The 54,325-nt window shown below is 72.7% G+C and carries 58 protein-coding genes and 4 pseudogenes (1 of these 62 cut by a window edge); 27 read left to right on the forward strand and 35 right to left on the reverse strand.

The window, feature by feature from the left end; translation table 11 throughout:
- Nucleotides 1-131: 131 nt before the first annotated feature.
- The 3 genes from BJF86_RS03650 to BJF86_RS03660 form a co-directional block, all read right to left on the reverse strand.
- Complete coding sequence (locus BJF86_RS03650) at nucleotides 132-713, reverse strand: class F sortase (protein WP_075817019.1); 582 nt, start codon at nucleotides 711-713, stop codon at nucleotides 132-134.
- A gap of 17 nt (nucleotides 714-730) precedes the next feature.
- A complete protein-coding gene (locus BJF86_RS03655) occupies nucleotides 731-1,336 on the reverse strand; it encodes a hypothetical protein (protein WP_075817020.1) in 606 nt (201 codons plus the stop codon).
- A 163-nt stretch (nucleotides 1,337-1,499) separates the two neighbouring features.
- A complete protein-coding gene (locus tag BJF86_RS03660; RefSeq protein WP_075817021.1) occupies nucleotides 1,500-3,419 on the reverse strand; it encodes a cation:proton antiporter in 1,920 nt (639 codons plus the stop codon).
- 113 nt (nucleotides 3,420-3,532) lie between these two features.
- Between BJF86_RS03660 and BJF86_RS03665 the strand changes: the two genes are divergently transcribed.
- A complete protein-coding gene (locus BJF86_RS03665) occupies nucleotides 3,533-4,555 on the forward strand; it encodes a hypothetical protein (protein WP_075817022.1) in 1,023 nt (340 codons plus the stop codon).
- Nucleotides 4,556-4,610: 55 nt separating this feature from the next.
- On the opposite strand, the gene BJF86_RS03670 is transcribed toward BJF86_RS03665, so the two are convergent.
- Complete coding sequence (locus BJF86_RS03670; RefSeq protein ID WP_075813175.1) at nucleotides 4,611-5,222, reverse strand: biotin transporter BioY; 612 nt, start codon at nucleotides 5,220-5,222, stop codon at nucleotides 4,611-4,613.
- Between the two features lie 173 nt (nucleotides 5,223-5,395).
- Between BJF86_RS03670 and BJF86_RS03675 the strand changes: the two genes are divergently transcribed.
- The 7 genes from BJF86_RS03675 (at nucleotide 5,396) to BJF86_RS18655 (ending at nucleotide 11,324) form a co-directional block, all read left to right on the forward strand.
- Nucleotides 5,396-6,415 carry a 6-phosphofructokinase gene (locus BJF86_RS03675; RefSeq protein ID WP_075817056.1) on the forward strand — a complete coding sequence of 340 codons (1,020 nt, stop codon included), beginning with the start codon at nucleotides 5,396-5,398 and terminating at the stop codon, nucleotides 6,413-6,415.
- Between the two features lie 11 nt (nucleotides 6,416-6,426).
- Nucleotides 6,427-6,849 carry a hypothetical protein gene (locus BJF86_RS03680; RefSeq protein ID WP_075817023.1) on the forward strand — a complete coding sequence of 141 codons (423 nt, stop codon included), beginning with the start codon at nucleotides 6,427-6,429 and terminating at the stop codon, nucleotides 6,847-6,849.
- 41 nt (nucleotides 6,850-6,890) lie between these two features.
- On the forward strand, nucleotides 6,891-8,150 hold the full coding sequence (gene ilvA / locus BJF86_RS03685) for a threonine ammonia-lyase IlvA (RefSeq protein ID WP_075817024.1): 1,260 nt from the start codon (nucleotides 6,891-6,893) through the stop codon (nucleotides 8,148-8,150).
- Between the two features lie 180 nt (nucleotides 8,151-8,330).
- Nucleotides 8,331-9,605 (forward strand): extracellular solute-binding protein, encoded by a 1,275-nt coding sequence (locus BJF86_RS03690; protein WP_158068367.1) that lies wholly within the window; start codon nucleotides 8,331-8,333, stop codon nucleotides 9,603-9,605.
- Nucleotides 9,602-10,477, forward strand: coding sequence for a carbohydrate ABC transporter permease (locus tag BJF86_RS03695; protein WP_075813183.1), 876 nt, complete (start codon nucleotides 9,602-9,604; stop codon nucleotides 10,475-10,477). The genes BJF86_RS03690 and BJF86_RS03695 overlap by 4 nt, the downstream gene beginning before the upstream one ends.
- Nucleotides 10,474-11,100 carry a hypothetical protein gene (locus tag BJF86_RS18650; RefSeq protein WP_237768077.1) on the forward strand — a complete coding sequence of 209 codons (627 nt, stop codon included), beginning with the start codon at nucleotides 10,474-10,476 and terminating at the stop codon, nucleotides 11,098-11,100. The genes BJF86_RS03695 and BJF86_RS18650 overlap by 4 nt, the downstream gene beginning before the upstream one ends.
- Entirely contained in the window at nucleotides 10,998-11,324 is a 327-nt protein-coding gene (locus BJF86_RS18655; RefSeq protein WP_237767556.1) for a carbohydrate ABC transporter permease, read from the forward strand. The genes BJF86_RS18650 and BJF86_RS18655 overlap by 103 nt, the downstream gene beginning before the upstream one ends.
- A gap of 18 nt (nucleotides 11,325-11,342) precedes the next feature.
- Here the strand turns inward: BJF86_RS18655 and BJF86_RS03705 are convergent, their stop codons facing one another.
- On the reverse strand, nucleotides 11,343-12,035 hold the full coding sequence (locus BJF86_RS03705; protein ID WP_237768070.1) for a siderophore-interacting protein: 693 nt from the start codon (nucleotides 12,033-12,035) through the stop codon (nucleotides 11,343-11,345).
- Nucleotides 12,036-12,289: 254 nt separating this feature from the next.
- Here BJF86_RS03705 and BJF86_RS03710 point away from each other — a divergent pair, with 254 nt between their 5' ends.
- The 8 genes and pseudogenes from BJF86_RS03710 (at nucleotide 12,290) to BJF86_RS19275 (ending at nucleotide 18,921) form a co-directional block, all read left to right on the forward strand.
- On the forward strand, nucleotides 12,290-13,336 hold the full coding sequence (locus tag BJF86_RS03710; RefSeq protein WP_075817025.1) for an iron-siderophore ABC transporter substrate-binding protein: 1,047 nt from the start codon (nucleotides 12,290-12,292) through the stop codon (nucleotides 13,334-13,336).
- Nucleotides 13,333-14,389, forward strand: a pseudogene (locus BJF86_RS03715) (FecCD family ABC transporter permease). Before BJF86_RS03710 ends, BJF86_RS03715 begins: the two are co-directional and overlap by 4 nt.
- Nucleotides 14,386-15,447 (forward strand): iron chelate uptake ABC transporter family permease subunit, encoded by a 1,062-nt coding sequence (locus BJF86_RS03720; RefSeq protein ID WP_083652686.1) that lies wholly within the window; start codon nucleotides 14,386-14,388, stop codon nucleotides 15,445-15,447. Before BJF86_RS03715 ends, BJF86_RS03720 begins: the two are co-directional and overlap by 4 nt.
- Nucleotides 15,444-16,259 (forward strand): ABC transporter ATP-binding protein, encoded by an 816-nt coding sequence (locus BJF86_RS03725; RefSeq protein ID WP_083652687.1) that lies wholly within the window; start codon nucleotides 15,444-15,446, stop codon nucleotides 16,257-16,259. Before BJF86_RS03720 ends, BJF86_RS03725 begins: the two co-directional genes overlap by 4 nt.
- Nucleotides 16,260-16,311: 52 nt before the next feature.
- Complete coding sequence (locus BJF86_RS03730; protein WP_075817027.1) at nucleotides 16,312-16,776, forward strand: hypothetical protein; 465 nt, start codon at nucleotides 16,312-16,314, stop codon at nucleotides 16,774-16,776.
- Nucleotides 16,777-16,830: 54 nt separating this feature from the next.
- The gene (locus BJF86_RS03735; RefSeq protein ID WP_075817028.1) at nucleotides 16,831-17,295 is read left to right on the forward strand and encodes a hypothetical protein; all 465 of its coding nucleotides are present in this window, start codon (nucleotides 16,831-16,833) and stop codon (nucleotides 17,293-17,295) included.
- Nucleotides 17,296-17,470: 175 nt separating this feature from the next.
- The gene (locus BJF86_RS19270; RefSeq protein ID WP_083652688.1) at nucleotides 17,471-18,334 is read left to right on the forward strand and encodes a fused MFS/spermidine synthase; all 864 of its coding nucleotides are present in this window, start codon (nucleotides 17,471-17,473) and stop codon (nucleotides 18,332-18,334) included.
- Nucleotides 18,307-18,921, forward strand: coding sequence for a fused MFS/spermidine synthase (locus BJF86_RS19275; RefSeq protein ID WP_083652689.1), 615 nt, complete (start codon nucleotides 18,307-18,309; stop codon nucleotides 18,919-18,921). Before BJF86_RS19270 ends, BJF86_RS19275 begins: the two co-directional genes overlap by 28 nt.
- 10 nt (nucleotides 18,922-18,931) lie before the next feature.
- Here BJF86_RS19275 and BJF86_RS03745 read toward each other — a convergent pair whose 3' ends face one another.
- On the reverse strand, nucleotides 18,932-20,659 hold the full coding sequence (locus BJF86_RS03745) for an MMPL family transporter (protein WP_237768071.1): 1,728 nt from the start codon (nucleotides 20,657-20,659) through the stop codon (nucleotides 18,932-18,934).
- Nucleotides 20,566-21,132, reverse strand: coding sequence for a hypothetical protein (locus BJF86_RS18665; RefSeq protein ID WP_237768072.1), 567 nt, complete (start codon nucleotides 21,130-21,132; stop codon nucleotides 20,566-20,568). Before BJF86_RS18665 ends, BJF86_RS03745 begins: the two co-directional genes overlap by 94 nt.
- Nucleotides 21,133-21,227: 95 nt before the next feature.
- Between BJF86_RS18665 and BJF86_RS03750 the strand changes: the two genes are divergently transcribed.
- The 3 genes from BJF86_RS03750 (at nucleotide 21,228) to moaA (ending at nucleotide 23,407) form a co-directional block, all read left to right on the forward strand.
- A complete protein-coding gene (locus BJF86_RS03750) occupies nucleotides 21,228-21,695 on the forward strand; it encodes a MarR family winged helix-turn-helix transcriptional regulator (RefSeq protein WP_022925834.1) in 468 nt (155 codons plus the stop codon).
- Nucleotides 21,696-21,848: 153 nt separating this feature from the next.
- Nucleotides 21,849-22,382, forward strand: a complete 534-nt coding sequence (locus tag BJF86_RS03755) for a molybdenum cofactor biosynthesis protein B (protein ID WP_075817030.1) — start codon at nucleotides 21,849-21,851, stop codon at nucleotides 22,380-22,382.
- Complete coding sequence (gene moaA / locus BJF86_RS03760; RefSeq protein WP_083652690.1) at nucleotides 22,376-23,407, forward strand: GTP 3',8-cyclase MoaA; 1,032 nt, start codon at nucleotides 22,376-22,378, stop codon at nucleotides 23,405-23,407. The genes BJF86_RS03755 and moaA overlap by 7 nt, the downstream gene beginning before the upstream one ends.
- 51 nt (nucleotides 23,408-23,458) lie before the next feature.
- Here moaA and BJF86_RS03765 read toward each other — a convergent pair whose 3' ends face one another.
- The 7 genes from BJF86_RS03765 to BJF86_RS03795 all read right to left on the reverse strand — a co-directional run bounded on the left by BJF86_RS03765 (nucleotide 23,459) and on the right by BJF86_RS03795 (nucleotide 29,497).
- Nucleotides 23,459-24,331, reverse strand: a complete 873-nt coding sequence (locus BJF86_RS03765; protein WP_075817031.1) for a GNAT family N-acetyltransferase — start codon at nucleotides 24,329-24,331, stop codon at nucleotides 23,459-23,461.
- A gap of 90 nt (nucleotides 24,332-24,421) precedes the next feature.
- On the reverse strand, nucleotides 24,422-25,204 hold the full coding sequence (locus BJF86_RS18270) for a hypothetical protein (protein ID WP_202817312.1): 783 nt from the start codon (nucleotides 25,202-25,204) through the stop codon (nucleotides 24,422-24,424).
- Nucleotides 25,141-26,223 (reverse strand): hypothetical protein, encoded by a 1,083-nt coding sequence (locus BJF86_RS18275; RefSeq protein ID WP_075817033.1) that lies wholly within the window; start codon nucleotides 26,221-26,223, stop codon nucleotides 25,141-25,143. The genes BJF86_RS18270 and BJF86_RS18275 overlap by 64 nt, the downstream gene beginning before the upstream one ends.
- A gap of 11 nt (nucleotides 26,224-26,234) precedes the next feature.
- Entirely contained in the window at nucleotides 26,235-27,560 is a 1,326-nt protein-coding gene (locus BJF86_RS03780; RefSeq protein ID WP_202817313.1) for an ABC transporter substrate-binding protein, read from the reverse strand.
- A gap of 201 nt (nucleotides 27,561-27,761) precedes the next feature.
- Nucleotides 27,762-28,001: a MoaD/ThiS family protein gene (locus BJF86_RS03785; protein WP_075817035.1), complete on the reverse strand. Its 240-nt coding sequence runs from the start codon at nucleotides 27,999-28,001 to the stop codon at nucleotides 27,762-27,764.
- A gap of 43 nt (nucleotides 28,002-28,044) precedes the next feature.
- A complete protein-coding gene (locus tag BJF86_RS16850; RefSeq protein ID WP_083652691.1) occupies nucleotides 28,045-28,377 on the reverse strand; it encodes a GNAT family N-acetyltransferase in 333 nt (110 codons plus the stop codon).
- A 124-nt stretch (nucleotides 28,378-28,501) separates the two neighbouring features.
- Complete coding sequence (locus BJF86_RS03795) at nucleotides 28,502-29,497, reverse strand: ABC transporter permease (protein WP_143553679.1); 996 nt, start codon at nucleotides 29,495-29,497, stop codon at nucleotides 28,502-28,504.
- Between the two features lie 101 nt (nucleotides 29,498-29,598).
- Here BJF86_RS03795 and BJF86_RS03800 point away from each other — a divergent pair, with 101 nt between their 5' ends.
- Nucleotides 29,599-30,222 carry a TetR/AcrR family transcriptional regulator gene (locus BJF86_RS03800; protein ID WP_075817037.1) on the forward strand — a complete coding sequence of 208 codons (624 nt, stop codon included), beginning with the start codon at nucleotides 29,599-29,601 and terminating at the stop codon, nucleotides 30,220-30,222.
- On the opposite strand, the gene BJF86_RS03805 is transcribed toward BJF86_RS03800, so the two are convergent.
- From BJF86_RS03805 to BJF86_RS03815, 3 genes are read right to left on the reverse strand one after another with little or no spacing between them, the layout of a single operon-like run.
- Nucleotides 30,205-30,828, reverse strand: a complete 624-nt coding sequence (locus tag BJF86_RS03805; RefSeq protein ID WP_075817038.1) for a molybdenum cofactor guanylyltransferase — start codon at nucleotides 30,826-30,828, stop codon at nucleotides 30,205-30,207. The genes BJF86_RS03800 and BJF86_RS03805 overlap by 18 nt on opposite strands.
- A 5-nt stretch (nucleotides 30,829-30,833) precedes the next feature.
- Nucleotides 30,834-31,976: a ThiF family adenylyltransferase gene (locus tag BJF86_RS03810; protein ID WP_075817039.1), complete on the reverse strand. Its 1,143-nt coding sequence runs from the start codon at nucleotides 31,974-31,976 to the stop codon at nucleotides 30,834-30,836.
- Between the two features lie 46 nt (nucleotides 31,977-32,022).
- Nucleotides 32,023-32,889 carry a glycosyltransferase family 2 protein gene (locus tag BJF86_RS03815; RefSeq protein WP_143553680.1) on the reverse strand — a complete coding sequence of 289 codons (867 nt, stop codon included), beginning with the start codon at nucleotides 32,887-32,889 and terminating at the stop codon, nucleotides 32,023-32,025.
- A 142-nt stretch (nucleotides 32,890-33,031) separates the two neighbouring features.
- Here BJF86_RS03815 and BJF86_RS03820 point away from each other — a divergent pair, with 142 nt between their 5' ends.
- Nucleotides 33,032-33,703, forward strand: coding sequence for a response regulator transcription factor (locus BJF86_RS03820; RefSeq protein ID WP_075817041.1), 672 nt, complete (start codon nucleotides 33,032-33,034; stop codon nucleotides 33,701-33,703).
- Between the two features lie 7 nt (nucleotides 33,704-33,710).
- Here the strand turns inward: BJF86_RS03820 and BJF86_RS03825 are convergent, their stop codons facing one another.
- Complete coding sequence (locus BJF86_RS03825) at nucleotides 33,711-35,450, reverse strand: alpha-amylase family glycosyl hydrolase (RefSeq protein WP_237768073.1); 1,740 nt, start codon at nucleotides 35,448-35,450, stop codon at nucleotides 33,711-33,713.
- A 195-nt stretch (nucleotides 35,451-35,645) separates the two neighbouring features.
- On the opposite strand from BJF86_RS03825, the gene BJF86_RS03830 reads away from it, so the two are divergent.
- Nucleotides 35,646-36,887 carry a multidrug effflux MFS transporter gene (locus BJF86_RS03830; protein WP_075817042.1) on the forward strand — a complete coding sequence of 414 codons (1,242 nt, stop codon included), beginning with the start codon at nucleotides 35,646-35,648 and terminating at the stop codon, nucleotides 36,885-36,887.
- 99 nt (nucleotides 36,888-36,986) lie between these two features.
- Here the strand turns inward: BJF86_RS03830 and BJF86_RS03835 are convergent, their stop codons facing one another.
- From BJF86_RS03835 to BJF86_RS03855, 7 genes and pseudogenes are all read right to left on the reverse strand, one after another.
- Nucleotides 36,987-37,436 (reverse strand): hypothetical protein, encoded by a 450-nt coding sequence (locus BJF86_RS03835; protein WP_075817043.1) that lies wholly within the window; start codon nucleotides 37,434-37,436, stop codon nucleotides 36,987-36,989.
- Nucleotides 37,437-37,474: 38 nt separating this feature from the next.
- The gene (locus BJF86_RS18280; RefSeq protein WP_202817314.1) at nucleotides 37,475-37,822 is read right to left on the reverse strand and encodes a formate dehydrogenase subunit delta; all 348 of its coding nucleotides are present in this window, start codon (nucleotides 37,820-37,822) and stop codon (nucleotides 37,475-37,477) included.
- The gene (fdhF, locus tag BJF86_RS03845) at nucleotides 37,819-40,812 is read right to left on the reverse strand and encodes a formate dehydrogenase subunit alpha (RefSeq protein WP_083652692.1); all 2,994 of its coding nucleotides are present in this window, start codon (nucleotides 40,810-40,812) and stop codon (nucleotides 37,819-37,821) included. The genes BJF86_RS18280 and fdhF overlap by 4 nt, the downstream gene beginning before the upstream one ends.
- A complete protein-coding gene (locus BJF86_RS18670) occupies nucleotides 40,809-41,537 on the reverse strand; it encodes an NADH-ubiquinone oxidoreductase-F iron-sulfur binding region domain-containing protein (RefSeq protein WP_237768074.1) in 729 nt (242 codons plus the stop codon). Before BJF86_RS18670 ends, fdhF begins: the two co-directional genes overlap by 4 nt.
- A gap of 95 nt (nucleotides 41,538-41,632) precedes the next feature.
- Nucleotides 41,633-42,070 (reverse strand): annotated as a pseudogene (locus tag BJF86_RS18675) (hypothetical protein); the annotation flags it as partial.
- Entirely contained in the window at nucleotides 42,045-42,341 is a 297-nt protein-coding gene (locus tag BJF86_RS18680) for a hypothetical protein (protein ID WP_237768075.1), read from the reverse strand. The pseudogene BJF86_RS18675 and the gene BJF86_RS18680, both read right to left, overlap by 26 nt.
- Nucleotides 42,338-42,820, reverse strand: a complete 483-nt coding sequence (locus tag BJF86_RS03855; RefSeq protein WP_075817044.1) for an NAD(P)H-dependent oxidoreductase subunit E — start codon at nucleotides 42,818-42,820, stop codon at nucleotides 42,338-42,340. The genes BJF86_RS18680 and BJF86_RS03855 overlap by 4 nt, the downstream gene beginning before the upstream one ends.
- 249 nt (nucleotides 42,821-43,069) lie before the next feature.
- Between BJF86_RS03855 and BJF86_RS17845 the strand changes: the two genes are divergently transcribed.
- Nucleotides 43,070-43,231 (forward strand): hypothetical protein, encoded by a 162-nt coding sequence (locus BJF86_RS17845; RefSeq protein ID WP_158068368.1) that lies wholly within the window; start codon nucleotides 43,070-43,072, stop codon nucleotides 43,229-43,231.
- Between the two features lie 33 nt (nucleotides 43,232-43,264).
- Here BJF86_RS17845 and BJF86_RS03860 read toward each other — a convergent pair whose 3' ends face one another.
- The gene (locus tag BJF86_RS03860; protein WP_075817045.1) at nucleotides 43,265-44,077 is read right to left on the reverse strand and encodes an MOSC domain-containing protein; all 813 of its coding nucleotides are present in this window, start codon (nucleotides 44,075-44,077) and stop codon (nucleotides 43,265-43,267) included.
- Nucleotides 44,078-44,139: 62 nt separating this feature from the next.
- Here BJF86_RS03860 and BJF86_RS03865 point away from each other — a divergent pair, with 62 nt between their 5' ends.
- A complete protein-coding gene (locus BJF86_RS03865; RefSeq protein ID WP_075817046.1) occupies nucleotides 44,140-45,408 on the forward strand; it encodes an Nramp family divalent metal transporter in 1,269 nt (422 codons plus the stop codon).
- A gap of 92 nt (nucleotides 45,409-45,500) precedes the next feature.
- Nucleotides 45,501-45,932: a pyridoxamine 5'-phosphate oxidase family protein gene (locus BJF86_RS03870; RefSeq protein WP_083652698.1), complete on the forward strand. Its 432-nt coding sequence runs from the start codon at nucleotides 45,501-45,503 to the stop codon at nucleotides 45,930-45,932.
- Here the strand turns inward: BJF86_RS03870 and BJF86_RS03875 are convergent.
- Nucleotides 45,874-46,788, reverse strand: a complete 915-nt coding sequence (locus tag BJF86_RS03875) for a sulfite exporter TauE/SafE family protein (protein WP_075817048.1) — start codon at nucleotides 46,786-46,788, stop codon at nucleotides 45,874-45,876. The genes BJF86_RS03870 and BJF86_RS03875 overlap by 59 nt on opposite strands.
- A 138-nt stretch (nucleotides 46,789-46,926) precedes the next feature.
- Between BJF86_RS03875 and BJF86_RS03880 the strand changes: the two genes are divergently transcribed.
- Entirely contained in the window at nucleotides 46,927-47,403 is a 477-nt protein-coding gene (locus tag BJF86_RS03880) for an RrF2 family transcriptional regulator (protein WP_075817063.1), read from the forward strand.
- Nucleotides 47,404-47,494: 91 nt separating this feature from the next.
- On the opposite strand, the pseudogene acs reads toward BJF86_RS03880, so the two are convergent.
- Nucleotides 47,495-49,467 (reverse strand): annotated as a pseudogene (gene acs, locus BJF86_RS03885) (acetate--CoA ligase).
- Nucleotides 49,468-49,698: 231 nt separating this feature from the next.
- Between acs and BJF86_RS03890 the strand changes: the two are divergent.
- Nucleotides 49,699-50,520 (forward strand): SurA N-terminal domain-containing protein, encoded by an 822-nt coding sequence (locus tag BJF86_RS03890; RefSeq protein WP_075817049.1) that lies wholly within the window; start codon nucleotides 49,699-49,701, stop codon nucleotides 50,518-50,520.
- A 9-nt stretch (nucleotides 50,521-50,529) separates the two neighbouring features.
- On the opposite strand, the gene BJF86_RS03895 is transcribed toward BJF86_RS03890, so the two are convergent.
- The 7 genes and pseudogenes from BJF86_RS03895 to BJF86_RS03920 form a co-directional block, all read right to left on the reverse strand.
- Complete coding sequence (locus tag BJF86_RS03895) at nucleotides 50,530-52,041, reverse strand: cation acetate symporter (protein ID WP_075817050.1); 1,512 nt, start codon at nucleotides 52,039-52,041, stop codon at nucleotides 50,530-50,532.
- Between the two features lie 3 nt (nucleotides 52,042-52,044).
- Entirely contained in the window at nucleotides 52,045-52,419 is a 375-nt protein-coding gene (locus BJF86_RS03900) for a hypothetical protein (protein ID WP_075817051.1), read from the reverse strand.
- Complete coding sequence (locus tag BJF86_RS03905) at nucleotides 52,416-53,177, reverse strand: LytR/AlgR family response regulator transcription factor (protein WP_083652699.1); 762 nt, start codon at nucleotides 53,175-53,177, stop codon at nucleotides 52,416-52,418. Before BJF86_RS03905 ends, BJF86_RS03900 begins: the two co-directional genes overlap by 4 nt.
- A 40-nt stretch (nucleotides 53,178-53,217) precedes the next feature.
- Nucleotides 53,218-53,430, reverse strand: coding sequence for a type II toxin-antitoxin system VapC family toxin (locus BJF86_RS19725; protein ID WP_414819928.1), 213 nt, complete (start codon nucleotides 53,428-53,430; stop codon nucleotides 53,218-53,220).
- On the reverse strand, nucleotides 53,406-53,612 hold the full coding sequence (locus BJF86_RS18685; RefSeq protein WP_237768076.1) for a hypothetical protein: 207 nt from the start codon (nucleotides 53,610-53,612) through the stop codon (nucleotides 53,406-53,408). The genes BJF86_RS19725 and BJF86_RS18685 overlap by 25 nt, the downstream gene beginning before the upstream one ends.
- A gap of 109 nt (nucleotides 53,613-53,721) precedes the next feature.
- A pseudogene (locus BJF86_RS19730) lies at nucleotides 53,722-53,823 on the reverse strand (type II toxin-antitoxin system Phd/YefM family antitoxin); the annotation flags it as partial.
- A 39-nt stretch (nucleotides 53,824-53,862) separates the two neighbouring features.
- Nucleotides 53,863-54,325, reverse strand: the final stretch of a protein-coding gene (locus BJF86_RS03920; protein WP_083652694.1) for a histidine kinase. Its footprint extends 749 nt past the window's final position; the window shows 463 of its 1,212 coding nt (coding positions 750-1,212); the start codon falls outside the window, past its right edge; its stop codon occupies nucleotides 53,863-53,865.

The following is a 54,325-nucleotide window of genomic DNA, read 5'->3' on the forward strand; positions in this document are numbered from 1 at the left end:
GCACGGCTGCCTCAAACACCGCACCCCTTACGACGAACACACCGCCTGGGCCCACCGCCACCCCGCCGCAGCTTGACAAGCTAGACCCTGGGATATCTACGCCCGCCGCCGGGGGATCGTCGACGAGCAGGTCAGCCGTCGACCGCCTCGGCGATCGCGACGAAGTTGGCCTTCTGGCCGCCGTCGCTGCGCTGCCCGAGCGACGGGTCGCAGGTGATGAGGGCGATCCGGGCGACCTCCTCCTGGTCGCCCCACACCGCGTCGCTGCGCTGGAGGCCCTCCTTGGAGATCTGCTGGGTGGAGGTGACGACGAAGTCCCTCGTCCCCCCGTACCCGTAGCCGACGGTGACGATCTCGCCGTCCTCGACCTCGGCGAGGTCGTAGAAGACGTCCGGCTCGTCGTAGTAGCTGACGTGCGCCGCGATCACCGCCGTCCCCACCTGACCGGGCACCACCCGGTCGGACCCGGCATACCAGATCGCCTCGCCCTGGTCCGGGTTGATGGTGCCCTGCGGGGTGAGGCCCTCCGGGGCGATGGGTTCGTGCTCGAGGCCGGCGCCGGGGACGGTGACCCAGGTGGGTGCCCCCTCGCCCTCGGCGTGGACCGGGCGACCGTCGGTGCCCTGGATCGCCCCGACGGCCTGCACCGCGAGAGCGCTCACCCCGAGCGTCCCGACCAGCAGCCCGGTGGGCAGCAGCAGACGCGCGTTCACGGGCAGTCCTGCGCAGGTCAGCCCTGCTGGCTGCCCCGGCGACGCACGCCCACGGCGGCCGCCCCGGCGCCGACCAGCGCCAGCACCGCACCGCCGACGAGCAGCGGCGACATCCCGGTCTCTTGGAGCGGGCCTGCGGTCTCGACGGCCGGGCCGGCCGTCTCGTCGTCGGCCTCGTCCTCGCTGGTGGCGGAGTCGTCGTCGGAACCGTCGGCCGCGTCGGCGTCGTCACCGGCGTCGTCGCCGGCTTCGTCCTCCGCGGGGGCCTCCTCGGCGTCAGCGGCCTCGGCGGCCGTGCCCTGGCACAGGGTGATCTCGCGGATGATCGCGCCACCCTCGCTGCCGTAGGTCTCGCCGTACTCCGGGTCCTCGACCGCGACCTCGCCCTCGTCGGAGGTCAGGGTCAGGGCGACCCACTCGTTGTCGCCGTCGAGGTAGGGCCCGTGGACGGCCTCGTCGATGTAGGTGGCGGTCGCCGTCCCGGGCATCGCCATGACGTCACAGCTGACGTCGGCGTAGCCCTCCAGGTCGTCCTCGTCGACCGCCACGGCCGGGGTGGCGAGCGCGAGCGCGAGGCCCGCACCGGCGGCGATGGTCAGCGTCGGCAGGGTCGTGGTGCTCATCGTCGATCCTTTCCCGGGCGACCGGGCAGCGGTCGCGGTCCTCGTGCGCGCCGGTCTGTCAGACGTGATCACGTGAACCACATTCGTCACATCCAGCGCACGAGCACCATAGCGTCGGGCCGGTGTCGACCCCGTGGCGATCAGGCGGCGTGTCGCGGATGCCTCACCCGCCGCGCACCAGGGCGACCAGCGTCGCGCCCTCCTGCGGCAGGTGCGTCCGCGGTGTGACCACGGTGGCGACGCCGTCGACGACGAGGAACATCAGGACCGCGTCGGGCTCCCGGGCGCGGAAGTCGTCCAGGGTGTGCTGGTCGGTGAGCTTGGTGCGCCGCACCTGCATGCCCTCGCGGGTCGCGGCGTCCAGCTCCGGGGCGGACATCGGCGGGGAGAAGGCGACCCGGGCGGTGAGCTTGCTGGCGGTCTGCTGCTTGGCGCGGGACTCGGTCATCCGCTGCTCGTCCTGGTCGACCTCCCGCTCCTTGGGTTGCGACCTGCGCGGGAGCGGCTCCCCCTGCCGGCGCAGCTGGTAGGTGTTGGCCTGCCCCAGCGCGTGCCCGAACTCCCGCGCGGCGGTGGAGTTGGTGTCGTCGTCGTGGGTGGCCGCGACCAGCGAGCCGATGCCGGCGAGCTCCATGTCCTCGACGGCATACTCCGACAGGATGTGCGTGCGCTCGACCTTGAGCCCGGACATCCGCGCCTGCGCGACCTCGCTGGGGGCCAGCGAGACGAGCAACGTCGGCACCTTGAGCTCGCCGAGCACGCCGGCCGCCTGGCGGGCCCACACCGGAGCCCCGGCGAAGAGCACGCCGTGCGGCGAGGTGGTCGCCAGGCCGAGCCGTTCGGCGAGCCGCCCGACACCGAGGCCGTAGAGGGCCACGGTCACCACGATGGTCACGAAGACCAGCGGCACCAGCCCGGAGGACTCGAGCACCAGCTGCTCCAGGCGCTGCGCCGAGGCCTCCAGCGCCAGCGTCTCCTGCGGGGTGTCGCCGCCGAGCGCGGCGGCGTGCCTGGCCTCGTCGGCCGCGTGCTCGATCTCCAGCGCGAAGATGCTCGTCACCGCTGCGGCGACGATGCCGCGCGGCGCCATGAAGGCGAGCAGGGTCCGCTCCTCGCGGGTCGCCTCGGTGCCCAGCAGCCCGAGAGCCACCGACGCCGGGCGGACGACCAGCACGAGCAGCAGCACGAAGAGGGCCGCCGTGGGGGCGATGGCGACGACCTCGCCGGGGCTGACCCGCCCGGCGAGCAGGACGAAGAGGGCACCGACGATGAGCACCTGCAGGTGCTCCTTGAACTCCCGCACGTGCTCCAGCCGTAGCCCGGGCCGGTTCGCGAGGTAGATGCCGAGCATGGTCACGGTGAGCAGCCCGCTCTCGGCCTGCAGCTCGTTGGAGATGACCAGGGATCCCACGGCCACCGCGAGGAAGGCCACACCCTCGAGGAAGTCGGGGATGAGGTGGCGGCGCATCGCCACCTCCAGCAGGACGCCGAAGACGAGCGTGAGGATGGTGGAGATGAGCAGCGTGCGTCCCAGCGTCAGGGCGGCCGTCGTGAGCGCCCCGTCCGGACCGCCGACGATGAGCGCTTGGAAGACGAGGACGGCCAGGATCGCGCCGATCGGGTCGACGACGATGCCCTCCCACCGCAGCATCGAGGAGACCCGGCGGGTGGGGCGCAGCTGCCGGATGATCGGGGCGATGACGGTGGGGCCGGTGACCACGAGCACCGCACCGACGAGCAGCGAGAGCTGCCAGTCCACGCCGGCCACGACGCCGGCCGCGGCGGCGAGCCCCCAGGCGAGCAGGACGGTGACCGAGCAGAGCCGCAGGACCGCGCTGCTGAGGCCCCGCAGCTCACGGAAGCGCAGCGAGAGCGAGCCCTCGAAGAGGATGATGCCGACGGCCAGGTTGACGCCGGCGAAGAGCAGGTCGCGCCCGAGCACGCTCTCCGGCGAGACCCACTGACCCAGGCCGAAGCCGGCGATCAGGAGCAGCAGGATCGAGGGCACCCGCAGGCGGTAGGCCACGAGCTGGCAGAGGATGGCGACCCCGAGCACGAGGGCGAGGTAGGGAGCGGGCGTCACCCGCGCCAGTGTGCCAGCCGCACGACGGCAGTCCCGTCCGCGCGGCGCGTCGGACATACGCTGACCGCCAGGCCCTCTCGGCGCCGCGCGACATGCGGGCTAGCCTGCCGTGCATGGTGGAGGAGGCTGACGAGGAGGCGCTGCGCGCGGCGGTCTCCGCCGTGTATGCCGTCGCCCCCGCCGACTTCGTCGCCACCCGCAAGGAGTGGGTCGCGCGGCTGCGCTCCGAGGGCCGCAAGGACACGGCGAAGGAGGTCGCCGGGCTCCGCAAGCCGAGCGTCTCGGCCGCCGCCGTCAACGCGCTCGTGCGCGCCGAGGACCCGGTGGTCGAGGCGCTCCGGGACGTCGGCGCGCGGCTGCGGCACGCGCAGTCGGCCATGGACGCTGCCGGGCTCACGGGGCTGCGCGGTGAGCGGGACGAGCTCCTGCGGGCCTGGGTCACGGCCGCCCGCGAGCACGCTGCAGCACCCCTGACGGGAGCCGTCGAGAGCGAGGTGCGGGACACGGCCGTCGCGGCCCTGGCGGACGCAGAGGCGACCGAGCTCGTGCTCGGCGGCACGTTGACCCGTGCGCTGTCCTACAGCGGGTTCGGCGAGGTCGACGTGGCCGACGCCGTGGCGCGCACCAGCACCGGGGTGGTGCTCACCCGCATCGACGGTGGCGGGCAGACGGCTGAGGAGGACGCCCGCGAGAGTGTCGACACGGAGGTGGGGTCTGCGTCGGGCGGCGAGCGGTCGGCCCCGGGCGGCGACGGACCGGCTGCGGGCGGCGACGGGTCTGCTCCGGCCGGCGGGGGCTCGGCTCCGCAGGGCGAGGACTCGACCGCGGACGACGCGGACCTGGAGGCCTTGCGGTCGGCGTTGCAGACGGCGGAGAGCGAGGTGGAGGCGGCGCGTGAGCGGCGCAGGGCCGAGGCAGAGGCGGCGACCTCGGCGCGGGACAAGGTGCGGGCGGCCGAGGCCGGGGTGGACCAGGCCCGCCGCCTGCTGGCGCAGGCGGAGCAGCACGCCGCGAAGGCGCAGCAGTCGGTGGAGCGGGCGCGGGAGGCGCAGGAGCAGGCCGACGAGCAGCTCACCGAGGCGCGTGCCCGGCGGGACGCCGCCCGGACCGCCCTCGAGGAGGCCGAGGACCGCTGACCCCCGCGGTGAGGAGGAGCCGGACGCCTGGCCCGACAGACGCGCGGACCCGCGCTCAGCGGTCGGCGTCGAGGCGGCGCACGACCGCCCAGGCCGCCGGGAAGATCGCGGCGGCGACGCCGGCCTTGATGATCCCCGGCACGATGAACGGCGTCACGCCGATCGCGGCGATCGCGGCCGGGTCGCTCAGTTGCAGGAGCGCCGCCATGTAGGGCACACCGACGAGGAAGGGCGCGGCGGTCGCGAGCAGGAAGCCGACCATGGCCAGCCCGACGTGCCGGTCCCAGGCCCGTTCGGCGGCCCAGCCCGCGATGGCCGCAGCGGCGACGAAGCCGATGAGGTAGCCGAACGAGGGCGCGGTGACGTAGGCCGGCCCACCACCGCCGGCGAAGACCGGCGCTCCGGCGAGCCCGACCAGCAGGTAGGTCACCAGCGTGGCGGCGCCCCGGCGCATACCGAGTGCGGAGCCGACGAGCATCACACCCAGCGTCTGGCCGGTGATCGGCACCGGCCCGATGCGGAACTGCACCAGCGCGAGCAGCGAGACCACGACGACGCCGCCCGCGACCAGCGCGACGTCGGTGAGCACGCCACGACGCGGCACCAGCCGGTCGGCGAGGACGAGTGAGGAGGTGTGCGAGGAGGGCGCGGCGGCGGCGGTCGACATGGCGCACACGATGCCACAACGTCGGTGCCGCCGGTCGGCGGCCGGCGGCCGCTGGGCGGAAGTGGAACCGAGGTGACGTGACGTCATACCCTGGGAGCGCATCGGCGCCGGTCACCGTCCCTGGGGTGGCTGGCGCCCACGCGCATCACCCGCCCTGTCGTGAAGGACACATGATGAAGATCGGCCTGCTGACCTCAGGCGGAGACTGCCCCGGCCTCAACGCCGTCATCCGCGGCGTCGTGCTCAAGGGCGACCGGATCTACGAGCACGAGTTCGTCGGTATCAAGGACGGCTTCCGCGGCCTCGTCGAGGACGACATCATCCCGCTGCCCCGCAAGAAGGTCCGCGGGCTGTCCAAGGTCGGCGGCACCATCCTCGGCACCTCCCGGATCAGCCCGATCCGCACCGGCGGCACCGACCGGGTCAAGGAGGTGATGGACAAGCACGAGATCGATGCGCTCGTGGCGATCGGCGGCGAGGGGACGCTGACCGTCGCCCGGATGTTCCACGACGAGGGCATCAACATCGTCGGCGTGCCCAAGACCATCGACAACGACCTGTCGGCCACCGACCGCACCTTCGGCTTCGACACCGCCGTGTCGATCGCCACCGAGTCGATCGACCGGCTCCGGACCACCGGCGAGGCGCACTCCCGGTGCATGATCGTCGAGGTCATGGGGCGGCACGTCGGGTGGATCGCGCTGCACGCGGGCATCGCCAGCGGCGCCCACGCCATCCTCATCCCCGAGGTGCCGGTGGCGCCGGAGCAGCTGTGCGAGTGGGTGCAGAACGCCATGGACCGTGGCCGCGCGCCGACGATCGTCGTCGCCGAGGGCTTCACCTTCGCCGGGGCGGACCAGGTCGCCAGCGACCGGGTCGACGGCTTCGGGCGCCCGCTGCTCGGCGGGATCGGCGAGGCCGTCACCCGGCTCGTCGAGGAGCGCACCGGCATCGAGACGCGCAACACCACGCTGGGGCACCTGCAGCGCGGCGGAGTCCCGAGCTCCTATGACCGGGTGCTCGCCACCCGCTTCGGCACCGCCGCGATCGACGCCGTGAGCGCCAAGAAGTGGGGGACGATGGTGGCCCTGCAGGGGATCGACATCGTCGGTGTCAACCTCCGTGACGCCACGAGCGCGATCAAGACCGTCCCGCGCGACCAGTGGGACGAAGCCGCGATCATGTTCGGCTGACCGGGGACGTCGTGGAGGGTCCTCCGATCGCCGCGATCATCGGCATCGTCGGCGCCGTGGTCGGCATCTCGCTCATCCTCCTCGGCGGACGCAGCGTCGCCCGGCAGGCCTCCCGCGCCAGCCGGTGGCGACGGGAGCGGGCCACCGTCGTCGGCTACGAATGGCGCGGAGCTGCCGACCACGCGGTCCAGCACTGGCGGATCGAGCGCACCGACGCGCGTGGCACCGTGCACCGCACCACCTCGCAGCTCGGGATGTCGCACGGCACGATGCGGCGCTTCCCCTTCGACGTCGACGTGCTCGTCGACCCGCACGACGAGTCCTCCTTCGTGCTCGCCGGGGGGTGCCGGTCCGGCTGGGGCGGGCTGCTGGCGGTCTTCGCCGGGCTGTTCACGATGCTCATCGCCGGGTCGATCGTCGCACTCATCGCCTGAGCGGGCTCGGCCTGACCCGGCGTCACCCCTACGATCGGGGTATGCCGGTCCACTCCCCCTCGCTGCCCACCGCCGCCGACGTCGACGCCGCGGCGCAGCGGATCGCCGGCCGGGTGCACCGGACGCCGCTGGAGCGCAGCACCCGCCTCTCCGAAGAGACCGGTGCACAGGTCTGGGTGAAGCGGGAGGACCTGCAGCCGGTGCGGTCCTACAAGGGCCGTGGCGCGGCCAACCTCATCGCCCAGCTCGACAGCGAGCAGATCTGGGCCGGGGTGGTCTGCGCGAGCGCCGGCAACCACGCTCAGGGTGTCGCGTATGCGTGCGCGACCCTCGGCGTCAACGCGCGGATCTATCTGCCCGCCAACACCCCGCGACAGAAGCGCGACCGGGTCGCCACCATCGGCGGCGACTGGGTCGAGGTCGTCGTGGTGGGCCGGACCTACGACGAGGCGGCCGCCGCGGCGGTGGCCGACGCCGAGCGGACCGGGGCGACCCTGGTGCCGGCCTTCGACCACCCGCACACCATCGCCGGTCAGGGCACCATCGCCCGGGAGATCAGCGAGGACCTGCCCGGCCCGCCGGACGTCGTCGTCGTGCCCTGCGGGGGCGGGGGGCTGCTCGCCGGGTGCCTCACCTGGTTCGGCGAGCACGCGCCGCAGGTGCGGGTCGTGGCCGCCGAGCCCGCCGGCGCCGCCAGCATGATGGCCGCCACCCACGCCGGTGAGCCGGTGGCGCTGCCCGAGATCGACCGCTTCGTCGACGGGGCCGCGGTGCAGAAGGTCGGCGCGCACACCTTCGACGTGGTGCGACGGCACACCCCCGAGCTCGTCGCGGTTCCCGAGGGCCGCATCTGCACCGAGATGATCCGGCTCTACCAGAGCGACGGCATCATCGCCGAGCCCGCCGGGGCCCTGGCGGCGGCAGCGCTGGACGCGGTCGGCGACCTGACCGGGCTCGACGTCGTCGTGGTCGTCTCGGGCGGCAACAACGACCTGCTGCGCTACCCCGAGGTCATGGAGCGCTCGCTCATCCACGAGGGCCTCAAGCACTACTTCCTCGTCGACTTCCCGCAGGAGCCGGGCATGTTGCGCCAGTTCCTCGACGAGGTGCTCGGGCCGGACGACGACATCGCGCTGTTCGAGTACGTCAAGCGCAACAACCGCGAGACCGGCCCGGCCCTCGTCGGCATCGAGCTCGGCGCCCGCGAGGACCTGCATCCGCTGCTCCGGCGCATGGACGCCAGCTCGCTGCAGATCGAGCCGATCCAGCCGGACAGCCCGCTCTTCCGCTTCATCCTCTGAGAGGCCCGGCCACTCTCGACGCTTCGCGTTGCCGCGTCCGTGACCTGGGCATATCGTGACGCTGCCCCGCTCCTCACCGAAGGAGCAGCACATGACCACACACGAGACCGACGGTCACCTCGCGGCTCCCATCCGCGAATGACCGGGGTCACCACCGCACCGGGGGGACGAGACCTGCGAGTGACACGCAGGACCGCCCTGCTGGGTGCGGCCGCCGCATGCCTGTCGGGTTGCCAGGGCTTCACGCTGCAGGACACCGGCGCAAACCGGCCGACCGACGTCCTCCAGCTCACGCTCTGGGCCGGACCGGAGGAGGAGGCGGCCTTCCGCTCCCTCATCCAGGGCTTCCGCGACGACACCGGCGTCGACGTGCAGCTGCAGATCGTGCCCTTCTCGCAGGCGCTGACCACGGTCGACACCGCCCTGCGCACCGGCTCGCCGCCGGACCTGTTCCGCGTGACCTACAACGACATCGGCCTCTACCGCAGCCAGGGCGTCCTCGCGAGTGTCGACCCCGGAGTCGCGGCGGAGCTGGAGGCGGTGGTCGCCGAGCAGTTCTGGGCCGCCGTCACCGACGACGAGGGCACCTTCGGTATGCCGCACCACACCGACACCTCGATGGTCCTGGTCAACACGGCCGCGGCCGAGGCGGCCGGGGTCCGCTCCATCCCGACCGACGTCGACGAGGCCTGGACCTGGGAGGAGCTGCTGGACGTCGCGCGCCGGATCGCCGACGAGGCCACCGGCGGCCGCACGGCGCTCGCGGTCAACTGGCAGCAGGCCGGGGCCTACCGCTGGCTCAACTGGGTCGACCAGGCCGGCGGGCGACTCCTCGCGGAGAGCCTCGACGACGTCACCGACGACCCGGCGGCGGTGGTCGCCGCCCTGTCGGTCACCCGCTCTTTCTTCCGCGACGGCCTCACCCCGAGCTCGGCCCTGCCGAAGAGCAGCCAGTACACCGACCAGCTCTTCGGTGCCGAGACGGTGGCGATGGCCTTCGTCGGCAGCTTCTCGCTCCCGGCGCTGGACGTCCCCTTCGACTGGGTCGCGACGCCCCTGCCCCGCCAGGACCGGGCGAGCGCCGACCTGGGCGGCAGCGCCCTGGCCGTGGTCGACGGTCCCCGGGCCGAGGCCGCCACCGCCTTCGCCGCCTACTGCATGGGCACGCAGCAGCAGGCGGACTTCGCCGGCGCGACCGGGGTGCTGCCCACCCGAGGCGACGTGGACGTGGGCTCCCTCGACTTCCCGGCATACCCGGACGCGATGCGGCAGTTCGTCGACCAGATCGAGGTCGTGCAGCCCCGGCTCGTGCAGCAGGTCACGATTCCGCAGTTCAATGCGGTCAACAGCACCCTCGTGGACCAGCTCGAGCTCGCCTTCCTCGCGGGGGCCAGATCCGACGAGGACGTCGCGCGAGATCTCCTGCGCGCCGTCGCCGGGGAGGTGCGCCGATGACCACGCGCACCCGCGACCACCTGACGTCCTACGCCCTGCTGCTGCCCGCCCTGGTGCTCTTCGGCGTCTTCCTCTTCGGCCCGCTCGTCAGCGCGATCATCACCTCCTTCACCGCCGACAGCGGGGTCGGTGACGCGGAGTGGGTGGGCCTGGGCAACTACCGCCAGATGCTCGGCGACGACGCCTTCTGGCGCGCCTCCTTCAACACCGTGCTGCTGGCTGTCGTCTCGGTGCCGCTGGCCCTCGTCCTCGGGCTCGGGATCGCCATGCTGCTCCAGGGCGAGGTGCGCGGGCGGGCGGTCTTCCGCAGCATCGTGCTGGCGCCGGTCGTCATCTCCGGGGTGGTCGTCGCGATGGCCGGCCGCTTCATCTTCGACGAGAACGTCGGCGTCGTGAACGACCTGCTGGGCGTCGTCGGTCTCGGGCCGGTCTCCTGGCAGTCCGGCGGGGGCCCCGCGATGCTCGTGGTCCTGCTCATGCTCACCTGGTCGCGCGTCGGTCTCGCCGCGATCATCTACCTCGGTGCGCTGCAGAACGTCGACCACCACCTGCACGAGGCGGCCGCGCTGGACGGGGCGGGCTGGTGGCAACGGCTGCGGCACGTGACCATCCCGCAGATCCAGCCGACGACCTTCTTCCTCACCGTCATCCTCGTCATCGAGACCTTCCAGGTCTTCGACCTGGTGTGGGTGATGACCGGTGGGGGTCCGGGGCGGGCGACCGAGCTGCTCGTCACGTATGCCTACGCCGAGGGCTTCGAGGCGCGCCAGCTCGGCTACGGCACGGCGCTGGGCGTGGTCGTCTTCGTCGTCATCCTCGCCGCCACGATCCTGTGGTGGCGGGCCCAGCGCGATGCGGAGGAGTCGGTATGAGCACCACGACGGCGGGCACCAACCCGCGTGAGCGCGCGGCACGGTCCGCGCGTCGCTGGCGCTTCCTGGCCCTGACGATCATCTCCCTGGTCTGGCTCTTCCCCCTGGTGTGGATGACGCTGACGGCGCTCTCGCCGCCGGGCAGCCTCGTCGGCGGTGGCCTCCCGGACCTCGGCGAGCTGGGCCTCACCACCGTGCGTGAGGCGGTCGCGAACTACCCCGTGACGACGTGGGCGGTGAACTCGCTGGCGATCGCGGTGGTCGCCGTGGTGCTGACGGTGGTCGTGGACCTGCTGGCCGGCTACGTCCTGGCCAAGCGGCGCTTCCCGGGCCGGGCCGTGGTCCTCATGGCGATCGTCGCCACCCTGATGATCCCCGTCCAGGTGCTGCTCATCCCGCAGTTCGAGCTCGTGGCCCAGCTCGGCTGGGTCAACTCCTACTGGGCCGTCATCATCCCGCGGTCGGCGGAGCCTTCGGCATCTTCCTCGCGCGGCAGTACCTCACGTCTATCCCGGACGAGCTGCTCGAGGCAGCACGGCTGGACGGCGCGAACCAGTGGCAGGTCTTCACCCGGGTCATCCTCCCGCTGGCCCGGCCGCTGGTGGCGGTGCTCGTCGTCATGACGTTCATGTACCGCTGGAACGAGTTCGCCTGGCCGCTCGTGGCGCTGCGCGACCCGGAGCTCTACACGCTGCCGGTCGGCCTGGCCTTCCTGCAGGGTCAGTACGCCACGGACTACCCGACCCTCATGGCCGGGGCGCTGCTGTCGATGCTGCCCATCCTGGCGCTCTTCGTGGTGGCGCAGCGGTTCTTCGTCGCGGGGCTGGCCCGCAGCGGTCTGCGGTAGGGGCCGCCGACCCGGGCCTCAGTGGCTCGTGCCGGCCTTCCAGTAGCCGCAGAAGCTGATCCGCGTCTTGGGTATGCCCGCGCGCACCCAGTGCCGGCGCAGCGCGGTGGCGAGGTCGGACTCGCCGGCGACCCAGGCATACACGTCACCGTCGGGCACGGGCACCCGCGCCATCTCCGCCTGCGCGGCGGCGCCGGGACGGTCGCCGGCCGCGCGCACCACCCAGCGCACCTCGACGCCGATCGGCTCGTCGAGCACCTGCCGGTCCGCGGCGTCGGGCACCTCGACGACCGCGGTGCCGACGGCGTCGCGCGGCGCGTGCCGCAGGATGCCCGCCAAGGCCGGCAGCGCGGACTCGTCGGCCGCGAGCAGCAGCGCCGAGCCCGGCGGCGGGTTGAAGATCGCGCCCTCGTCGATGATCGCGACCTCGTCGCCGACCGAGCAGGACTGCGCCCACAGCGAGGCCGGCCCGGCGTCCCCGGTCTCTTCGGTGCCGTGGACGACGAAGTCGACGTCGATCTCAGGGCCCTCGCCCAGCTCGCCGTGCGGGCGGTAGGCGCGGACCGTGTAGTTGCGGATGACCGGGCGCTGCGCCGCCGGGATGAGCATGTAGCGGGCATACGAGGCGGTCGTCAGCTTGTCCGGCACGTGACGGAGCGACTCGCTGCCACCGGTGGGCAGGAAGAGGCGGAACCACTGGTCGTCGCCCATCGGCCCGAAGTCGGCCAGCTCCGCCCCCCGAGCGTGATCCGAGCGAAGGTCGGCGTCGGTCGGTGGGCGCCGCGGACCTGCAGCCGCAGCGGGCGGGCGTGCGCCGGCTTGCGGCGTGCGGCCTGCGTCTCGCTCCTCGCCATGTCGTTCTCCTCGCGGTGGGGTTCGGTGCGCGGCGGTCCGGGTACCTTCGGACACATCCAGGGACAGGATATACATTAGGTGCGCCTTACCTAACTTCACTAAGGAGCATCATGCATACGCTTCGCGTCCTGGGGACCGCCACGGCCCTGTCCGCAGCCCTGGTCCTCAGCGCCTGCGGCGACGACGCCGACACCGCCGCCGGCGACGGGACGGACTCGGAGACCTCCGCCGACGCGGCGTCGGGCGCCTTCCCGGTCACCATCGAGCACGCCTTCGGCGAGACCACCATCGAGGAGCAGCCCGAGCGCGTGGCGAGCGTCGCCTGGGCCAACCACGAGGTCCCGCTCGCCCTCGGCGTCGTGCCGGTCGGCATGAGCGAGGCCACCTGGGGCGACGACGACAAGGACGGCGTCCTGCCGTGGGTCGAGGACGCGCTCACCGAGCTCGACGCCGAGACCCCGGTGCTCTTCGACGAGACCGACGGCATCGACTTCGAGGCGGTCGCCGACACCGAGCCCGACGTCATCCTCGCCGCCTACTCCGGCCTGACGCAGGAGGAGTACGACACGCTCAGCCAGATCGCACCGGTCGTCGCCTACCCCGAGCTGGCGTGGGGCACCACCTGGCAGCAGATGGTCGAGCTCAACAGCCAGGCCCTGGGCCTCGCCGAGGAGGGCGACGCGCTGGTCGAGGAGATCGAGGGCTACGTCTCGGACACCGTGGCCGACTACCCGGCGCTCGAGGGCAAGAGCGCGATGTTCAGCTCGCACAGCACCGACGACCTCAGCCAGGTCGGCTTCTACACCACGCACGACCCGCGCGCGCTCTTCTTCGAGGAGCTCGGCATGACCACGCCCGAGCTGGTCAGCGAGCGCTCCGCGGAGAGCGAGACGTTCTACGAGACGGTCAGCGCCGAGAACGCCGACCTGCTCGAGGACGTCGACGTGCTCGTCACCTACGGCGACGACGCCCTGCTCAGCGAGCTGCAGGACAACGCGCTGGTCTCGGAGATCCCGGCCGTCGCCGACGGTGCCGTCGTCATGCTGGAGAACGACACCCCGCTCGCCGCGGCTGCCAACCCCTCGCCGCTCGCCATCGAGTGGGGCCTGACCGACTTCCTCGACCTGGTCTCCGCCGCCGCCGAGAAGAGCCGGTGACGGACACCCTCACCTCCGCCCCGCCGGACGCGCCTGCACGCGCAGCGCGGCGGCGGGGTGACACGAGGGCATACCGCGCCACGACGCTGCTCGTGGCGCTCGGCGCCTGGTGCTCGCCGGCGTCCTGTCGGTCACCTTCGCGCCCGCGAGATCGGGTATGCCGATCTCATCGCCGCCCTCGGCGGCGCGCAGGACAACATCTCCCAAGCGGCGGTCGCCCAGCGCGTGCCGCGCACCTTCCTGGCGATGCTGGTGGGCGCTGCCCTCGGGCTGGCCGGCGCGGTGATGCAGGGCGTCACCCGCAACCCGCTCGCCGACCCCGGCATCCTCGGGGTCACCTCTGGCGCCTCGCTCGCGGTGGTCGTCGGCATCGCCTTCTTCGGCCTCAGCACCTCCGGCGGCTACATCTGGGTGGCCATCGTCGGGGCCGCGGTCGCTGCTGCTGTCGTCTACGCCATCGGCTCGATGGGCCGCGGCGGCGCCACCCCGCTCAAGCTGGCGCTGGCCGGGGCGGCCATGTCCGCGGCGTTCTCCTCCCTGGTGAGCGCCATCCTGCTGCCGCGCATCCAGGTGATGGACTCCTTCCGGTTCTGGCAGATCGGCGGCGTCGGCGGCGCGACGCCGGAGAAGATCCTCACGGCGCTGCCCTTCCTCGCCGCAGGCACGCTCATGTCCGCCGCCGTGGCGCGTGGCCTCAACTCGCTGGCGCTCGGCGACGACCTGGCAGCCGGCCTCGGCGAGCGGGTGGCGCTGACCCGGGCGCTCGCCGCCGTCGGCGCTGTCACGCTCTGCGGCGCCGCGACCGCGGTCGCCGGGCCCATCGGCTTCGTCGGGCTCGTCGTGCCGCACGCCTGCCGGCTCGTCGTCGGCACCGACCACCGGTGGCTGCTGCCGCTGTCGATGCTCGTGGGCGCGGTGCTGCTCACCCTGGCCGACGTGGTCGGCCGCGTCGTCGCCCGGCCCGCGGAGGTCGACGTCGGCATCATCACCGCGCTCATCGGGGCGCCGGTCTTCATCATCATTGTGCGGCGGATGCGGGCGAGGGCACTGTGAGCACGCGCACCGGTGACGCCACCGACGCCCGTCCGACCCCGTCCGCGCTGCGACTGGGTCGCCGCCGCCGTGCCGCGAGCCGGCGCCGCGCCGCCGGCCTGCTCGGGCTGCTCGTCGTCGCGCTCTTCGCCGTCAGCCTGATGGTGGGCCAGACGTTCTACGGGCCCGGCGAGGTCTGGCGGGTGGTCCTGGGCCAGGACGTGCCGGGTGCGTCGTTCACCGTCGGGACGCTGCGGCTGCCCCGTGCCGTGCTGGGTCTGGTGGCGGGGGCCGCCCTGGGTATGGCCGGCGTCACCTTCCAGACCATGCTGCGCAACCCGCTGGCCTCGCCGGACATCATCGGGATCAGCGCGGGGGCCAGCGCCGCGGCGGTGGTCGGGATCGTCGTGCTCCGCGTGGACGAGGCCCTCGTCTCCGTGCTGGCCATCGTGGCCGCCCTCGTGACGGCCCTGGTCATCTACCTGCTCGCCTACCGCGACGGCGTGCTCGGGACCCGGCTCATCCTCATCGGCATCGGCATCGCCGCGATGCTGGACTCGGTCGTCGCCTACGTCATCGTCCGCGCCGCCGCGTGGGACCTGCAGGTCGCGATGCGTTGGCTGACCGGCAGCCTCAACGGCGCCACCTGGGGGATCGTGCTGCCGCTCGTCGTGGCGTCCGCCGTCCTCATGCCCGCCCTGCTCGCCCAGTCGCGGCAGCTCGACCTGCTGCAGCACGGCGACGACACCGCCAGCGCGCTGGGCGTGCGGGTGGAGCGGACCCGGCTCACCGTCATCGTGGCCGCCGTGGCCCTCATCGCCTTCGCGACCGCCGCCGCCGGCCCCATCGCCTTCGTGGCCTTCCTCGCCGGACCGATCGCCGCCCGCATCGTGGGGGCCGGTGGCTCGCTCATGGCGCCCGCCGCACTCACCGGTGCGCTGCTCGTGCTGGCCGCCGACCTCGCCGGGCAGCACCTCTTCGGCACCCGCTACCCCGTCGGAGTCATCACCGGCGTCCTCGGGGCGCCCTACCTCGTCTACCTGCTCGTCCGCACCAACCGCGCCGGAGGTTCGCTATGACCGCCTCGCACACGCTCGTCGCCGAGCACGTCCACCTCGGCTACGGCGACCGCACCGTCGTCGACGGACTGGACCTCACCGTCCCGCCGGGGCAGATCACGACGATCGTCGGCGCCAACGCGTGCGGCAAGTCGACGCTGCTGCGCGCACTGTCCCGGCTGCTCGCGCCGAGCGAGGGTCAGGTGGTGCTCGACGGCAAGGCGGTGCACACCCAGCCGACCAAGGCGGTCGCGCGCACCATGGGGTTGCTGCCGCAGAGCCCCATCGCGCCGGAGGGCATCGCCGTCGCCGACCTCGTCGCGCGAGGCCGCAGCCCGCACCAGCGGATGCTCACACGCTGGTCGGCCGCCGACGAGCAGGCGGTCGAGGAGGCCCTGGAGCTCACCGGCACCACCGACCTCGTGGACCGCGCCGTCGACGAGCTCTCCGGCGGGCAGCGCCAGCGCGTCTGGATCGCCATGGCGCTGGCCCAGCAGACCGACATCCTGCTCCTGGACGAGCCCACGACCTACCTCGACATCTGCCACCAGATCGAGGTCCTCGACCTGCTCACCGACCTCAACCGCACCCGCGGCACGACGATCGTCATGGTGCTGCACGACCTCAACCTCGCCGCCCGGTATGCCGACCACCTCGTCGCCATGTGCGGCGGGCGGCTGCTGGCCGGCGGCACCCCCGAGGAGGTGCTCACCGCGCCGACGGTCGAGCAGGTCTTCGGCCTGCGCAGCCAGGTCGTCCCTGACCCGGTCTCCGGCAAGCCCATGGTGCTGCCCATCGGCCGCCACCACGCCGCCGCCGGCGTGCTCGGTTGACGCGACTGCCCGGTCCGGCGGCGGTGTGCGTCATATGGTGACAGGATCAGGTATGCCGTCGGTCCGCATCCGCGCTCCCCGCACCCAGCACTGGCTCTTCGTCGCCGTTCTGGCGCTACAAGGCCTCGGCTGGATCCCCCAGGCACTCGGGTGGACGGACCACTCTGCCCGGTGGCGCCTCCTGGCCGTGGTCGTGGGCCTGTCGACGGTGGCGCTCCTGATGGCGCTGCTCCGTGGGGTGGACGACACCAGCGCCAGTGCAGATGGCCTGCACCGGAGCCTCTTCCACGGCCGCGGGCACGTCGCGTGGACCGACGTCACCGAGATTCGGCCCGCCCCGGGGAACCCCGAGCGCCTCGTCATCCGGGGAGCGAGCAGCCGGACGATCTTCGAGGGTCAGATGCCCACCCAGGACGAGGTCGGGCAGCTGCATACCTGGCACCGCGCCGCTCTCGAACAGGCCCGTCCCGGCGACACGCCGGACGAGAACGGCTCAGGCGTTCACGTGCGCGACTGAGCCGGTCGGGTCGGGCGTGGCGACGGGCTCAGGTTCGCGGTGACAGACTCCGGTATGCCCTCGGTCCGGATCCGCGCGCCCCGCACCCGACACTGGGTCCAGGTGGTGTCGTCCAGCCTGCTGATCCTGGTCTGGTTCCCCGCCGTGATGGGATGGACCGGCCTCTCCACCTCGATGCGGGTCGTCGCTGGAGCCCTCCTCGTGCTGGTGCTCGTGATGCTGGCCACGCTCCTGCGCGGCGACGACGACGTCACCGCTGACGCGGAGGGCCTGCACCGCGGCCTCCTCCAGGGTCCGCGCCTCATCCCCTGGACCCGGGTGACAGAGGTCCGGCCGGCTCCCGGCCGCCAGGACCGGATCGTCTTCCGCGGCGAGGACCGGCGGACGCTCGCCACCGGCCTCATGCCCGGCAAGCGCGAGGTCGGGCAGCTGCATACCTGGCACCGCGCCGCTCTCGAACAGGCCCGTCCCGGCGACACGCCGGACGAGAACGGCTCAGGCGTTCACGTGAACGACTGAGCCGGTCGCGACCGGCGAGTCGCCGGCCCTGCCCGACCGGCCCGTAGGCTGGACCGGGTGAGTCCCCGACCCCCACCGCAGGACCCCCGCGGGACGCCACCCCGCGCGCACCCCCGAGCCGACACCCCGAGCGACGCCACCCCCGCCCGCCCTGGCCCCGTGGGTCGCGGCGGTCGTGACCTTCGGCTCCTCGGCGGCCGTCCTGGTCCTGGAGATCACGGCGCTGCGGCTCATCGCGCCCTACGTCGGGATCACCCTGGAGACCAACACCGCGGTCATCGGCCTGGCGCTGGCGGCGATCGCCTTCGGCGCCTGGGCCGGGGGCGCGAGCGCCGACCGCACCTCGCCGCGCGGTCTCATCGGCCCGCTGCTCGTCCTCGGCGGCGCGCTGACGCTGACGATCAGCCCCGCGATCCGCTGGGTCACCGCCTTCACCCCGCCCGAGCAGTCGGCGAGCATGGCGATCCTGCTCGCGGCGGTCACCGTCTTCGCCCCCGCCGCGGTGCTCTCCGCGATCCCGCCGATGGTGGTGAAGCTGCAGCTCGGCGCGCTCACCGAGACCGGCTCGGTCGTCGGCCGCCTCTCCGCCATCGGCACCCTCGGTGCGATCGCGGCCACCTTCGTCACCGGATTCGTCCTCGTCGCGCTGCTGCGAACGAGCGTCATCCTGCTGGCCACCGGTCTGGTGCTCATGGCCGCCGGCTTCGCTCTCGTCGTCACCGCCCGGCGCGGCGGGGTCGAGCCCGGCGTCGGCACGGCCGGCGCTCTCACGGTCGCGATCGTCGGCGCCGGGCTGGGGCTCATCGCGCCGGACCCGTGCCAGGTCGAGACCCGCTACCACTGCGCCTCGGTCGTCGCAGATCCCGACCGTGAGGGCGGCCGCACCCTGGTGCTCGACACGCTGCGGCACAGCTACGTCGACCTGGACGACCCGGCATACCTCGAGTTCGCGTATGTCCGCACGCTCGCGGGCGCGCTCGACACCTGGCGCCCGCGGACGAGCGCCTCGACGTGCTGCACGTCGGCGGCGGCGCGATGACGCTGCCGCGCTACCAGGTGGCCTACCGCGAGGCCGGGGCCAACTCGGTCGTCGAGATCGACCCGGGCGTCGTCGAGCTGGTGCGCGAGCGGCTGCCGCTGCCGGACTCCGACCGGCTCACCGTCGACGTCCAGGACGGCCGGGTCGCGGTCGCCGGGCTCGAGACCGACAGCTACGACGTCTATGTCGGCGACGCCTTCGGCGGGGTCGCCGCGCCGTGGCACCTCGCGACGGCCGAGACCTTCGCCGACGTCGACCGCGTGCTGCGGCCGGACGGGCTCGTCGCGCTCAACATCATCGATTACGAGGGCCTGGACTTCCTGGCCGCCGAGGTCGCGACGCTGCGCACCCTCTTCGACCACGTCGAGGTGCTCACGCACGACGACCGGCCGGTGCCGGGCGGCAACTTCGTCGTGCTCGCCTCGGACACCCCGATCGACCCGGCGGCGGTCGAGGCGGCGGCGGCCGAGCACGGGGGAGGAATGCGCGCGCTTACCCCGGAGCGGGTCGACGAGCTCGCGGAAGGTGCCCAGGTGCTCACCGACGACCACGCGCCGGTCGACCAGCTCTTCACCGGCCGCTCCTGAGCGCGACCGCTCAGGCCTCCACGGGCTCGGGCTCGTCCGCGCGGTGCCGACCCGCGTGGTCGACCCGCCGCGGCCACCAGAACCGCTCACCCAGCACGCGCACGATCGCCGGCACGAGCACGGTGCGCACCAGGAGGGTGTCGAGCAGCACGCCGATGCAGATGACGACGCCGATCTGCGCGAGCACGACGAGCGGCAGCACACCGAGCACCGCGAAGACCGCGGCGAGCAGGATGCCGGCGCTGGTGATGACGCCACCGGTCGCGCCCAGCGCCCGCAGCACCCCGTCGCGGGTGCCGTGCTCGCGGGCCTCCTCCAGGGTCCGGGTGATGAGGAAGATGTTGTAGTCCACGCCCAGGGCGACGAGGAAGAGGAAGGCCAGCAGCGGCATGCTCGCGTCGATCGCGCCGAAGCCGAGGACGCCGGTGAACAGCCACCACGAGACGCCCAGCGCCGCGCAGAAGGTCGCGACGACCGAGGTCACGAGGATGACCGGCGCGAGCAGCGAGCGCAGCAGCCCGACGAGGGTGAGCAGGACGAGGGCGAGGACGAGCGGCAGCACGACGAAGCGGTCGCGCACGTTGCCCTCCTCCTCGTCGAGCGCGGTGGCGTCGCCGCCGGTCACGTGGGTGTCGGCATACCCCTCGACCGCGGCGCGGACCTCGCCGACCGCCGCCTGCGCCTCGTCGCTGCCCGGCTCGGCCTCGAGGACGACCTGCACCTGGCCGATGCCGTCCGCGGGCGCGACCGGGGTGACCTGGGTGACGCCGTCGACGTCCTCGACCGCGGTGGCCAGCTCGTCGACCTGCGCCTGGTCGCCCCGGGTGACGACGACGAGCGGGTCGGAGGTGCCGGCGGGGAAGGACTCGCCGAGCCGCTCGGCGGCGGTGATCGCCTCCGGGGTCTCGAGGAACTGGTCCTCCGGCGCCAGCCCGCTGCGCAGCTGGGTGAGCCCGAAGGCCATCGCCGCCAAGAGCACGAGCGTCCCGGCGATGTATGCCGCCGGCGCGGCGGCGACCGCGTCGCCGATGCGTCGCCACAGCGACCGGGAGTCCGCGAGCACCGCCTGGCCCTCGCGCGGCACCTGCGGCCAGAAGATCCAGCGACCGAAGAGGACCAGCGCACCGGGTAGCACGAGCAGGACGAAGGCCATCGCGACGAGCACCCCGACGGCGCAGGCGAGCCCGAGGCCGCGGGTGGACGGGAAGGCCGACAGCAGCAGGCACAGCACCCCGACGACGACGGTGCTGGCGCTGGCGAGGATCGCCTCGGACGCCCGCCGCAGCGCCAGCGCCATCGCCTCGTGCCGCGAGGAGTGGGTGCGCAGCTCGTCGCGGTAGCGGCTGATGAGCAGCAGCGCGTAGTTGGTGCCGGCGCCGAAGACGAGCACCGAGAGGATGCCGATGGTCGACTCGTCCCACGGTATGCCGACCGCCTTCAGCACGTGGGTGGCGGCGCTGGCTGCGGCCTGGTCCGCGACCCCCACGACCAGCAGCGGGACGACCCAGAGGATCGGGCTGCGGTAGGTCACGATGAGCAGCAGGGCGACCACGCCGGCGGTCACGGCGAGGAGCGTCACGTTGGCGCCGTCGAAGACCGAGGCGAGGTCGGCCTCGATCGCGGCTGGGCCGGTGACCTGGGCGGTCACCCCCTCGGGCAGGCCGTCGGCGAGGTCCGCCCGGAGCGTGGAGACGACCTCGGCCGTCTCGGTGGCGGTGGGTGCGTCGAGGTCGAGCACGCTGATCGCCGCCGTGCCGTCCTCCGCGGGGATGACGGGGAACTCACCGGCCAGGCCTGGCGGCGGGCCGCTCTCGGCACCCGCCTCCCCGCCGGGCTGGTCGCCGGCCTCACCCTCCGCGCCCTCGGGTGCCTGACCGCCGGTCTCGCCCTCGGGCTGCCCCGCGCCCCCGGAGGGGCCTGCGTCCCCTCTGGCGCGACGTCCTCCAGCAACGTCGCGAGGTCGGGCAGCGACTCCTCGATGCCCTCCTCGGCGGTGAAGAGCACGATCGCCGCCTTGCTGCCCTCGTCCGGCAGCTCGTCCAGCAGCGCCTGACCCTGGGTGCTGTCGAAACCGGCCGGCAGCGTGTCGAGCGCCGAGGCGTCGCGCTCGGCCTGGCCGACGCCACCGATGAGCGCGACCCCGAGGAGCAGGCCGACGAGGGCGACGATCCAGGACCGCCGACCGGTCAGCGTGGCGATCAGTCGGGACATGTCGGGCTTGACCTCCGGGGCTAGTGTGGGACACAGTCGTCAGGTAGATACCTAACTAAGTGAGATATTTCGTGACAGAACGTAGCACGGGCTCGGTGCCGCACGGAAGTCGCGGCCCGCAGAGCGAGTGGGTCGACGGCTGGGAGCCGGGGCCGGTCCTCGACGCCCTGCGCCGGCTCCTCGACTCCGGCCGCCGCGCCACGCCGGCCCTCGCCCGCCGGGCCGGCCTCACGCATACCGAGCTGTCCGTGCTCGAGCACGTCATGGACGAGCCGGTAGGCCCCACCGAGCTGGCGCAGCGGCTCGGCGTCACCTCCGCCGCGGCGAGCGGCATCGTCGACCGGCTGGTCGCTCGTGGGCACGTCGAGCGGCAGGCACACCCGACCGACCGCCGCCGCACCGCGGTGGTGGCGACCGAGAGCGGGCGTGAGGAGCTCATGGGACACCTCGTGCCGATGTTCGCCGAGCTCCAGCACGTCGCGCAGGGTCTCAGCGAGGACGAGCGCGACGTCGTGCTGCGCTTCCTGCTCGCGGCGGACCGCGCGGTGGGGCGGCTGCTCTGAGGCTCGCCCCCTCCATGAGCAGGGGAGCGCTCGGCCACGCGCTCTGGTCCCTGCCCCGCGACACCGCGGCTGCCCGTCCGGACCGGGGGGAGGCCTGCCGAGGGCGGGTCGGCCGCGCGAGCCGGCGTCGCCGGCGGCTCCTAGACTGAGGTGATGAGCGTGGACCCGCAGACCGAGCCGCTCCGCGAGGGGGCGGTCGCGATCACCGTGTCCGACCGCAGCTCCGATGGTCGGCGCGAGGACGAGTCCGGCCGCCTGCTCGTGCAGGCGCTGCGCGCGATCGGGTATGCCGTCACCGAGCCGGTCGTCGTGCCGGACGGGGTGGACAGCGTGGCCGGCGCGCTGCGCGAGGCGGTCGGGCAGGGCGCGCGCCTGGTCGTCACCACCGGCGGCACCGGGATGGGACCGCGCGACCTCACGCCCGAGGGCACCCGGGAGGTCATCACGCGGGAGAACCCCGGCCTCGCCGAGCTCATCCGCCGGGAGGGCTCCCGGCAGACGCCCTACGCCGCAGTCTCCCGGGGCGTCGTCGGCGTCGTGGACTGGCCGGCCGAGCGCGGTGTCGGGGGCACCCTCGTCGTCAACCTGCCCGGACGGCCCGCCGCGGTGACCGAGGGGATGGACATCATCAGCCCGCTGCTCGGGCACGTGCTCTCCCAGGTGAGCGGGGGCGACCACACGTGGTGACCCGTGAGCCGCTCGTCGACGGCTACGGCCGGGTCCACCGGGACCTGCGGATCTCCGTGACCGACCGGTGCTCGCTGCGCTGCACCTACTGCATGCCCGAGGACGGCGTGCCCTGGTTGCCCCGGGCGACCATGCTCAGCACCGAGGAGGTCGTCCGGCTCGCCGACGTGGCCGTCTCGATGGGGATCGAGGAGATCCGGCTCACCGGCGGCGAGCCGCTGCTGCGCCGCGACCTCGTCGACGTCGTCGCCGGGCTGGCCGCGCTGGACCCGGCACCCGAGATCAGCATGACGACCAACGCGGTCGGGCTGGCCAAGAACGCCTCGGCGCTGCGCCAGGCCGGCCTCACCCGGGTCAACGTCAGCCTGGACACGCTGCGCCGCGACGTCTTCATCGAGCTCGCGAAGCGCGACCGGCTCAAGGACACCCTCGACGGGGTGCGCGCCGCCGCGGAGGCCGGGCTGGTGCCGGTCAAGATCAACACCGTGCTCATGCGGGGGGTCAACGACGACGCCGAGGACGTCGTCGGGCTGCTGACCTTCGCGCTGGAGCACGGCTACGAGCTGCGCTTCATCGAGCAGATGCCGCTGGACGCCCAGCACGGCTGGGACCGGCGGCAGATGATCACCGGCGAGGAGATCCTCGACAAGCTGCGCACCGGCTACGACCTCACCGCGCAGCCGGACGAGACACGGGGCAGCGCCCCGGCCGAGCTCTTCGACGTGCGCCCGCTCGGCGCGGACGTGGAGACCCGGCCGCTGGGCACGGTCGGGGCCATCGCCTCGGTGACCATGCCTTTCTGCGGCAGCTGCGACCGGGTCCGGCTCACCGCGGACGGCATGATCCGCAACTGCCTCTTCGCCACCGGCGAGACCGACCTGCGCACGCCGCTGCGCGACGGTGCCTCGGACGACGAGCTCGCCGCCCTGCTGCGCTCCTCGATCACCGCCAAGCTGCCCGGGCACGGCATCAACCAGCCGACCTTCCTGCAGCCCCCGCGCCCCATGAGCGCCATCGGCGGCTGACCCCGCTCCCTTCCCCGCACCACCCGGGGTCAGGTGCGTGCCGGCGCTCGCTCAGCGGCGGCAGCGGTCGCGGCGGTCGGGCAGCCGCTCGAAGCCGGCCGAGGTATACGTCGCCACCGCCCCCGTGTTCGCCGCGGTCGTCGCCACGACGGCGGCCGCGGCGCCCAGGTCTCGCAGCGCCGCCGCACCGGCGAGCGTGACAGCCCGGCCGTAACCCTGACCACGGTGGTCCGGGTGCACGCCCATCGGCTCGATCACGCCGACGCGCCCGGCACCGGCCGCCCAGACGATGATCGTCGCCGCCGGCTCGCCCCGGTCGCTCCGCAGCAGGAGGCCACGCGCCTCGCGGAAGGGCGTGCCCGCCGCGAGGGCCTCCCACCGCGAGCGCATCTCCGCCATGCCGAGCCGACCGCCGAACGCCGCCCGGTGCACCTGCGCCCAGTCGCCCGCGGTGGACGTGTCGACGGTCTCGACCGGCATACCGGGGTCCTCCACCGGCCGGTCGAGGCCGCGCCGCAGGACCGCCCAGGGCTCGTCCTCGCCCCACCCCTGCTCCCCCAGCAGGTCGTGCGCGAGCGCACCGCTGGGCGTCTCGACCGCGACCCCGCCCTCGGGCAGGACCCCGTGGCCGGGGTCGGCCGCGTCGGCGACCACCTGCTCCGCCAGCGCAGGGTCACGCTGGTGGTCGGGTCGGAGGCCGACGCGCAGCAGGTCCGGCCCGTCGAGCAGGCCGACGGCCAGGATGCCGTCCCGGCTGCTCCAGACCCGCAGCGCCGCAGCCGTCGCCTCCGGTCCACGGCTCCAGAACCACCCGACGTCACCGGGGTGCAGCTGCACCGGCGCCTCCGGCACCTGCCACGAGGCCAGCACGGCCACGATCGCGCCGAGGTCGTCGACGCCGGGGGTGGCGAGGCTGATGCTCATCGGCCCATCCGACCGCCTCGGGCCGCTGCACCGCAACGGGTTTGCGCCGATGGCCGCACGCCGACCGGGCCGCGGCCCGTGGCATACCCCTCAGGCGCGCGTGCCGACCGTCTCCTTCTCGCCGTCGTCGCCGGAGCTGCCGGCGTCGGCCTCGGCCTGGGCCTTCTCGTGCGCCCGCTTCGAGACCGCCTTGCCGCGCTGCAGCTCCCAGTAGGCGCAGACGAAGTAGACGATCGTGCCGGTGATGGCGATGGTGTAGAAGGTGTTGCGCTGCGTGAGGTAGGTGTAGATGTCCGGGCTGTCGAAGAACACGATGAGCGCGTAGACGAGGATCACCGCGAGCGCGAGCATCCACACGACCCGCAGCGCCCGGCTGATCGGCGTCGTGTCCTTGACGTGACCGGGCAGCGACTCGGCCTGCTTGCGCTTGAAGTCCTGCGCCCGCTCGAGGAAGAGCTCGTGGTCTCGCTTCTCCTCGGTGTAGTCCTCCCCGGCACCCGCCTGCTTCGCGAGCGCGACGTAGAGCAGCGCCGCCACGATCCAGGCCGGCACGAAGGCGAAGTAGGGCGAGATGATCTGCGTGAGGTTGAGCACGATCCCGAGGCCGAAGGCGACCGCCCAGGCGACGATGGCCGGCGTGTTGGTGACGCCCTTGAAGCGCGCCCAGTACTCCGTCAGCCCGAAGCGCGGGAGCAGCTTGTGCTCGGCCCAGACGATGCCACCGACCGGGGCCAGCAGCAGGCCGGCCCAGGTCACGAGCGGGGCATAGTTGCGGTAGACGAACGGGAAGCACGCGACCACCACCACGATCACGCCGACGATGAGCGTCGCCCGCGCCCGCGAGATCGAGGGGAAGACACCCTGCGTCGCCAAGCCGGCGCGGTAGAGGTTGGCGTTGGCCGTCGTCCACCCGGCGACCACGACGGTGACGTAGCCGGCCCAGCCAGAGCCACCCAGGAGACGTCGCCGGGCGAGAGGACCGTGATGCTGGTCAGCGTCAGCGCGGCGGTGGCGGCGCCCATGAGGCCGGCGGAGAACCACGCGACGTAGTGGCCGAAGAGCATGCCGGTCGAGGTCATCAGACCGTGCCAGCCTTTCTTGGCATACCGCAGCAGCGCCATGTCGATCATCCCGGCGTGCGCGAAGCTGTTGGCGGCCCACGCCAGACCCGCGACCTCGATCATCCCGATGCCCTCCTCGCCGCCGGGCGTGACCCCGGTGAAGACGGTGGCACCGGCGATGTCGACGAACTCGCCGAAGCTGCCGATCTCGGTGACGCCGGTGACCGACTCGGCCACGGCCGGCAGCAGCACCAGCCCGCCGACGGTGAACATCGTCGCCAGCCACGGCCCGCAGATCGTGGCGAACTCGGCGAGTGCGTTGAAGCCGAAGACCGCCACGAGCACCGCCACGATGCTGAAGGCCACCACGAGGATGATGAACCCGAGATGGGTGGGGTATGCCTGCTCCTGCGTCGGGATGCCGATCACCCGTTGGACGGCGGTCGCCGAGACGGTGAGCATCGCCGCCGAGATCACCGCGAAGACGATCGCATTGGCGAGGTTGTAGATCTTGGAGATCGAGCTGCCGCCGAAGCGCAGCAGGTAGGTGTAGACGCTGAGCCCGACCTCCCGCGCGACCGGCGTCGTGACCAGCCAGAAGGTCAGGACGGCCAGGGCGTTGCCGATGAGCAGCCCGATGAGGACGTCCCAGATCCCGGCGCCCAGGATGACGAAGGTGGCGCCGAAGACGAACTCGGTGCCCGCGACGTTCTCCGCGGCGTAGAGGCCGGCGAAGTGCTTGGCCCCGTGCTTCTCGTGCTCGCCGACCGGGAGGAGCTCGGGGTCGGTGTTGGCGATCTGCTTGTCGATCTGCTCCACGCTGCGTGCCATGGCGATCTCCCTCAGTCCTGGTCCTGCTCGGCGAGCAGACGGGTCTGCTCGATCGTCTGGTCGGCGACCCACTGCGATCGTTCGAGCGCCTCGTCCAGGCTCAGCTCGCCCTCGATCGCGGTGGTGTACTGCTGCCCCACGGCGTTGCCGAGGCTCTGGAAGGCGGGCACGTCGACGTACTGCATCCCGACGTAGGGCACCGGCTGGGTCGTCGGCTCCCCGATCTGGGAGGTCTGGATCGACTCCAGCGCGAGGTCGGCGAAGGGCGCGGCCTCGGTGTAGTCGGGGTTCTCGTAGAGGTCGGTGCGGTTGCCCGCGGGGACCGCGGCCCAGCCCTGCTCGTCGGCGACGAGCTGGGCATACTCCGAGGAGGTCGCCCAGGTGACGAACTCCTTGGCGAGCTCGGGCTGGTCCGAACTGGCGGGGATCGCCAGCGCCCAGGCCCACAGCCAGTTGCTCGCGCGGCCGGCCTCGGTGCCCGGCGCGAAGGCGAAGTCCACGTCGTCGGCGACGCTCGAGGCCTCGCCGTCGGTGACAAAGCTCGCGGCCGTGGTGGCGTCGACCCAGATGCCGCACTGCCCGTCCTGGAAGAGGGCGAGGTTCTCGGCATACCCGGCGTCGGCGACACCCTCGGGCGCCATCCCGGCGAGCGCGAGGTAGGTCTCGCTCGCCTGCCGCCAGGCGTCACTGTCGAGCTCGGGGCTCCACTCCTCGTCATACCACCGGGCGCCGTAGGAGTGCGCCATGGCGGTGACGACGGCGGCGTTCTCGCCCCAGCCCGGCTTGCCGCGCACGCAGGCGCCGGCGGTGTCGGTCTGCTCCTCGATCGCGGTCGCCGCCGCGACGACGTCGTCCCAGGTGGGTCGTTCGGGCATCTCGACGCCGACCTCGTCGAGCAGGTCGGTGCGGTACATCGTGAACGTCGACTCGCCGTAGAACGGCGCCGCCTGCAGGGTGTCCTCGTGGGTCAGCGCGTCGGCCACCTCGGGGATGAAGGCGCCGGCGTCGAAGCCCTCGGGCATGTCGGTGAGCGGGGTCAGCAACTCCTGGTCGGCCCACACCTGGGCCTCGTAGGTCCCCACCGTGGCCACGTCGAAGCGGCCCGCACCGGTGCCGACGTCGGTCGTGACGGTCTCGCGCAGCTCGTTCTCCCCCTCCCGCACCCACTCGATCTCGACCTCGGGGTGCTCGGCGAGGAAGGCGTCGCTCATCTCCTGCAGCGTGTCGAGGTCGCCGTTGTCGACGACGGCGATGGTGAGCGTGTCACCGCTCGCGGACTCGTCGCCCCCGCCGCACCCGGTGAGCAGGAGCAACGCCCCGGCGCCGGTGAGCGCCACCGCCCTCGAGCGTGCGCCCCGTCGGGGCGTCGTCCGCGTGACCCGGACTCCTCGCATGTGTGACTCCTTCGTCATGGCACCCACCCCGTCGGGCTCGCCGCACAAACGAGCGCGGGGTCGGTGCACATATGAGAGTCCCAGTGAAACTCTCCGCCTGCGCCCTGTCAAGGGTTGACGCGGCGTCAATCAGAAGGTCGGGGCTCAGCCCCCGGCGAAGGGTGGCAGCACGTCGAGCACGGCGTCGTGCGCGAGCGGCAGCTGCGGGTCGGAGACGTACTGCCCCTCGTGCAGCACCGAGCTCAGCGCGAGGACCCGCGTCAGCTCGGCGCCGTGCCGCTCCCGCAGGTCGGCGAGCAGCGCGCCCAGATCGTCGGCGTCCACCCGCTCGCTCTCGGTGCCGGCGGCCTCGGCGGCCCCGGCGAAGTACCTCACCGTCGCCATGACGTCAGTCTCGCAGACGATCGGGTATGCCGCCGCTCGCCGCTCACCCCGGCCGGGCCAGGTCCCGCACCCGACGGTTCTCCCGCAGCTCGTGCTCACCACGCCGGTCGAGCTGGGTCCCGCCGTCCTCGACCCACCCGTGCTGGTCGTAGAACTCGGCCGCCCGCTCGTTGCCGTCGAGCACCCAGAGGTGGGCACGGGCATACCCCTGGGCACGCAGGTGCTCCTCGACGGCGACCATCAGCCGGTGCCCGATCCCGGCCGACCAGAGTCGGGGGATGACGTAGAGCCCGTAGAACTCGCCGTCCTGCGGCCGCTCCGGGTCGCGGGAGTGGCCGGCGACCGCCCAGCCGCAGACGAGACCGTCGACCTCCAGCCTGCCAGAGCGACCCCGACGTGGTCGGCGCCACCGACCGCCGGTTGGTCAGCCGAGAGCCGGTTCGTCATCTGAGAGCCTCCTCGAACAGGCTCCGATGTGACGAACCGGCTCCTAGTGGGGCTCAGGCTTCGCGGCGCGGCACCAGGGCCAGAGCGGCACCGACCACCAGCCAGGTCCCGAGGACGAGGACCGGGCCCCACGCGCCCGCACCATCGAAGAAGGCGGTGGACCGCAGCAGCGACCCGGCGGCACCGGGGGGCAGCAGCTGACCCAGGGCGCCCCACCCGGCGGGCAGCATCTCCGGGGCGCCGGAGACACCGGACAGCGGGTTGCCGAGCAGCATCATCACGGCCGCGCCCAGGCCGACGCCCGGCAGACCGAGCACACGGTGCAGGCCCACCAGGCTCGCGCCGATGGCGCCGATCCCCAGGGCGATCGCGCCGGAGTTGGCCCACCAGCTGCCGGTGAGCGCACCCAGCCAGCCCTGGAGGATGCCGGCGATGACCAGACCGCCGACCACCGCGATGGAGCCGACGGCGGCGAGGCGAGCACCCGGGGTGCGCAGCGCGAGGGCCGAGGCGATGCCGGAGGCCATGCCGCCGAGCAGGATGGGGAAGAGCGAGGTGGCCAGGCCGACGCCGCGCGGGTCGTCCTCCGGCAGCGGGGCGAGGTCGGTCACCGTCAGCGGACCTCCGGCCTCGGCGGGCACGGCCGCGGCGAACTGCTGGAGCGAGGTCGCGACCGCAGGGCTGGCGCCGCTGGCCACGAGCAGCTCCCCGCCGCCGGGGCCGAGCACCACAGCGCCGTAGACGTCGCGTCCCAGGATCGCCTCCTCGGCGGCCGCGCGATCGTCGTAGCTCGTGAGCTCGAAGGCCGGCTCGTCGCCGGAGGCGAGCTGACCCTCGAGCTGGGCGAGCGCCGGGGCGGGGGCGACGACGCCGAGGGGAACGTCGCGCGGAGCCGAGTTGACGGCCGGCCAGGCGAAGGCGGTGACCAGCACCGCGAGCAGGGCGCTGATCGCCAGGACGATCCGCAGCACCGGAGGCGGCGCGCCCGTCTCGGCGTGCGACGGGTGGTCCGCGACCGGGGCGGACTCGGGGCTGGTCGTGGTGCTCATGGGTTTCTCCTCTCATAAACCGAGCATTCGTTCGGTATACCCCCAGGCTGCACCGACTCCGGTCCCTTGTCAAGAACGAACATTCGGTTTTAGGCTGTGGTGTGCCCAAGATCACCGACGAGCGTCGCGCCGAGCGACGGCAGCAGATCCTCACCGCCGCCTTCACCTGCGCCGCCCACGAGGGCTTCCACCGGATGACGATGGCCGACGTCATCCAGGCCAGCGGGCTGTCGGCCGGCGCGGTCTACGGCTACTTCCGGAGCAAGGACGAGCTCATCCTGGCGCTCGCCGACACCGCGATCAGCCAGATCGAGCCGGCCTTCGCCGCCCTCGCCGACCAGGAGCCGTTGCCCTCCATCCCCGAGGTCGTGGGCCTGCTCACCGCCGGGATCGAGCAGGCGGGCTCGCACGAGCCGGACCTCACCAGGGTCGCCGTCACGGCCTGGGCCGAGGCGGTGCGCAACCCTGCTGTCGGGGCGATCCTGTCCGAGCGGTTCCTCCGCATCCGGGGCCACCTCGTGGCCTACCTCGAGCGCCTCCAGGACGCGGGGCGGCTGGACCCCGAGGCCGACCCGGTGGCGGTGGCGCAGGCGACCTTCGGCACGATCCCCGGCTTCGTGCTGCAGCGCCTCGTCATCGGCGACGTGTCGTCCGGCACGTATGCCGCGGGCTGGGCCGCCCTGACCGGCGCGCCGTGGCCACCGGGGTCATCCGTCGAGGGCTGAGGACCACCGCTCCAGGTCCGCCGGGGTGTCGACGTCCCCCAGGTGCACCCCGTCGAGCTCGAGCTCCCGCCACCGCAACGGCGCCACCAGCGAGCGCACCGAGGCCCCGTCCTCGGCGCCCCCGCTCAGCCGCGCCCGCGCCGCGTCGAGCGCGGCCCGGCGGTAGACCGCGAGCAGCCACTGCACCCGCCCGTCGTGGCGCGGGCATACCGCGTCGATCTCCTCCCCCAGCCCGGCGAGCGTGTGCCGCAGCGCCGCAAGGACCTGCGGCGCGCCCGGCTGGTCGACGGCGCACACGGCGACCCAGTCCGGACGCGTCGGGTCACCGGCCGCAGAAGCGGATCGCTGCGACCAGGGCAGGGCGTCGAGACCCGCGCCGATGCCCGCGACCGGTCCTCCTCCCGGCGGGTCCTCCACGGTGCGCCGCACGCCGTCCGGGACGGCGGTCTCCCCCACCACGACGACCCGGCCACCCAGGTCGGCCGTCAGGACGCGCTCGAGCAAGGTCCGCCCGCCCAGCTCGATCGAGGCCTTGTCCCGGCCGCCCATCCTGGTCCCGCGTCCGCCGGCGAGGACGACGAGGTCGACGGGAGGCAGCGCGGGCATGTCGCTCAATAGCTCGGCAGGCTCGGGTCGACCTGCTCGATCCAGCCGAGGATGCCGCCGCTCATGACGCTGACGTCCTCCCGGCCGAGGCGGACGAGGTGCGCCGCGGCCCGCTGCGCGCGGGGGCCCGCCTTGCAGTAGACGACGACCGGGCCCTCCGGCAGGTGGTGGTCGAGATCGTCCCAGTTGAGCACCTCCCCCACCGGCACCAGGAGCGCGCCGGGCAGCGTGCCCAGCTCGTGCTCGGCAGGCTCGCGGACGTCGAGGAGGGTCGGCGCGCCGGAGCGGAGATCCGGTGCGAGCAGGTCTTCGACCTCGCGCGGCGAGACCTCGGGCAGCGGCACGATCTCGCGGACGTGCTCGCGCTCCACCGGCTGCACGACCGCCCCGACCGGGCGCAGCGGCACCTCACGGGTGCGCTGGGACAGCGCGTCGATCAGCAGCACCCGCCCGACCAGCGGCTCACCGAAGCCGCAGAGCAGCTTGACCACCTCGGCCGCCATGATCGAGCCCACCTGTCCCACCAGCGCGCCCAGCACGCCGGCCTCGGAGCAGCTCGGCACGTCCTGCGGCCGGGGCGGCACCGGGAAGAGGTCGCGCAACGAGACCGCGTCCTCGATACCCGGCACGAAGGTGGACACCTGCGCGTCGAAGCGCAGGACGGCTGCCCAGACCAGGGGGATCCCGAGCGCGCCGCAGGCGTCGGAGACGGCATACCGCGTGGGGAAGTTGTCGGCGCCGTCGAGCACCACGTGGTGGCCGCGCAGCAGGTCCTCCGCGGTGTCCGCCTCGAGGCGGGTGTGCCGGACCTCCACCGAGACGTCCGGGTTCAGCCCGCGCACGAAGGCGGCGGCGGACTCGCCCTTGGGGGTCCCGACGGCGTCGGCACGGTGGATGACCTGCCGCTGCAGGTTGGTGGCGTCGACGTCGTCGTCGTCGATGATCGTGAGGTGACCGACCCCGGCGGCGGCGAGGTAGGCCAGCGCCGGGCTGCCCAGCCCCCCGGCCCCGACCACCGCCACCCGTGCTGCGAGGAGCCGGCGCTGCGCCGCCATGCCCATCCCCGGCACCAGCAGGTGCCGGGAGTAGCGCGACACCTGGTCGGGCCGCAGCGCTGGACCGGGACCGACGAGGGGCGGGAGGCTCATCATGGCTCCAGTGTGCCCGCTGCTGCCAGGACGGCCGACGCCGGTCTCAGCGGCGCGGCGGGTCGGGGATGCGGCCCGACCCGTCCCGCTGGATGATGCCCTCGGCGACCAGCCGGGTCAGCCACGGGTGGTCTGGCTCCTCGTCCCACCGCTCGCGCCAGGTCGCGGCGTGCCGGCGGGCATACCGAGCCTCCTCCTCGGGGGTGAGCGGCTCGGTCGGCTGACGGTAGGACTCGGCCCCGCCGACCCATGCCAGCGAGCCGCCAGCCCGGTCCAGGACCCGGGCGAAGTCCGCGGTCTCCAGGCCGGGCCCGGCGTAGTCGGCGCAGAACCCGCCGACCTCGGCGTAGTCGTCAGCGCTCATCGCGAAGCTGCCCGGGGAGAACAGGTGGGACCGCTCCTCGACCCGGATCTCGCCGGGAGCGAGCACCGGCGCGCCGGGAGCCCGCCGGCTCAGCTCGTCCAGCTTCTGCAAGGGGTAGCCGACGGCCGGGTTGGCGACCGGCGGCAGACGGAGCACCGGCGAGCACCAGACGACCGGGCCGTCGGGTATGCCGGAGGTGTCGCGCTCGGCGACGGCCCGGGCATACCGCTCCAGGGTCCGGGGGCCGGGGATGACGGAGGAGTGCAGGAAGACGAGGATGTCGGCGCCCGCGTCGACGGCCAGCTCGGCCGCGAGGTTGCGTGCTGCCGCGTAGGGCAGGGCGCGACGGTCGGTCTGCACAGGCTTGACGACGGTCTGCCACCGGTCGGTGCCCAGCGGCAGTCGTCCACGGGTGAGATCGCGGTCCCCCATGGAGATCACGACGTGCACCGCAGGTGGCGTGGTGCCGACGGAGAGTCCGTCGACCTGCGCCAGCAGGTGGTCGTGATGTCCGCGCGACATCGTCAGTGCAGCAACGGTATCGGGCACGGCCGAATCATAGGCATTGCCGCCACCTAGCCACCACATCCGAAAGGGTGAGATGCGCGGGAGGCGCGCTGACCTCCGACGACGGGGGCCCCGGTGACGGCTCACCGCGCCCGCCCGGGGGCGGCGGCGTACAGTCTGGGCCATGGTCGCCGGTTCCCCGCTGCGGGTGGCCCTGATGAACGACTTCGAGGTGGTCGTCCGGGGCCTCCAGGCCATGCTGGCACCCTTCGAGGACCGGGTCTCCGTCGTCGAGATCGGCGCCCAGGTCGACGTGAGGCAGTCCGTCGACGTCACGCTCTACGACACCTTCTCCGAGCCCCAGGTGGACGGCGAGGACTTCGACGACGTCCTGGAGAGCCCCAACCCGGGAGCCGTCGTCGTCTACACCTGGCACCTCGACCCGGCACTGATCGAGGTCGCCATGGCCAAGGGGTGCCGGGGATACATCGGCAAGACCGTGAGCGGCGCCGAGCTGGTCACCGCCCTGGAGCGGGTGGCGTCCGGCGAGGTCGTGGTCGAGCCGGTCACGAGCCAGCAGCCCGAGCCTGAGCCGCACTCCCCCGGCGACTGGCCCGGCCGGGCCGAGGGGCTCTCCGCCCGGGAGGCGGAGATCGTCAGCCTCATCACCCAGGGCCTGACCAACAACGACATCGCGCTGCGCAGCTACCTGTCGATCAACTCGGTCAAGACCTACATCCGCACGGCCTACCGCAAAATGGGCGTGACCCGGCGCTCGCAGGCGGTGCGCTGGGGTCTGGAGCACGGCATGACCCCGGACGAGATGCGCCGCCAGGTCACCGACCAGTCGCCCTGAGCAGGCCTCAGGCGAGCGAGTAGATCACGACCGAGTAGGGCCCGAGATCCAGGGTGCCATGCCCGTCACCTGCGTCGATGTCCGGTGTCGCGTGGTCGCCGAAGAGCTGGCTGTAGGCCCGGGCGTCGCTGTTGAAGCGCACCCGCCAGTGCCCGCCCGGCAGCTCGACCGGCCGCTGGACGGCGTGCGCGGAGAGGTTGATCGCGACCAGGACGTGCTGCCCGTCGCCCGTGGACCGGACGTAGGCCAGCACGTTGGCGTCCTCGTCGGCGGCGACGACGTTGGTGTGCGGCCCGGCGAGGCCGGCGCTGACCCCGTCGGCGTCGAGCCGCAGCCGGATCAGGTCCCGGAACATCTGGGTGATGTCGCGGAAGGCCCACGCTCGCTCCCAGTCCAGCGGCACGTTGTCGCGGAACCACTCGTCCTCGAGGAACTCCTGCCCCTGGAACAGCATGGGCAGGCCCGGCGCGGTGAGCACCAGGGCCGCGCCGAGGGTGGCGCGCTTCTGGGCGTTCCACCCGCTGGGGTTGTCGCCCTGCACCTCGGAGGTGATCCGCGCCTTGCCGTTGGACACCTCGTCGTGCGACTCGGTGTAGATCACCCGGTCGAAGGCGTGCTGATAGGTATGCGTCACGGCGGCCGCGACCGCGGCGATCGAGCGGTGCGCGTCGTCCTGGGTGATGAGGGCCTCGCGCACCGGGTGCACGAACTTGGTGTCCCACTGGGCGTGCATGGCCGCGCCACCGGGCTCGGTGGAGGTGACCGCCGCGACCCCGTGGAGGTCCTCGGCGATGACGAGGTGCCGGGGGAACTCGGTGCGGACCATCTCACCGATCCGGCGCATCATCTCCCAGCCCTCGGGGATCTCGTCGCCGTGCGTCCCGTCCACCCGACGCATGTAGGGCGTCATGTCCAGCCGCAGCCCGTCCGCGTGGTAGTCGCGCAGCCACATGCGGGCGTTGTCGAGGATGAAGTCGCGGACCTCCTGCCGCCCGTAGTCGGGCCGGGTGTCGCCCCATGGCGTCGAGGAGCGGTGGTCGTTGTAGAAGTAGATGCCGCCCTTGCCGTTCTCGGACCACCCGTCGAACTGCCAGGTCGGCAGGTCCGAGGGGCCGAAGTGGTTGTAGACCACGTCGACGTAGACCGCGAGGCCGCGCTTGTGCGCCTCCCGCACGAAGGTCTTGAGGGCCTCGGGCCCGCCGTAGCTGGACTCGACGGCGAAGACGTGGGCCGGGTTGTAACCCCAGGAGTAGTCGCCGGCGAACTCCATGAGCGGCATCAGCTCGATGGCGTTGACCCCGAGCCCGACGAGGTAGTCGAGCTTGCCCATGAGGTCGCCGAGGTTCGCCGGCCGGCCGTCCTCGGTGGCGACGAAGGACCCGATGTGGGTCTCGTAGATGACCGTCTCGTGCTGACGCGGCGGCGTGAAGTCGTCGCCCTCCCAGTCGAAGGCGCCGTGGTCGTAGAGCAGGCCGTTGCCGACGGAGTTCGTCACCGCCAGCGCCCGCGGGTCGATGCGGTGGAAGCTGTGCTCGCCGTTGCTCACGAGCAGCTGGTACTCCTGCCACATCTGCGCGCCCGGGACCTCGGCATACCAGTGGCCGTTGCCCTCGTGCTCCATCCCGTGAGCCTCGGGGTCCCACCCGTTGAAGTCACCGATGACGCTCACGCCGGTGGCGTTCGGTGCCCAGACGCGGAAGGCGTAGCCGCCCTCGATCGGGATGGCTCCCATGCCGGCGACGCTCACGGACTCTCCTTGCTGCTGGGGTCATGACGAGAGGGCGCGGAGCCGTCGTGGCCGCGCCCTCGAGCCATGATGGTACCCCTCAGGCCCTCGCGGACCCCTCCTGCGGGGCGGCCTGCATGACCATGAAGGTGGCGTCGGCGGCATCATGACCGTGCCGCCGACGCCCGTCCACAGTCCCGGCGCTACCGTGACCGGGTGACCACCAGTCCGCCGCAGCCGCAGACCGGCGCGACGGCATACCCTCGGCGCGCCACGCTCCTGGTCACGACGACGCTCGCCGCGCTGGCGATGATCGGTCCGTTCACCATCGACACGATCTTCCCCGGCTTCGAGGCGATCGGGCGGGACTACGAGGTCGACGCGACCGCGCTGCAGCAGATCACCTCGATCTACCTTATCAGCTTCGCGGTGATGAGCGTCTTCCACGGCCCGATCTCGGACGCGCTCGGGCGCAGACCGGTGATGATCGGCGGGCTGCTCGGGTATGTCGTCGCCTCCGTCGTCTGCGCGCTCGCGCCCAGCTTCGGGGTGCTGCTCGCGGCCCGGGTGATGCAGGGCCTCTTCGCCGGGGCGGCGACCATCGTGAGCCGGGCGGTGATCCGCGACCTCTTCTCCGGCGCCGAGGCGCAGAAGCTCATGGCGCGGGTGATGATGATCTTCGCCATCGCGCCCGCGATCGCGCCGGTCATCGGGGGCGAGATCCTGCGCTTCGGGCCGTGGCACTGGATCTTCTGGTTCGTCGCGGCCTACGGGATCGCGGCGGCGGTGCTCACCGCGGTGGTGCTGCCGGAGACGCACCCGCCGGAGCGACGCAGTTCGCTGCGGGTGGGCTCGGTGCTCGGGTCGCTGTGGGGCGTGGCACGGTCCGGACGCTTTGAGCGGCTGGCCTTCTCGGCCGCCTTCGTCTTCGCCTCCTACTTCCTGTATGTCGTCGCCGCACCGATCATCGTCGTCGACCTCCTGGGGCGCGGCGAGCAGGACTTCTGGATGCTCTTCGTGCCGATGATCGGCGGCATGGTGACCGGCTCGATGCTCACCAACCGGCTGGCCGAGCGGGTGGACCCCGGGCCGATGGTGGACGTGACGATGGTGGTCCTGCTCGGCGGGACGCTGGTCAACGTCGTGCTCTGCTGGCTCGCGCCGGGCCTGCCGTGGGCCGTCGTCGGGCCGGCGCTGATGGGCGTGGCGATCGGCGTGGCCTTCCCGGTGCAGCAGCTGGCGATGCTCGACCTCTTCCCGGAGCAGCGCGGCGCCGCCGCGTCGATGGCCTCCTTCGCGGCGCTGGTCTTCAACGCGCTGCTGGCCGGGCTGATCTCGCCGCTGGTGACGGGCACCCTGCTCAGCACCGCCCTGACCAGCGCCTGCTTCGCGCTGCTCGGCGCGGGCCTGTGGGCCTGGCACCGCCGCGCCACGGCGGGGGATCCGCCCGCCGGCTGAGAGGGCCTCTCGCACTGAGAGCCGGTCCGTCACACCGGAGCCTCCTCGGGGAGGCTCTGATGTGACGAAGAGGCTGTCAGTGGGCGAAGCGGCTGCCAGTCAGCGCAGGTTGCGGGTCGACCGAGCCACGAGCACACCGGCAGCCAGCCCGGGCAGGGTGGCCAGTGCCAGCGGGACGAGCATCCAGGACGTGCCCGCGACCTCTACGCCCCCCGCCTGGACCAGATAGGTGAACAGCAGGACCGCCGCGAGCGCCCAGATACCGGCTGTCAGCACCAGCGCCGCCCACCAGTGGGCACGCCGGCCCGACACGGCCGGCAGCACGACCGCACAGAGCAGGCCCGAGATCGCCCCCAGCAGCGCATACACCGCCGCTCCGTACAGCATCCCGAAGACGGTCAGCCCGACGTCGGGGTCCTCGCCCCGAGACTCGACCAGCACGAGGATCGCCAGCACGGCACCGGTGACCATCCCTACGAGGACGCCCCAGCCCAGCCCGGCGAAGGCATATCTCGGCTCGAACCACTGCCGCCGCACCGCTTCGGTCATGGGGGCAGTCTGCCCGCGCGCCCGTGTCAGCACCGGGATCACCCGCCGGAGGGCTTGGCGACCTCGCCGCGGTCGATCTCACCCTGGCGGTAGAGCGCGACGCCGGCGCGCAGCAGCTCGTCCATCGACTCGCCCCGCTCCATCCGCCCGACGATCGAGGCCCGCATGCGCGGGTCCCAGAACTTCCGGATGTGGGTGGCGATCTCCTCGGCGGCGCGCTCCGGCGGGTGGTGCGCCATCGCCCGCGCGATGTCCTCGCCCATCCGCACCTCGGCGGGCTGGTGCTGACGGGTATGCACGTCGACGCCCTCCCCTGTCGGCGGGCCCTGGTCCGGGCTCGGGTCGGCGTCGGTCGGGGCGTCGAGGTCCGGCTCGCGCCGGCTCACCGGCGCGCCCCCACCACGTCGACCGCCGGGTCGACCGGCTCGTGCCCGTCGCTGACCTCGGCCGCCTCCGCCGCCTCATGCTCCCGGCCCGCGTTGGCGACCCCGACCTGCACCGCCGTCACCTTGTACTCCGGGCAGTTGGTGGCCCAGTCGGAGTTCTCCGTCGTCACGACGTTGGCGCCGGTCACCGGGTGGTGGAAGGTCGTGTAGACCACACCGGGCTGCATCCGCTCCGACACCAGCGCGGTGAGCGTCGTCGCCCCGACCCGGCTCGCGAGCTCGACCCGGTCGCCGGTCCTGATCCCCCGCATCTCGGCGTCCGCGGGGTGCACCTCGAGCACGTCCTCGGGGTGCCAGGAGGAGTTGGCGGTGCGGCGGGTCTGCGCCCCGACGTTGTACTGCGACAGGATCCGCCCGGTGGTGAGGATGAGCGGGAACCGCCGGTTGGTCGTCTCGGTCGTGGGCACGAAGACGGTCGGGACGAGCTTGCCCTTGCCGCGCACGAAGGCGTCGACGTGCATCGTCGGGGTCCCCTGCGGGGCCTTCTCGTTGACCGGCCACTGCATCGAGCCCTCGGCGTCGAGACGGGCGAAACTCACCCCGGCGAAGGTGGGCGTCGTCGCGGCGATCTCGTCCATGATCTCCGATGCGGAGGCATACTCCATCGGATAGCCCATCGCCGTCGCGATCTCGCACACGACCTTCCACTCGTCCTTGCCGACCCGGCTCGGCATGACCGGACGCACCCGCCCGAGCCGCCGCTCGGCATTGGTGAACGTGCCGTCCTTCTCCAGGAAGCTCGAGCCCGGCAGGAAGACGTGGGCGTAGCGCGCGGTCTCGTTGCGGAAGAGGTCCTGGACCACGACCATGTCCATGCTGGTCAGCGCGGCGCGGACGTGCTGCAGGTTGGGGTCGGACTGGGCGATGTCCTCGCCGTGCACGAAGAGCCCCTTGAAACTGCCTCCGATCGCGGCGTCGAACATGTTGGGGATCCGCAGCCCCGGCTCGGGGTCGAGGGTGACGCCCCACCGGTCCTCGAAGATCGAGCGGACCTCGGGCAGCGAGATGTGCCGGTAGCCGGGCAGCTCGTGCGGGAAGGAGCCCATGTCGCAGGAACCCTGCACGTTGTTCTGGCCGCGCAGCGGGTTGATGCCGACGCCGGGGCGGCCGATGTTGCCGGTGACCATCGCGAGGTTGGCCATGCCCATGACCATCGTCGAGCCCTGGCTGTGCTCGGTGACGCCGAGGCCGTAGTAGATCGAGCCGTTCGGTGCGGCGGCGTAGAGCCGGGCCGCCTCGCGCACCTCCTCCGGGTCGAGGCCGGTCGCCTCGGCGGTCGCCTCCGGTGAGTTCTCCGGCGAGCGGATGAAGTCGAGGTAGGCCTCGACGTCCTCGCAGCGTTCCTCCAGGAAGCCCTTGTCGTGCAGGCCCTCGGTGACGACGGTGTGCGCCATCGCGTTGACGAAGGCGACGTTGGAGCCGGGCCGCAGCGGCAGGTGTGCCGACGCCTCGACGTGCGGGGTGCGCACGAGGTCGATCTGGCGCGGGTCGGCGACGATGATCTGCGCGCCCTCGCGCAGCCGCTGCTTCATCCGGGAGGCGAAGACGGGGTGCGCGTCGGTGGGGTTGGCCCCGATGAGCAGGACGACGTCGGTCTCCTCGACCGAGGCGAAGTCCTGGGTGCCGGCGGAGGTGCCGAAGGTCTGGTTGAGGCCGTAGCCGGTCGGGCTGTGGCAGACCCGGGCGCAGGTGTCGACGTTGTTGTTGCCGAAGGCCGCGCGCACCATCTTCTGGACGACGTAGACCTCCTCGTTGGTGCAACGGGAGGACGAGATGGCTCCGATGCTGCCGGCCCCATGACGGTCCTGGATCGCGCGGAAGCCGTCGGCGACCCGCTGGATCGCCTCCTCCCAGCTCACCACCCGCCACTCGTCCTCGATCGTGTCGCGGACCATCGGCGACATCTGCCGGTCGGCGTGGTCGGTGTAGCCGTAGGCGAAGCGGCCCTTGACGCAGGAGTGGCCCTCGTTGGCCTTACCCGCCTTGAGCGGCATCATCCGCACGACCTCGGTGCGGGTCTCGCCGGTCTCCTGGTCGCGCGAGTCGGTGACCTCGGCGCGGAAGGAGCAGCCCACCCCGCAGTAGGCGCAGGTGGTCTCCACGACGCGCTTGGGCATACCCAGGGAGATGACGGACTTCTCGGTGAGCGCGTCGGTGGGGCAGGCCTGGACGCAGGCGCCGCAGGAGACGCACTCCGAGCCGAAGAAGTCGGTCGGCCCGGGCGCGATCCGCGAGGCGGGCCCGCGGCCCTCGACGGTGAGCGCGAAGGTGCCCTGGATGTCGGAGCAGGCGCGCACGCAGCGCGAGCAGGCGATGCAGGCGTCCGGCTCGTAGTCGAAGTAGGGGTTGGAGGTGTCGCGCTCGCCCCGGTCGAGCGGGTCGGGCAGCCCGTAGCGCACCTCGGCGACCCCGGTCTGGCGGGCGAGCGCCGCGACCTCGCAGGAGCCGCGGGCGCAGCCGGCGCAGTCGGTCGGGTGGTCGGAGAGATAGAGCTCCATGACCCCGCGCCGCAGCTGGCGGACCTCGTCGGTGTCGGTCCGGACGACGGCCCCGTCGGAGCACGGCGTGGTGCAGGACGCGGGCTTGCCCTTGCCGTCCTCGATGTCCACGAGGCAGAGGCGGCACGAGCCGAAGGCCTTGAGCGAGTCGGTGGCGCACAGGCTGGGGATCTCGACGCCGGCCTCGCGGGCCGCGCGCATGACCGAGGTGCCCTGGGGCACGGTGACCTCGCGGCCGTCGATGGTCAGGGTGACGGTCGTCCCGCTGCGCATTTCGGGGGTGCCGAAGTCGGGCTCGGGCAGGTATGCCGCGCCCGTCGCCCCGTCGGTGGCGCCAGGGGTGACCCCCGGCATACCGGTGATGTCGCCCTCGCGGCTGGCCTGCCCGAGCCGGCTCGCGACCTGCTCGGCGGTGGGAATGGTGGCGGTCATGGCGGGCTCCCTCCGAAGTCCTCCGGGAAGTGGGTGAGCGCGCTGCGCACCGGGACGGGCGTGAGGCCGCCCATGGCGCACAGCGAGCCGGTGGTCATGGTGGCGCAGAGGTCCTCGAGGAGGACGAAGAGCTGGTCGCGCCCCTCGGCGCCGGCGGGCGTGCTGGTGATCTTGTCGATGGTCTCGACGCCGCGGGTGGAGCCGATCCGGCACGGGGTGCACTTGCCGCACGACTCGACCGAGCAGAACTCCATCGCGAAGCGCGCCATGCGCGACATGTCCACGGTGTCGTCGAAGACGACGACACCGCCGTGGCCGAGCATGCCGCCGGCCTCGGCGAGCTCCTCGTAGCCCATCGGGACGTCCAGCCGGTCGGCCGGCAGGTAGGCCCCGAGCGGTCCGCCGACCTGGACCGCGCGGACCGGACGACCGGTGCGGGTGCCGCCGCCGATGTCCTCGACGAGCTCGCGCAGCGTGATGCCGAGCGGCGCCTCGAAGACGCCGCCGCGGGCGATGTTGCCGGCCAGCTGGAAGATCTGGGTGCCGCGTGAGCGCCCGACGCCGCGGTCGGCATACGCCTGACCGCCGTCGGCGAGGATCGTCGGGATCGCGGCGAAGGACAGCAGGTTGTTGACCACGGTCGGGCTGCCCCACAGGCCGTGCAACGCAGGGATCGGCGGCTTGGCGCGCACCTCGCCACGACGGCCCTCGAGGGACTCCAGCATGGAGGTCTCCTCGCCGCAGATGTAGGCGCCGGCGCGACGCGCACCTGGAGGCGGAACGCCCGGCCGCTGCCGGCGACGTCGTCGCCGAGGTAGCCGTGCTCGGCGGCGACCGCGATGGCGTCGCGGAGCCGGGCGATGGCGTCGGGGTACTCGCTGCGGCAGTAGATGTAGCCCTCGGTCGCGCCGACCGTGACCGCCGCGATGGTCATGCCCTCGACGAGGGTGAACGGGTCCGCCTCGGCGAGGATCCGGTCGGCGAAGGTGCCGGAGTCGCCCTCGTCGAGGTTGCAAGCGACGAACTTCTGGTCGCTGTCCGCCTCCAGGACGGTGCGCCACTTGATGCCGGTGGGGAAGCCCGCGCCGCCGCGGCCGCGCAGGCCCGAGGTGAGCACTTCCTCGACGACGTCGGCGCGGTCGAGCTCGAGCGCCCGCCGGAGCCCGGCCCAGCCGCCCTGGGCTCGTAGGCGCCGATGTCGGTCGGCTCGGCCAGCCCGATCCGCGCCAGGCTCACCCGGTCCTGCCCGGTGAGCCACGGGTCGTCGTCGACCACCCCGATGCAGGTCTCGTGATCGGCGCCGGTGAGCATCCCCGCCCCGACCAGGTCGGGTATGCCGTCGGCCGTGACCGCGGCGTAGCCACCCGCCCGCGCTCGGTCTCGACCTCGACGAGCGGTTCGCGCCAGAGCATGCCCCGGGTGCCGTTGCGCCGGACGGTGACCCCCTCGACGTGTGCGAGCGCCGCGGCGACCTCGTCGGCGCCGACGGCGCGGGCCGAGGAGTCCTGCGGCACCCAGACGGTGGTCATCGGGACCACCCCGACTCCGCGGCGGCCAGGTCGTCGGCGGTGACACGACCCCGGAGGCGCCCGTCGACGCTCGCGCTGGGGCCGAGCGCGCAGTTGCCGAAGCAGAAGACCTCGCGCACCTCGACGTCGTCCCGCCCGGCGAAGCGCTCCTGAGCCGCGGCGTAGAGGTCCGCGGCGCCGACCGCCTGACAGGCCTCGGCACGGCATACCTGCACGGTGTGCTCGGGCGGTGGGGTGCGCCGGAAGTCGTGGTAGAAGCTCACCGTCCCGTGGACCTCGGCGACCGAGAGGTTGAGGACGTCGGCGATCTCGGCGACGTCCTCGTCGGCGACGTAGCCGTGCGCGGCCTGCACGGCGTGCAGGATCTCCAGGAGCGGCCCCCGCTCCCCCGCCTGTCGCGCCGCGATCTCCCGGACTGACTCCGCCCGGGCCGACCGGGGTGTGAGCTCCTCGGTCTGCTGCCGACCAGCACGTGGCACGTCGTGCCTCCCGTCGTTGGGTATGCTCCAACTCTACGTCGCCTCGTTCCTGGCGTGCCACAAACGGCCGAGACGCCCGCACCGTCCATGTCACTGAGAACCGGATCGACAAGAGAGCGTTCGGTAGTCGGGCTGGACCCACGATGTGTCTTGGCGTCGGGATAGTCCTCTGGACGGGGGCCTCCGCGTGGGCACTCTTGCTGGTCATCAGCGCAGGCGGGCGCGCCAAAGCTCTCATGAATCCGTGTGATGCCTCCCCTTTCCGCCGCGAATCTTCGGAGTGCCGGCTTCGAGGTGGACTGGTCCGAGCGCCACAGCTTCGAGGGCTACGAGCGGTTCCACTGCCGGGACGGTTTCGACAACCGGATCGAGGTCCTGGCGCCGGGGCAGGAGCGCAGCGGGCGAGCCTGACGGTGACGCTGCGGGACGGCGTCCCGCGACGACTCAGCCGGGAGCGACCTCGTCGCCGACCGTCACCTGCGCCGGCGCGTCGTCCAGCCCGACCGGCACGAGCCGGATGCCGAACCACGTCGTGCCGTCCCACCGGCGGTGCTGGGCCAGCGTCCGGATGGGCTCCTTGCCGGTCTCCAGCGTCTCGCCGTCGATCTGCGTCATGACGCACCGGTCGCACAGCTCGGTGCGTCGGTAGCGGACCTCCCCGATCGTCACGAACTCCCAGTCGTCCTCGGCGAAGGCGCTCTCCCCGTCGATCACGACGTTGGGCCGGAACCGCGACATCGGCACCGGCTCGCCACCTCCCTCGAGGATCCAGTCGCCCACCCGCGTCAGCGACACCTCGCTGGTCAGCAGGATCGGCCCGGCGTCGGCGAGCGACATCGACTCACCCTCCTGCCCGCCGTGCGCGCCGGAGATGCGCCGCACGCCGGGGTCCTCCTGCCAGACCAGGCGCAGCCCGCGCCCGACCTTCTCGGAGATCCACTCGCTGACGTCCGCGTCCGCGGGCGGGGCGAATCCCTGCCGCGAGTGGCCGACCGCCACCACCGGCACCCCGAGCGGGGTCTCCACCAGGATCGAGTCACCGTCACGCGCGGCGATCCGGATCGTCTCCTCGTCGACCTGCCGCGCGGTCAGCCCCAGCAGCCCGTGGCACTCGCGCGCGGTCACCGGGAAGCCGTCGGGACCGACCACGCCCCAGCGCCGGTCCCCCGCCAGCCCCCACGGCTCGACGCCCGAGGTGTCCACCGCCTCCCCGGCGAAGGACTTGACGGGATACCTCCACAGCTCGGTCACGCGCATACCTCAGCCTGCCACGCGCCCGTCCCGCGCTGGTCGACGCACACCCGGTGTAGACAGGACCCATGACGACGCAGTCTCAGACCGCCCCCGACTCCCGCGCCGGGTGGAGCCTCGTCGGCCCCGGCCTCATCGTCGCCGCGACCGGTGTCGGCGCCGCCGACCTGGTGGCGACGGTCATCGCCGGGCAGCGGTTCGGGTATGCCCTCCTCTGGGCGGTCATCGTCGGCTGCCTGATGAAGGTGGTCCTGGTGGAGGGCGCCGGCCGCTACTCGCTCGCCACCGGCAACACGATCTACGAGGGCTGGGCGACGCTCGGCCGCTGGACGACGTGGTACTTCGCGCCCTACATCGTCATCTGGGGCTTCGTCTACGGCGCCGCCGCGATGGCCGGGACGGGACTACCGCTCGCGAGCCTCTTCCCGGCGCTGTCCGTCACCTGGTGGGGCATCCTGTCCGGCCTCGTCGGTGCGGCGCTGGTGTGGTTCGGCCGGTATGCCCTCTTCGAGAAGGTCTGTGCGGCGCTCGTTGGACTGATGTTCGTGACGATGTTCGTCGCCGCGCTGCTCACGCTCCCCAACATCCCCGAGCTCGTGACCGGCCTCGTCCCCCGGATCCCCGAGGGCGGGCTCATCAACGTCCTGTCCGTCGCGGGCGGGGTGGGCGGCACGATCACGCTGGCCGCCTACGGCTACTGGATCCGGGAGAAGGGGTGGACCACCCCGGGGCACATGCGGGTCATGCGGCTCGACAACACCGTCGCCTACACCGTGACCGGCATCTTCGTCATCTCGACCCTGATCGTCGGCGCCGAGCTGCTCTACTCCGCCGGCATCGCGGTCGAGACCGGCGACGAGGGTCTGCTCGACCTCTCCGAGGTGCTCCGGGACCGCTATGGCGCGTGGGCCGGCACCGTCTTCCTCGTCGGCTTCTGGGCCGCCGCGATGAGCTCGCTGGTCGGGGTGTGGAACGGCGTCTCGATGATGTTCGCCGACTTCGTCGGTCACGTCCGCCGGCTGCCGAAGGACGACCCCAGCGTGCGGCTCGGCGGCACCTGGTACAAGGCCTACATCCTCTGGCTGACCTTCCCGCCGATGATCATGCTCTTCCTCGGCCGCCCGGTGTGGCTCATCCTGGCGTACGGCGTCCTCGGCGCCTTCTTCATGCCGTTCCTCGCCGTCACCCTGCTCTGGATCCTCAACACGGCCCGGACCCCGAAGGAGTGGCGCAACGGCCCGGTCGTCAACGTCCTCATGGGCGTCTGCGCCCTGCTGTTCGCCTGGCTCGCGGTCACCCAGGTGCAGGGCGCCGTCGAACGGGCCCTCGGAGGGTGACCCCGGCCAGGGCGTGAGGTCCGGGACCTACGGCCGGACGACGTACGACCTCAGGTAGTAGCATGGTCGTACCCGGACGACAGGAGCAGATGATGAGCGACTCGCCCACGACCACCCTCTCCGAGCGGGAGTGCTGGGACCTCCTCGGCCAGCACGAGTTCGGCCGCCTGGCCTACCACCTCACCGACGAGGTGCACATCGCCCCGGTCAACTACGCCGTCGACCGGGACCGCCTCGTCTTCCGCACCGCGGAGGGCTCCAAGCTGCTCGGTGTGGTGATGGACTCCGACGTCGCCTTCGAGATCGACCAGGTCGACGACGAGGCGGAGACCGCCTGGAGCGTCGTCGCCCGCGGCACCGCGGGGATCCTCGAGGGGCAGGAGGCCCGCGAGGTCGACAACCTGCGGCTGCGGCCGTGGGTCGGCACGGAGAAGTTCAACGTCGTCGCGATCACCGTGACGGAGGTCAGCGGGCGGAGCTTCGCTCTGAGTCGGCCGTGGAGGCATCTGCGGAGGCACGGCTGACGCGCAGCGCCGCCACGACGTAGCTCACCGCGCCCAGCCAGGCCGCGACGATCACCGCATACACCAGCGAGCGGGTGACGTCGCCGGCGTCGATCGCCTCGGACCGCAGGAGCGTCCGCGCGTTGGTGAGCACGATGAGGCCGCCGACGGCGACGCCGAGCAGGCGCGCCGGCACGATCCGCACCAGGAAGGCGGCGATGGGTGCGGCCACGACGCCGCCTGCCAGCAGCGCCAGCACCCAGGTGGGGTTGATGCCCTGGTGGCCGAGACCGACGAGGAAGCCCAGGCTGGCCGCGAGGGCGACGAGGAACTCCGAGGCGCTGATCGAGCCGACCACCTTCCGGGGCTCCATCCGCCCGCTCGCGAGCAGGGCGGGGGTGCCCACCGGACCCCAGCCGCCCCCTCCGGTCGCGTCGAGGAAGCCCGCGAAGAGGCCCAGCGGCGCGAGGAAGCGGCGGCGCAACGGCTGACCGAGGCGATCGGTGCGCATCCCGCTGCGGGTGAACCGGACGAGCAGGTAGACCCCGAGGGCGAGCAGGATCGTCGCCGTGATGGGCCGTGCCACCTCGGCGTCGATCGAGCTCAGCACGGTGGCGCCGAGGAAGGCGCCGACCGCGCCGGGCACACCCACCCGCAGCACGACCCTCCAGTCGACGTTGCCGAACCTCCAGTGGGCCGTGCCCGAGGCCAGGGTCGTGCCGATCTCGGCGAGGTGGACGGTGGCCGAGGCCGCCGCCGGGTTGGTGCCGAGCATGAGCAGCAGCGTGGTCGTCGTCACGCCGTAGGCCATGCCCAGGCCCCCGTCGACGAGCTGGGCGGCGAGACCGACGAGGCTGAGCAGGATGAGCTGGCGCATGGGTCCCCTCCTGGGGGTCGAGCGGCGCGGGGCAGGGCGGGAATCGCCCTATTCCTTTTAATCCTGTCGGTTCAGTAGGATTAATGTCAAGCGACGGTGCGACCGACCCCGCCCGGGCCGGTGCGAGACACTGGGGTGGTGGACATCTCGGCGCGCTCGGACTACGCGGTGCGGGCGATGCTGGCCCTGGCCGCCGACCACGACGACCCCGGCGCCGAGGAGCCCGCGCCCGTGTCGGTCGACCGGCTCGCCCAGGCGCAGGACCTGCCGGTGAAGTTCCTCGAGGCCATCGTCGCCGACCTGCGCCGGGCCGGGCTCGTCGCGTCTCGCCGCGGCGCCCGCGGCGGCTACCTGCTGTCCCGTCCTGCGGACCAGATCGCGGTCGGCGACATCATCCGCGCCGTCGACGGCCCGCTCGCCGAGGTGCGGGGCCTGCGGCCGCACGACACGGCATACCCCGGCGAGGCGGAGCATCTCCCCGCCCTCTGGGTCGCGACCCGGGCCGCGCTGCGGGAGGTCCTCGACGGGACCTCGCTGGCGCAGCTGCGCGACGGCACGTTCGCTCCCCCGGTGTCCGCGCTGCTGGACCAGCCGGACGCCTGGGAGAGCCGCTGAGGCGCCGCGACCGGGAGCCTCCACGTCGCAGGAGAGCCTCCTCGCGGAGGCTCTCCTGTGTCATGCCGGCGCTCAGTGCGTGCGAGGCTCCTCAGTCGCCGGAGTCCATGCCCTTGCTGATGAGGTCCATGACCGAGGAGTCGGCCAACGTGGTGACGTCGCCGACCTCGCGGTTCTCCGCGACGTCCTTGAGCAGGCGGCGCATGATCTTGCCCGAGCGGGTCTTGGGCAGCTCGGGCACGACCATGATCTGACGCGGCTTGGCGATGGCGCCGATCTCCTTGGCGACGTGCTGGCGCAGCTCGGCCACGAGGTCCTGCCCCTCGCCGGCCTCGTCGGCCTCCTCGACAGCCTCCTGCCGCAGGATGACGAAGGCGCAGATCGCCTGACCGGTCGTCTCGTCCGCCGCGCCGACGACCGCCGCCTCGGCGACCTTCGGGTGGCTGACCAGCGCCGACTCGATCTCCGCGGTCGACATCCGGTGGCCGGAGACGTTCATGACGTCGTCGACCCGCCCGAGCACCCAGATGTTGCCGTCCTCGTCGAGCTTGGCGCCGTCCCCGGCGAAGTACATGTCCTCGAACCGGCTCCAGTAGGTCTCCTTGTAACGCTCCGGGTCGCCCCAGATCCCGCGCAGCATCGACGGCCAGGGGTCGGTGACCACGAGGTAGCCGCCGGACCCCTTCTCCACCGGCTGCCCCATGTCGTCGACGACCACGGCGTTGATGCCCGGGATGGGGTGCTGCGCCGAGCCGGGCCGGGTCTCGGTGACGCCGGGGATCGGGGAGATCATGATGCCGCCGGTCTCGGTCTGCCACCACGTGTCGACGATCGGGCAGCGGCCCCCGCCGATGACCTCGCGGTACCACATCCACGCCTCGGGGTTGATCGGCTCACCGACCGACCCGAGCAGCTTGAGGCTGGAGAGGTCGAACTTCTCCGGGATCTCCTTGCCCCACTTCATGAAGGTCCGGATGGCCGTGGGCGCGGTGTAGAGGATCGTCACCTTCTTGTCCTGGACGATCTCCCAGAACCGGCCCTGGTGCGGGGTGTCCGGCGTGCCCTCGTACATCACCTGGGTCGCGCCCAGCGTCATCGGCCCGTAGACGATGTAGGAGTGCCCCGTCACCCAGCCGACGTCGGCGGTGCACCAGTAGACGTCCGTCTCCGGGTGGATGTCGTGCACGACGTGCGAGGTGTACGCCGTCTGCAGCAGGTAACCCCCGGTGGTGTGCACGATGCCCTTGGGCTTCCCGGTCGTGCCGGAGGTGTAGAGGATGAACAGCGGGTGCTCGGCGTCGAAGGCCTGCGCCTCGTGGGTCGCGTCGGCCGCCTCGAGCGCCTCGTGCCACCAGACGTCGCGGCCCTCGGTCCACTCGACGTCCTGCTCGGTGCGTCGCACCACGAGAACGTGCTCGACGGGGGTGTCCCCCTCCAGCGCGCCGTCGACCACGGACTTGAGCCCGGAGGGCTTGCCGCGGCGGTAGCCGCCGTCGGCGGTGATGACGACTTTGCTGTCGGCATCGGCGATGCGGCTGCGCAGTGCGTCGGAGGAGAAGCCGCCGAAGACGACGGAGTGCGGCGCGCCGAGCCGGGCGCAGGCCAGCATGGCGACGGCGGCCTCGGGCACCATCGGCAGGTAGATCATCACCGTGTCGCCCTCGCGCACACCGAGGTCGGTGAGCGCGTTCGCGGCCCGCTGCACCTGCTCGTGCAGCTCGGCATACGTGATGTCGCGGGTGTCGTCCTCGGGCTCGCCGACCCAGTGGATCGCGACCCGGTCGCCGTGCCCGGCCTCGACGTGCCGGTCGACCGCGTTGACGCAGGCGTTGAGCCGGCCGCCGACGAACCACTTGGCGAAGGGCGCCTCGGACCAGTCGAGCACCTGGTCGAAGTCGGTCTCCCAGTCCAGGTAGGTCCGCGCCTGCTCGGCCCAGAAGCCTCCCGGTCCTCCCGGGCCCGGTCGAACAGCTCGCTCGAGCCGTTGGCCTGGGCGGCGAACTCATCGCTCGGGGCGAAGGTGCGCTCCTCGTGCAGCAGGTTGGACAGTCCCTCGTCGGACATCGGTGCTCCTCGCGCTCGGGGTCGGTCCCGAGTATGCCGTGCCCCACCCCCGGGGCGCAGGTCCGGCCGGTCACCGGGTGCTGATCCTGCGGCGAGCGGCGCCCGACGCGCGCCCGGCGGCCGGCATCCTCCGCACCTGCGTGAAGCCTGGGAGAATCCCGGGTGGGTGGCCCATGCGGGCGTGCTAGTTTCCGCGGCTTGCACACCCGCACCCGACCAGGGAGATGGACGATGTCCGCTCGACGGAAGCTCGCCACGATCAGCCTAGGCCTGACCCTCAGCCTCGCCGGCCTCACCGCGTGCAGCACCGACGGCGGTGGCGACGGCGACGCCGCGAGCAGCAGCAGCCCCGCGCCGGACGACGCCGCCAGCAGCAGCGCAGCGCCGGAGCTCCCCGAGGCCATGCCCGAGCCGGACCTGAGCGAGGTCCCGGACCCGGTCGCCACGGTCAACGGGGAGGACGTGGCCAAGGACGAGTTCGCCACCTACTACGAGAGCCAGTTCGCCAGCGCCTCCGGGCAGGCGCAGATGAGCGGCGAGGAGCTGGACACCGAGCAGCTCCAGGCCGACACCCTCGACACCGTCGTCGACAGCGTGCTGCTGCGGCAGGCGGCGGAGGAGGCCGGCCTCGAGCCCACCGAGGAGGAGGTCGACGGGCTGCTCGAGGAGCTCGCGACCGGCAACGGCCTGGAGTCCGTCGAGGAGTTCCTCGGCGTCCTCGAGGAGCAGGGCATGGACGAGGAGACGGCGCGCCGGGAGGCCAGCGCCCAGCTCGCGATCCAGGCCTATGTCGAGGAGGAGGCGCAGGTCGAGGACCCCTCGGACGAGGAGCTGCGGGACTACTACGACGAGCTCGTCGCCCAGCAGGAGGAGGCGGCCCCCGAGGGTGAGTCGGGCGCGAGCGGCACCGCCGCCCCGCAGCCCGAGATCCCCGAGTTCGACGAGGTCAAGGACCAGCTCGCCGAGCAGCTCCGGGCCGAGGAGCAGGCCGCCGCCACCGACGAGCTCATCGCGGCCCTGCGCGAGGACGCGGAGATCACCAGCCACCTCTGACCCGCCAAGTCAGGCCGTGAGGTCCTCCGGGGTATGCAGCCGCACCAGCGTGCGGGCCGCTCCCCGGGGGATCCCGGCCGGGGTCCGCAATGAGACCCCGACCATGACGGCGCAGACGAGCGGCACGATCCAGGCCGCGGGCTGTGCCAGCAGGGCGGCGGCCCAGCCGTCCGATCCGTCGGCGAGCACGGTGCTGGCGACCGCTGCGGTCGCCAGCACCGTGCCGGTCACCAGCCCGGCGGCGGCACCCTGTACCGAGAGCCTCGGCCACCAGACCCCGAGCGCCAGCAGTGGGAAGAACGTCGAGGCCGCGATGACGAAGGCCAGCGTCACGAAGGCCGCCAGCGGCACCTCGGGGAAGACCCCGACCCCGGCCACCGGCACGAGCACGGCCAGCACCGCGGCGATCCGGAAGCCGGCGACCTCCGAGGCGTCGCCCGGCACCACCCGGGCCAGCACCGGCCGCACGACGTCCTGGTTGAGCACGCCGGTCACGGCGAGAGCCAGCCCGGAGGAGGTGGAGAGGAAGGCCGCGAAGGCCCCGCCGGCCAGGGCGGCGAGGAGGAGCTCGGCGCCCAGTCCGGGCAGCACCTCCGCGGGGAGCCGCAGCACCACCGTGTCCGGCCGCTCCCCCGCTCCCAGGGTGGGCAGGTAGGCCCGGCCGAGGAGGGCATACACGACGGTGACGACGTAGAACAGGCCGAGCAGCACGAGCACCCGCACCGTGGTGCGGCGGGCAGCGGTGCCGTCGGGGTTGGTGTAGTAGCGCACGACGACGTGCGGCAGCCCCATCGTCCCGAGCGCCAGCGCGAGCACCAGCGACAGGGTGCGGTAGAGCCCGTGCCCACCGCCCGCAGGGCCGCCGCCCGGCAGCACCCAGCTCTGCGCGACGTCCAGGCCGGGCCCCCGGCTGCCCCACCACACGGCGAGCAGGATGCCCGCGGGGACCGCGAGCGCGGTGAGCTTGATCCAGTACTGCACCGCCTGCACCAGGGTGATCGAGCGCATACCCCCTGCCGCGACGGACAGCACCACGACGACCACGACGACGCCCGGACCCAGCCACAGCGGCGCGCCGGACACCAGCCGGAGCGTGAAGCCGGCGCCCTGCAGCTGCGGCACGAGGTAGAGCCACCCGATGAAGACGACCAGGACCGAGCACAGGTGGCGCACCAGGCGGGACTCGAGCCGGGCCTCGGCGAAGTCGGGCAGCGTGTAGGCCCCCGAGCGGCGCAGCGGGGCCGCGACGAGCACGAGCAGCACGAGGTAGCCCACGGTGTAGCCGATCGGGTACCACAGCGCGTCCACGCCCTGGTCGTAGATCAGCCCGGCGACGCCGAGGAAGCTGGCGGCGGAGAGATACTCCCCGCCGATCGCGGCGGCGTTGCGCTGCGGCGAGACCGCGCGGCCGGCGACGTAGAAGTCGCTGGTCCGCCGAGACAGCCGCAGCGCGAAAGCGCTCAGCGCGACCGTGACCAGGCAGACGAGCAGCACGGCGCCACCGGCGAGGCTGGCGGCCACGGCTCAGCGCTCCTGCGCGGTCGCGGAGAGCCGGCGCTCGACCCGGGTCGCCGCCCGGGTGTACCACGCGGCGACCGCGACGAGGACGGGATAGACGAGGACCGCGAGCACCGGCCAGACGACGGGGACCCCGGCGAGCCGGACGTCCCGCGCGGCCGGCAGGACGGCATACAGGACGGGTATGCCTCCCAGGACCAGCGCGAGCCCGGCCAGCACGAGCAGCGCGAGCCGGAGCTGGGCCCGCAGCAGACCCCGCAGGTAGAGCTCCCCGGCCCCGGTCTGCTCGACGAGGGACGCGGCGAGCGGGCGGCGACGGGCGGCGGTGGCACCGCGGCGCGAGGAGGTGACGCGGACCCGCGCGCCGTCCTGCCCGCTCATCCGCCGGTCGCGAGCACCCGCTCGCGCACCGCCCGTGCGTGCCGGCGGGCGACCGGCAGCTCGGGGCCGTCGGGCAGCAACCGGAGCGCGAGCCTGCCCTGCCCCTGGCGGACCTGCCCGACGTGGGCGAGGTTGACGAGGGTGGAGCGGTGGATGCGGACGAAGCCGGCGTCGCCCCAGCGGGTCTCCAGCGTGGTGAGCGGCACCCGGAGCAGGTGCGAGGCCGAGCCGGTGAAGAGCCGCACGTAGTCGCCCTGAGCCTGGACGTAGCGGACCGTCGAGCGCCGAACGAAGCGGGTCACCCCGCCCAGCTCGACGGCGATCCGCTCGTCCGCCGGCTCACCGGTCGTGGCGGTGGAGCGCTCGGGATCCTGTGCCGGGTCGGCGGCAGTGCGCTGCGCCAGGGCGCCGACCACCCGGTCCACCGCCTGCGCGAGCCGAGCCGGTGAGACCGGCTTCATGACGTAGTCGACCGCCTGCACCGCGAAGGCGTCCACGGCGTGCTCCTCGTGGGCGGTGACGAAGACGACGAGCGGCGAGCGCTCGGACCGGGCGACCACCCGGGCCAGGTCCATGCCGTCGAGGCCCGGCATGGAGATGTCGGAGAAGACGACGTCGACGCCACCGGCCTCGAGCACCCGCAGCGCATCGGCCCCCGACCCCACCGGCTGCACGCTCTCGCACCGCCCGTCCCGCTCGAGCAGGAAAGTCAGCTCGGAGAGGGCAGGCGGTTCGTCGTCGACGACGAGAGCGCGCATGCCGGCCATCGTAGGGCGGGGCCCTCCGGGCGGCGTCGGGTCACACCATCCAGAGGCGGGGTGCGGGCAGTTGCCTCATCGCGCTGTCCCGGGTCACCAGGGTCGCGGACTCGACGATGCCCTGGGCCACGAGCAGCCGATCGAAGGGGTCACGGTGCTGCCAGCTCATGGACCCTGCCAGCAATGCGTGCGTACCGGTGATGGGAAGCTCTTCGGCACCGATGTCGGCTATCCGGCGCGACCAGGCGTCCACCAGCCCGGGGCGACGAGCTTGCCGAGTCGCACCTTCGTCGCTACCTCCAGGGCCGACACCGCGGAGACGAGCAGGACGTTGCGGCGATCGGCGAGGTGGCCTCGCTGCTCCTCGTCCAGCTGTCCTGGATCCCCGATCAGCCACAGCAGTACGTGGGTGTCCAGCAGATACGTCACTCCCACCGGTCGAGCTCCTCCTCAGGGAGCGAGTCATCGAAGCCTTCGGAACGGTGATCTCCATGGGGCCGAAGGCGCGCGGCGGCGCCGCGACGACCGGTCGCAGCTCGGCGATCGGCACTCCCGCCCGAGAGATGGTCACCCGCTCTCCCGCCTCCACTCGGGCCAGGAGCCGCGACAGATGCGTCTTGGCCTCTTGGACATTGACAGTCTTCATGCTTCTAGTCTGGTTGGTCTGGTCAACGTGGTCAAGAGCTCATGCGTCCGGGTGGACGCCGGGGGCATACTTCGGCACGCGGAACATCACCTTGGTGCCGAGCCCGGGGGCGGTCTCGACGACGAGGCCCTGGTCGTCGCCGTAGACCTGGCGCAGCCGGGCGTCGACGTTGCCCAGGCCCATCCCCTCGCCGCCGCTGCCGTCCGCCGCGGGCTCGCCGTCCAGGGCGCGCCGGACCAGCTCGGGGTCGGACCCGACGCCGTCGTCCTCCACGGCGATCTCGGCCAGGTCGCCGAGGTCGGTGCCGGTGATCGTCACCGTGCCGACCCCCTCCTTGCCGGCCAGCCCGTGCCGCACGGCGTTCTCCACCAGCGGCTGCACCGCGAGATAGGGCACCGCGACCGGCAGCACCTCCGGAGCGATGAGCAGGTTGACCCGCAGCCGCTCGCCGAAGCGCGCCTGCTCCAGCACGAGGTAGCGCTCGACGTTGCGCAGCTCGTCG

Origin of the sequence: Serinicoccus sp. CNJ-927 (assembly GCF_001942435.1) — a bacterium.
Taxonomy (GTDB): Bacteria; Actinomycetota; Actinomycetes; order Actinomycetales; family Dermatophilaceae; genus Ornithinicoccus; species Ornithinicoccus marinus.

What these genes read in the sequence shown, in the direction of transcription:
- BJF86_RS03655 (WP_075817020.1), bottom strand. Translation starts at nt 1,336, where the DNA reads ATGAGCACCACGACCCTGCCGACGCTGACCATCGCCGCCGGTGCGGGC.
- BJF86_RS03665 (WP_075817022.1), top strand. Translation starts at nt 3,533, where the DNA reads ATGGTGGAGGAGGCTGACGAGGAGGCGCTGCGCGCGGCGGTCTCCGCC.
- BJF86_RS03670 (WP_075813175.1), bottom strand. Translation starts at nt 5,222, where the DNA reads ATGTCGACCGCCGCCGCCGCGCCCTCCTCGCACACCTCCTCACTCGTC.
- BJF86_RS03675 (WP_075817056.1), top strand. Translation starts at nt 5,396, where the DNA reads ATGAAGATCGGCCTGCTGACCTCAGGCGGAGACTGCCCCGGCCTCAAC.
- ilvA (WP_075817024.1), top strand. Translation starts at nt 6,891, where the DNA reads ATGCCGGTCCACTCCCCCTCGCTGCCCACCGCCGCCGACGTCGACGCC.
- BJF86_RS03695 (WP_075813183.1), top strand. Translation starts at nt 9,602, where the DNA reads ATGACCACGCGCACCCGCGACCACCTGACGTCCTACGCCCTGCTGCTG.
- BJF86_RS18650 (WP_237768077.1), top strand. Translation starts at nt 10,474, where the DNA reads ATGAGCACCACGACGGCGGGCACCAACCCGCGTGAGCGCGCGGCACGG.
- BJF86_RS03705 (WP_237768070.1), bottom strand. Translation starts at nt 12,035, where the DNA reads ATGGGCGACGACCAGTGGTTCCGCCTCTTCCTGCCCACCGGTGGCAGC.
- BJF86_RS03710 (WP_075817025.1), top strand. Translation starts at nt 12,290, where the DNA reads ATGCATACGCTTCGCGTCCTGGGGACCGCCACGGCCCTGTCCGCAGCC.
- BJF86_RS03725 (WP_083652687.1), top strand. Translation starts at nt 15,444, where the DNA reads ATGACCGCCTCGCACACGCTCGTCGCCGAGCACGTCCACCTCGGCTAC.
- BJF86_RS03730 (WP_075817027.1), top strand. Translation starts at nt 16,312, where the DNA reads ATGCCGTCGGTCCGCATCCGCGCTCCCCGCACCCAGCACTGGCTCTTC.
- BJF86_RS03735 (WP_075817028.1), top strand. Translation starts at nt 16,831, where the DNA reads ATGCCCTCGGTCCGGATCCGCGCGCCCCGCACCCGACACTGGGTCCAG.
- BJF86_RS18665 (WP_237768072.1), bottom strand. Translation starts at nt 21,132, where the DNA reads ATGTCCCGACTGATCGCCACGCTGACCGGTCGGCGGTCCTGGATCGTC.
- BJF86_RS03755 (WP_075817030.1), top strand. Translation starts at nt 21,849, where the DNA reads ATGAGCGTGGACCCGCAGACCGAGCCGCTCCGCGAGGGGGCGGTCGCG.
- BJF86_RS03765 (WP_075817031.1), bottom strand. Translation starts at nt 24,331, where the DNA reads ATGAGCATCAGCCTCGCCACCCCCGGCGTCGACGACCTCGGCGCGATC.
- BJF86_RS18275 (WP_075817033.1), bottom strand. Translation starts at nt 26,223, where the DNA reads ATGGCACGCAGCGTGGAGCAGATCGACAAGCAGATCGCCAACACCGAC.
- BJF86_RS03785 (WP_075817035.1), bottom strand. Translation starts at nt 28,001, where the DNA reads ATGGCGACGGTGAGGTACTTCGCCGGGGCCGCCGAGGCCGCCGGCACC.
- BJF86_RS03795 (WP_143553679.1), bottom strand. Translation starts at nt 29,497, where the DNA reads ATGAGCACCACGACCAGCCCCGAGTCCGCCCCGGTCGCGGACCACCCG.
- BJF86_RS03805 (WP_075817038.1), bottom strand. Translation starts at nt 30,828, where the DNA reads ATGCCCGCGCTGCCTCCCGTCGACCTCGTCGTCCTCGCCGGCGGACGC.
- BJF86_RS03810 (WP_075817039.1), bottom strand. Translation starts at nt 31,976, where the DNA reads ATGAGCCTCCCGCCCCTCGTCGGTCCCGGTCCAGCGCTGCGGCCCGAC.
- BJF86_RS03820 (WP_075817041.1), top strand. Translation starts at nt 33,032, where the DNA reads ATGGTCGCCGGTTCCCCGCTGCGGGTGGCCCTGATGAACGACTTCGAG.
- BJF86_RS03835 (WP_075817043.1), bottom strand. Translation starts at nt 37,436, where the DNA reads ATGACCGAAGCGGTGCGGCGGCAGTGGTTCGAGCCGAGATATGCCTTC.
- fdhF (WP_083652692.1), bottom strand. Translation starts at nt 40,812, where the DNA reads ATGACCGCCACCATTCCCACCGCCGAGCAGGTCGCGAGCCGGCTCGGG.
- BJF86_RS18670 (WP_237768074.1), bottom strand. Translation starts at nt 41,537, where the DNA reads ATGCTGGAGTCCCTCGAGGGCCGTCGTGGCGAGGTGCGCGCCAAGCCG.
- BJF86_RS18680 (WP_237768075.1), bottom strand. Translation starts at nt 42,341, where the DNA reads ATGACCACCGTCTGGGTGCCGCAGGACTCCTCGGCCCGCGCCGTCGGC.
- BJF86_RS17845 (WP_158068368.1), top strand. Translation starts at nt 43,070, where the DNA reads ATGCCTCCCCTTTCCGCCGCGAATCTTCGGAGTGCCGGCTTCGAGGTG.
- BJF86_RS03860 (WP_075817045.1), bottom strand. Translation starts at nt 44,077, where the DNA reads ATGCGCGTGACCGAGCTGTGGAGGTATCCCGTCAAGTCCTTCGCCGGG.
- BJF86_RS03865 (WP_075817046.1), top strand. Translation starts at nt 44,140, where the DNA reads ATGACGACGCAGTCTCAGACCGCCCCCGACTCCCGCGCCGGGTGGAGC.
- BJF86_RS03870 (WP_083652698.1), top strand. Translation starts at nt 45,501, where the DNA reads ATGAGCGACTCGCCCACGACCACCCTCTCCGAGCGGGAGTGCTGGGAC.
- BJF86_RS03875 (WP_075817048.1), bottom strand. Translation starts at nt 46,788, where the DNA reads ATGCGCCAGCTCATCCTGCTCAGCCTCGTCGGTCTCGCCGCCCAGCTC.
- BJF86_RS03890 (WP_075817049.1), top strand. Translation starts at nt 49,699, where the DNA reads ATGTCCGCTCGACGGAAGCTCGCCACGATCAGCCTAGGCCTGACCCTC.
- BJF86_RS03900 (WP_075817051.1), bottom strand. Translation starts at nt 52,419, where the DNA reads ATGAGCGGGCAGGACGGCGCGCGGGTCCGCGTCACCTCCTCGCGCCGC.
- BJF86_RS03905 (WP_083652699.1), bottom strand. Translation starts at nt 53,177, where the DNA reads ATGCGCGCTCTCGTCGTCGACGACGAACCGCCTGCCCTCTCCGAGCTG.